Source organism: Mycobacterium sp. DBP42, assembly GCF_005924235.1.
GTDB classification, from domain to species: domain Bacteria; phylum Actinomycetota; class Actinomycetes; order Mycobacteriales; family Mycobacteriaceae; genus Mycobacterium; species Mycobacterium syngnathidarum.
Genome location: NZ_VCMY01000009.1, coordinates 1 through 57,671 on the forward strand (window position 1 = coordinate 1; position 57,671 = coordinate 57,671).

At 66.2% G+C, this 57,671-nt stretch carries 52 protein-coding genes (1 of these 52 running past the window's edge); 35 read left to right on the forward strand and 17 right to left on the reverse strand.

Going from position 1 to position 57,671, the window contains the following annotated elements:
• Positions 1 to 130: 130 nt before the first annotated feature.
• Both E0T84_RS11660 and E0T84_RS11665 read right to left on the reverse strand, forming a co-directional pair.
• A complete protein-coding gene (locus tag E0T84_RS11660) occupies positions 131 to 418 on the reverse strand; it encodes an acyl-CoA carboxylase subunit epsilon (protein ID WP_070947027.1) in 288 nt (95 codons plus the stop codon).
• Positions 415 to 2,043, reverse strand: a complete 1,629-nt coding sequence (locus tag E0T84_RS11665; RefSeq protein WP_070947028.1) for an acyl-CoA carboxylase subunit beta — start codon at positions 2,041 to 2,043, stop codon at positions 415 to 417. The genes E0T84_RS11660 and E0T84_RS11665 overlap by 4 nt, the downstream gene beginning before the upstream one ends.
• A 125-nt stretch (positions 2,044 to 2,168) precedes the next feature.
• Between E0T84_RS11665 and E0T84_RS11670 the strand changes: the two genes are divergently transcribed.
• Positions 2,169 to 3,311, forward strand: a complete 1,143-nt coding sequence (locus tag E0T84_RS11670; protein ID WP_138744521.1) for a CdaR family transcriptional regulator — start codon at positions 2,169 to 2,171, stop codon at positions 3,309 to 3,311.
• A 43-nt stretch (positions 3,312 to 3,354) separates the two neighbouring features.
• On the opposite strand, the gene E0T84_RS11675 is transcribed toward E0T84_RS11670, so the two are convergent.
• Positions 3,355 to 4,236, reverse strand: coding sequence for a hypothetical protein (locus tag E0T84_RS11675; RefSeq protein WP_070947030.1), 882 nt, complete (start codon positions 4,234 to 4,236; stop codon positions 3,355 to 3,357).
• Positions 4,237 to 4,464: 228 nt separating this feature from the next.
• Between E0T84_RS11675 and E0T84_RS11680 the strand changes: the two genes are divergently transcribed.
• The 6 genes from E0T84_RS11680 to E0T84_RS11705 are packed head-to-tail and all read left to right on the forward strand — an operon-like array spanning position 4,465 to position 10,694.
• A complete protein-coding gene (locus E0T84_RS11680; protein WP_138744522.1) occupies positions 4,465 to 5,028 on the forward strand; it encodes a nuclear transport factor 2 family protein in 564 nt (187 codons plus the stop codon).
• Positions 5,021 to 6,679: an AMP-binding protein gene (locus E0T84_RS11685; protein WP_138744523.1), complete on the forward strand. Its 1,659-nt coding sequence runs from the start codon at positions 5,021 to 5,023 to the stop codon at positions 6,677 to 6,679. Before E0T84_RS11680 ends, E0T84_RS11685 begins: the two co-directional genes overlap by 8 nt.
• Positions 6,676 to 8,223, forward strand: coding sequence for an FAD-binding protein (locus E0T84_RS11690; protein WP_138744524.1), 1,548 nt, complete (start codon positions 6,676 to 6,678; stop codon positions 8,221 to 8,223). The genes E0T84_RS11685 and E0T84_RS11690 overlap by 4 nt, the downstream gene beginning before the upstream one ends.
• A complete protein-coding gene (locus tag E0T84_RS11695) occupies positions 8,216 to 9,325 on the forward strand; it encodes a Rieske 2Fe-2S domain-containing protein (RefSeq protein WP_138744525.1) in 1,110 nt (369 codons plus the stop codon). Before E0T84_RS11690 ends, E0T84_RS11695 begins: the two co-directional genes overlap by 8 nt.
• A 31-nt stretch (positions 9,326 to 9,356) precedes the next feature.
• On the forward strand, positions 9,357 to 10,166 hold the full coding sequence (locus E0T84_RS11700) for a biotin--[acetyl-CoA-carboxylase] ligase (protein WP_138744526.1): 810 nt from the start codon (positions 9,357 to 9,359) through the stop codon (positions 10,164 to 10,166).
• A gap of 9 nt (positions 10,167 to 10,175) precedes the next feature.
• On the forward strand, positions 10,176 to 10,694 hold the full coding sequence (locus E0T84_RS11705; protein WP_138744527.1) for a PH domain-containing protein: 519 nt from the start codon (positions 10,176 to 10,178) through the stop codon (positions 10,692 to 10,694).
• On the opposite strand, the gene E0T84_RS11710 is transcribed toward E0T84_RS11705, so the two are convergent.
• Positions 10,649 to 11,311: a GtrA family protein gene (locus E0T84_RS11710; protein WP_070947037.1), complete on the reverse strand. Its 663-nt coding sequence runs from the start codon at positions 11,309 to 11,311 to the stop codon at positions 10,649 to 10,651. The genes E0T84_RS11705 and E0T84_RS11710 overlap by 46 nt on opposite strands.
• A 122-nt stretch (positions 11,312 to 11,433) precedes the next feature.
• On the opposite strand from E0T84_RS11710, the gene E0T84_RS11715 reads away from it, so the two are divergent.
• Positions 11,434 to 12,678: a 5-(carboxyamino)imidazole ribonucleotide synthase gene (locus tag E0T84_RS11715; RefSeq protein WP_083339437.1), complete on the forward strand. Its 1,245-nt coding sequence runs from the start codon at positions 11,434 to 11,436 to the stop codon at positions 12,676 to 12,678.
• Positions 12,668 to 13,204 carry a 5-(carboxyamino)imidazole ribonucleotide mutase gene (gene purE, locus E0T84_RS11720; RefSeq protein ID WP_083339438.1) on the forward strand — a complete coding sequence of 179 codons (537 nt, stop codon included), beginning with the start codon at positions 12,668 to 12,670 and terminating at the stop codon, positions 13,202 to 13,204. The genes E0T84_RS11715 and purE overlap by 11 nt, the downstream gene beginning before the upstream one ends.
• 1 nt (position 13,205) lies before the next feature.
• Here the strand turns inward: purE and E0T84_RS11725 are convergent, their stop codons facing one another.
• Positions 13,206 to 13,862, reverse strand: coding sequence for a TetR/AcrR family transcriptional regulator (locus E0T84_RS11725; protein ID WP_070947039.1), 657 nt, complete (start codon positions 13,860 to 13,862; stop codon positions 13,206 to 13,208).
• A gap of 121 nt (positions 13,863 to 13,983) precedes the next feature.
• Here E0T84_RS11725 and E0T84_RS11730 point away from each other — a divergent pair, with 121 nt between their 5' ends.
• On the forward strand, positions 13,984 to 15,153 hold the full coding sequence (locus tag E0T84_RS11730) for an acyl-CoA dehydrogenase (RefSeq protein WP_070187247.1): 1,170 nt from the start codon (positions 13,984 to 13,986) through the stop codon (positions 15,151 to 15,153).
• A 75-nt stretch (positions 15,154 to 15,228) separates the two neighbouring features.
• Here E0T84_RS11730 and E0T84_RS11735 read toward each other — a convergent pair whose 3' ends face one another.
• Both E0T84_RS11735 and E0T84_RS11740 read right to left on the reverse strand, forming a co-directional pair.
• Positions 15,229 to 15,945: a TIGR03089 family protein gene (locus E0T84_RS11735; protein ID WP_138744528.1), complete on the reverse strand. Its 717-nt coding sequence runs from the start codon at positions 15,943 to 15,945 to the stop codon at positions 15,229 to 15,231.
• 25 nt (positions 15,946 to 15,970) lie between these two features.
• On the reverse strand, positions 15,971 to 17,452 hold the full coding sequence (locus E0T84_RS11740; RefSeq protein ID WP_070947041.1) for an LCP family protein: 1,482 nt from the start codon (positions 17,450 to 17,452) through the stop codon (positions 15,971 to 15,973).
• Positions 17,453 to 17,518: 66 nt separating this feature from the next.
• On the opposite strand from E0T84_RS11740, the gene rfbD reads away from it, so the two are divergent.
• The 3 genes from rfbD to E0T84_RS11755 are packed head-to-tail and all read left to right on the forward strand — an operon-like array spanning position 17,519 to position 20,371.
• Positions 17,519 to 18,403, forward strand: coding sequence for a dTDP-4-dehydrorhamnose reductase (gene rfbD, locus E0T84_RS11745; RefSeq protein ID WP_138744529.1), 885 nt, complete (start codon positions 17,519 to 17,521; stop codon positions 18,401 to 18,403).
• The gene (locus E0T84_RS11750; RefSeq protein WP_070947043.1) at positions 18,400 to 19,290 is read left to right on the forward strand and encodes a glycosyltransferase family 2 protein; all 891 of its coding nucleotides are present in this window, start codon (positions 18,400 to 18,402) and stop codon (positions 19,288 to 19,290) included. The genes rfbD and E0T84_RS11750 overlap by 4 nt, the downstream gene beginning before the upstream one ends.
• Position 19,291: 1 nt before the next feature.
• On the forward strand, positions 19,292 to 20,371 hold the full coding sequence (locus E0T84_RS11755) for a sugar phosphate nucleotidyltransferase (RefSeq protein WP_070187242.1): 1,080 nt from the start codon (positions 19,292 to 19,294) through the stop codon (positions 20,369 to 20,371).
• A 9-nt stretch (positions 20,372 to 20,380) separates the two neighbouring features.
• Here E0T84_RS11755 and E0T84_RS11760 read toward each other — a convergent pair whose 3' ends face one another.
• The 3 genes from E0T84_RS11760 to cofD are packed head-to-tail and all read right to left on the reverse strand — an operon-like array spanning position 20,381 to position 23,270.
• Complete coding sequence (locus E0T84_RS11760) at positions 20,381 to 20,926, reverse strand: NUDIX hydrolase (RefSeq protein ID WP_070947044.1); 546 nt, start codon at positions 20,924 to 20,926, stop codon at positions 20,381 to 20,383.
• Positions 20,923 to 22,266 carry a coenzyme F420-0:L-glutamate ligase gene (locus E0T84_RS11765; RefSeq protein ID WP_171054993.1) on the reverse strand — a complete coding sequence of 448 codons (1,344 nt, stop codon included), beginning with the start codon at positions 22,264 to 22,266 and terminating at the stop codon, positions 20,923 to 20,925. Before E0T84_RS11765 ends, E0T84_RS11760 begins: the two co-directional genes overlap by 4 nt.
• A gap of 8 nt (positions 22,267 to 22,274) precedes the next feature.
• Positions 22,275 to 23,270 carry a 2-phospho-L-lactate transferase gene (cofD, locus tag E0T84_RS11770; RefSeq protein WP_138744530.1) on the reverse strand — a complete coding sequence of 332 codons (996 nt, stop codon included), beginning with the start codon at positions 23,268 to 23,270 and terminating at the stop codon, positions 22,275 to 22,277.
• 293 nt (positions 23,271 to 23,563) lie between these two features.
• Between cofD and E0T84_RS11775 the strand changes: the two genes are divergently transcribed.
• The gene (locus E0T84_RS11775; RefSeq protein WP_019348659.1) at positions 23,564 to 23,953 is read left to right on the forward strand and encodes a WhiB family transcriptional regulator; all 390 of its coding nucleotides are present in this window, start codon (positions 23,564 to 23,566) and stop codon (positions 23,951 to 23,953) included.
• Positions 23,954 to 23,999: 46 nt separating this feature from the next.
• On the opposite strand, the gene E0T84_RS11780 is transcribed toward E0T84_RS11775, so the two are convergent.
• Positions 24,000 to 24,422, reverse strand: coding sequence for a metallopeptidase family protein (locus E0T84_RS11780; RefSeq protein ID WP_036388738.1), 423 nt, complete (start codon positions 24,420 to 24,422; stop codon positions 24,000 to 24,002).
• 131 nt (positions 24,423 to 24,553) lie between these two features.
• On the opposite strand from E0T84_RS11780, the gene E0T84_RS11785 reads away from it, so the two are divergent.
• From E0T84_RS11785 to manA, 4 genes are all read left to right on the forward strand, one after another.
• Positions 24,554 to 24,973 (forward strand): DUF3499 domain-containing protein, encoded by a 420-nt coding sequence (locus tag E0T84_RS11785; protein ID WP_070187237.1) that lies wholly within the window; start codon positions 24,554 to 24,556, stop codon positions 24,971 to 24,973.
• Between the two features lie 117 nt (positions 24,974 to 25,090).
• Complete coding sequence (locus E0T84_RS11790) at positions 25,091 to 26,479, forward strand: phosphomannomutase/phosphoglucomutase (RefSeq protein ID WP_138744531.1); 1,389 nt, start codon at positions 25,091 to 25,093, stop codon at positions 26,477 to 26,479.
• On the forward strand, positions 26,476 to 27,546 hold the full coding sequence (locus tag E0T84_RS11795; RefSeq protein WP_138744532.1) for a TobH protein: 1,071 nt from the start codon (positions 26,476 to 26,478) through the stop codon (positions 27,544 to 27,546). The genes E0T84_RS11790 and E0T84_RS11795 overlap by 4 nt, the downstream gene beginning before the upstream one ends.
• 3 nt (positions 27,547 to 27,549) lie before the next feature.
• On the forward strand, positions 27,550 to 28,776 hold the full coding sequence (gene manA, locus E0T84_RS11800) for a mannose-6-phosphate isomerase, class I (protein WP_138744533.1): 1,227 nt from the start codon (positions 27,550 to 27,552) through the stop codon (positions 28,774 to 28,776).
• A gap of 10 nt (positions 28,777 to 28,786) precedes the next feature.
• Here manA and E0T84_RS11805 read toward each other — a convergent pair whose 3' ends face one another.
• The gene (locus E0T84_RS11805; RefSeq protein WP_138744534.1) at positions 28,787 to 30,166 is read right to left on the reverse strand and encodes an NAD(P)/FAD-dependent oxidoreductase; all 1,380 of its coding nucleotides are present in this window, start codon (positions 30,164 to 30,166) and stop codon (positions 28,787 to 28,789) included.
• 234 nt (positions 30,167 to 30,400) lie between these two features.
• Between E0T84_RS11805 and E0T84_RS11810 the strand changes: the two genes are divergently transcribed.
• Positions 30,401 to 31,708 carry a diiron oxygenase gene (locus E0T84_RS11810; protein ID WP_138744535.1) on the forward strand — a complete coding sequence of 436 codons (1,308 nt, stop codon included), beginning with the start codon at positions 30,401 to 30,403 and terminating at the stop codon, positions 31,706 to 31,708.
• Positions 31,709 to 31,779: 71 nt separating this feature from the next.
• On the opposite strand, the gene E0T84_RS11815 is transcribed toward E0T84_RS11810, so the two are convergent.
• Positions 31,780 to 32,613 (reverse strand): class I SAM-dependent methyltransferase, encoded by an 834-nt coding sequence (locus E0T84_RS11815; RefSeq protein ID WP_138744536.1) that lies wholly within the window; start codon positions 32,611 to 32,613, stop codon positions 31,780 to 31,782.
• A gap of 156 nt (positions 32,614 to 32,769) precedes the next feature.
• Between E0T84_RS11815 and E0T84_RS11820 the strand changes: the two genes are divergently transcribed.
• From E0T84_RS11820 to E0T84_RS11850, 7 genes are all read left to right on the forward strand, one after another.
• Positions 32,770 to 34,248: an amino acid permease gene (locus E0T84_RS11820; RefSeq protein ID WP_070187230.1), complete on the forward strand. Its 1,479-nt coding sequence runs from the start codon at positions 32,770 to 32,772 to the stop codon at positions 34,246 to 34,248.
• Between the two features lie 147 nt (positions 34,249 to 34,395).
• Positions 34,396 to 35,631 (forward strand): alkane 1-monooxygenase, encoded by a 1,236-nt coding sequence (locus tag E0T84_RS11825; protein WP_070187229.1) that lies wholly within the window; start codon positions 34,396 to 34,398, stop codon positions 35,629 to 35,631.
• The gene (locus E0T84_RS11830) at positions 35,628 to 35,801 is read left to right on the forward strand and encodes a rubredoxin (RefSeq protein ID WP_075910363.1); all 174 of its coding nucleotides are present in this window, start codon (positions 35,628 to 35,630) and stop codon (positions 35,799 to 35,801) included. Before E0T84_RS11825 ends, E0T84_RS11830 begins: the two co-directional genes overlap by 4 nt.
• The gene (locus E0T84_RS11835) at positions 35,798 to 35,983 is read left to right on the forward strand and encodes a rubredoxin (protein ID WP_070187228.1); all 186 of its coding nucleotides are present in this window, start codon (positions 35,798 to 35,800) and stop codon (positions 35,981 to 35,983) included. Before E0T84_RS11830 ends, E0T84_RS11835 begins: the two co-directional genes overlap by 4 nt.
• Before the next feature lie 53 nt (positions 35,984 to 36,036).
• Positions 36,037 to 36,660 carry a TetR family transcriptional regulator gene (locus E0T84_RS11840; protein ID WP_070946389.1) on the forward strand — a complete coding sequence of 208 codons (624 nt, stop codon included), beginning with the start codon at positions 36,037 to 36,039 and terminating at the stop codon, positions 36,658 to 36,660.
• A gap of 136 nt (positions 36,661 to 36,796) precedes the next feature.
• Positions 36,797 to 38,254 carry an adenosylhomocysteinase gene (gene ahcY / locus E0T84_RS11845; protein ID WP_138744537.1) on the forward strand — a complete coding sequence of 486 codons (1,458 nt, stop codon included), beginning with the start codon at positions 36,797 to 36,799 and terminating at the stop codon, positions 38,252 to 38,254.
• A gap of 299 nt (positions 38,255 to 38,553) precedes the next feature.
• On the forward strand, positions 38,554 to 39,861 hold the full coding sequence (locus tag E0T84_RS11850) for a lipase family protein (RefSeq protein WP_138744538.1): 1,308 nt from the start codon (positions 38,554 to 38,556) through the stop codon (positions 39,859 to 39,861).
• Between the two features lie 64 nt (positions 39,862 to 39,925).
• On the opposite strand, the gene gjpA is transcribed toward E0T84_RS11850, so the two are convergent.
• Together gjpA and E0T84_RS11860 are read right to left on the reverse strand one after the other, a co-directional pair.
• Positions 39,926 to 41,680 carry an outer membrane porin GjpA gene (gene gjpA, locus E0T84_RS11855; RefSeq protein ID WP_138744539.1) on the reverse strand — a complete coding sequence of 585 codons (1,755 nt, stop codon included), beginning with the start codon at positions 41,678 to 41,680 and terminating at the stop codon, positions 39,926 to 39,928.
• Positions 41,681 to 42,282: 602 nt separating this feature from the next.
• Positions 42,283 to 44,133, reverse strand: coding sequence for a fatty acyl-AMP ligase (locus tag E0T84_RS11860; protein WP_138744540.1), 1,851 nt, complete (start codon positions 44,131 to 44,133; stop codon positions 42,283 to 42,285).
• Between the two features lie 62 nt (positions 44,134 to 44,195).
• On the opposite strand from E0T84_RS11860, the gene E0T84_RS11865 reads away from it, so the two are divergent.
• The 8 genes from E0T84_RS11865 to secA all read left to right on the forward strand — a co-directional run bounded on the left by E0T84_RS11865 (position 44,196) and on the right by secA (position 54,046).
• Positions 44,196 to 44,459, forward strand: a complete 264-nt coding sequence (locus E0T84_RS11865; RefSeq protein WP_212757706.1) for a hypothetical protein — start codon at positions 44,196 to 44,198, stop codon at positions 44,457 to 44,459.
• Positions 44,460 to 44,493: 34 nt separating this feature from the next.
• Positions 44,494 to 45,126: a dTMP kinase gene (locus tag E0T84_RS11870; RefSeq protein WP_138744541.1), complete on the forward strand. Its 633-nt coding sequence runs from the start codon at positions 44,494 to 44,496 to the stop codon at positions 45,124 to 45,126.
• A gap of 52 nt (positions 45,127 to 45,178) precedes the next feature.
• Complete coding sequence (gene mtrA / locus E0T84_RS11875; protein ID WP_070187218.1) at positions 45,179 to 45,865, forward strand: two-component system response regulator MtrA; 687 nt, start codon at positions 45,179 to 45,181, stop codon at positions 45,863 to 45,865.
• The gene (mtrB, locus tag E0T84_RS11880) at positions 45,862 to 47,523 is read left to right on the forward strand and encodes an MtrAB system histidine kinase MtrB (protein WP_070187217.1); all 1,662 of its coding nucleotides are present in this window, start codon (positions 45,862 to 45,864) and stop codon (positions 47,521 to 47,523) included. The genes mtrA and mtrB overlap by 4 nt, the downstream gene beginning before the upstream one ends.
• Positions 47,520 to 49,280, forward strand: coding sequence for an MtrAB system accessory lipoprotein LpqB (gene lpqB, locus E0T84_RS11885; RefSeq protein ID WP_138744542.1), 1,761 nt, complete (start codon positions 47,520 to 47,522; stop codon positions 49,278 to 49,280). Before mtrB ends, lpqB begins: the two co-directional genes overlap by 4 nt.
• Before the next feature lie 131 nt (positions 49,281 to 49,411).
• Complete coding sequence (locus tag E0T84_RS11890; protein WP_138744543.1) at positions 49,412 to 50,041, forward strand: ComF family protein; 630 nt, start codon at positions 49,412 to 49,414, stop codon at positions 50,039 to 50,041.
• 329 nt (positions 50,042 to 50,370) lie between these two features.
• The gene (gene hpf, locus E0T84_RS11895) at positions 50,371 to 51,021 is read left to right on the forward strand and encodes a ribosome hibernation-promoting factor, HPF/YfiA family (protein WP_165688732.1); all 651 of its coding nucleotides are present in this window, start codon (positions 50,371 to 50,373) and stop codon (positions 51,019 to 51,021) included.
• A 172-nt stretch (positions 51,022 to 51,193) separates the two neighbouring features.
• Positions 51,194 to 54,046 carry a preprotein translocase subunit SecA gene (secA, locus tag E0T84_RS11900; protein WP_138744544.1) on the forward strand — a complete coding sequence of 951 codons (2,853 nt, stop codon included), beginning with the start codon at positions 51,194 to 51,196 and terminating at the stop codon, positions 54,044 to 54,046.
• Here secA and E0T84_RS11905 read toward each other — a convergent pair.
• Positions 54,043 to 54,576, reverse strand: coding sequence for an Rv3235 family protein (locus tag E0T84_RS11905; protein WP_249383621.1), 534 nt, complete (start codon positions 54,574 to 54,576; stop codon positions 54,043 to 54,045). The genes secA and E0T84_RS11905 overlap by 4 nt on opposite strands.
• A gap of 257 nt (positions 54,577 to 54,833) precedes the next feature.
• On the opposite strand from E0T84_RS11905, the gene E0T84_RS11910 reads away from it, so the two are divergent.
• Positions 54,834 to 56,243: a wax ester/triacylglycerol synthase family O-acyltransferase gene (locus E0T84_RS11910; RefSeq protein ID WP_070187211.1), complete on the forward strand. Its 1,410-nt coding sequence runs from the start codon at positions 54,834 to 54,836 to the stop codon at positions 56,241 to 56,243.
• 20 nt (positions 56,244 to 56,263) lie between these two features.
• On the opposite strand, the gene E0T84_RS11915 is transcribed toward E0T84_RS11910, so the two are convergent.
• On the reverse strand, positions 56,264 to 57,671 hold the 3' portion of the coding sequence (locus E0T84_RS11915) for a BCCT family transporter (RefSeq protein WP_070187210.1). It continues 404 nt past the right edge of the window; only the last 1,408 of its 1,812 coding nucleotides appear in the window; the start codon falls outside the window, past its right edge; it ends in the stop codon at positions 56,264 to 56,266.

Consider the following 57,671-nt stretch of genomic DNA (forward strand, 5'->3'; position numbering starts at 1 on the left):
CGTCAAGCGCGCCATCTCCAAGCACCGAGCCAAAGGCACCATCGACCGCACCAACTACACAACCAGCATCACCATCGAGATCCTCGACGGTTGACAACGGGCCACCCACGCTAACTGCGCGGCATTGTCACTAGCGCCGCATGTGGGTGCGCTCGAGGAGGGTCACCCGCTGCCAGCTGAAGATCGAGTAGCGCAACTTGTCCACCGGGTGTCCCCACATGTTGCGGTCACGCACCACGGGTTCCTCGGCACCGCCGCCTGCACTGCTGAGGACAGCCATCAGCGCGGCCATCTCCTCATCGGTGGGCTCACCGCGCAGCACCTTGATGTGGGCCTCGTGGTCGGTCTTCGGCTCGTCCTGAGCCTCGGTCTCGGTAACGGCGTCACTCACAGCAGCTGAATCGTTCGCCGCGCTCACAGTGGAATGTTCCCGTGCTTCTTCGGCGGCATCTGGATGATCTTGCGCTCCAGCAGCCGCAGTGCGTTGGCCACGTAGCCGCGGGTGTGCGACGGCGGGATGACCGCGTCGACGTAGCCGCGCTCGGCCGCGATGTACGGGTTGACCAGCGTGTCCTCGTAGGTCTGCTGCAACTCCAGACGCAGCGCATCGACATCTTGGCCGTCCTTGGCCGCCTCCTTGAGCTGCTGGCGGTACACGAAGCCCACCGCGCCCGAAGCGCCCATCACCGCGATCTGCGCCGTCGGCCAGGCGACGACCACGTCGGCGCCCATGTCCTTGGAACCCATCACGCAGTACGCGCCGCCGTAGGACTTGCGGGTGATGACGGTGACTTTGGCGACCGTGGCCTCACCGTAGGCGTAGAGCAGCTTGGCGCCGCGCCGGATGATGCCGTTGAACTCCTGGTCGGTGCCGGGCAGGAAGCCGGGAACATCGACCAGCAGGACGATCGGGATGTTGAAGCAGTCGCAGGTCCGGATGAACCGGGCGGCCTTCTCCGAGGCGTTGATGTCGAGGCAGCCGGCGAACTGGGTGGGCTGGTTGGCCACGATGCCGACCGGGCGCCCGTCGACCCGGCCGAAGCCGACCACGATGTTGCCCGCGTAGCCGGCCTGCACCTCGAGGAACTCGTCGTCGTCGAGGATGCGGGTGATGACCTCGTGCATGTCGTACGGCTGATTCGGGGAATCCGGGATCAGCGTGTCGAGCTCGATGTCCTCGTCGGTCAGGGTCTCCTCGACCGAGCCCTCCACCTGCGGCACCGGGTAGTGCGGCGGCTCGGCGTAGTTGTTCGGCGGCAGGTAGCTCAGCAGGTCCCGGACGTACTCGAAAGCGTCCTGCTCGCCGGAGGCGACGTAGTGCGCGGTGCCGGACTTGGCCATATGAGTGTGGGCGCCGCCCAACTCCTCCATGGTGACGTCCTCGCCGGTGACCGTCTTGATGACGTCCGGGCCGGTGATGAACATCTGGCTGGTCTGGTCGACCATGACGACGAAGTCGGTCAGCGCGGGGGAGTAGACGTGGCCACCGGCCGCGGCGCCCATGATCAGCGAGATCTGCGGGATGACACCCGAGGCCTTGATGTTGTTGTGGAAGATCCGGCTGTACAGGCCGAGCGAGACCACACCCTCCTGGATGCGGGCGCCGGCGCCGTCGTTGATGCCGATCAACGGGCGGCCGGTCTTGATGGCCAGCTCCTGGACCTTGACGATCTTCTCGCCGTAAACCTCACCGAGGCTGCCGCCGAACACGGTGGCGTCCTGGCTGAAGATGCAGACGTCGCGGCCGTCGATGGTGCCGTAGCCGGTGATCACACCGTCGCCCAGCGGCCGGTTGCTCTCCAGGCCGAAGTTGGTGCTGCGGTGCTTGGCCAGCGCGTCGAGTTCAACGAACGACCCCTCATCGAGCAGGGCGAGGATGCGCTCGCGGGCCGTCAGTTTGCCCTTGGCGTGGACCTTCTCCACGGCAGCTTCGCCGACGGGATGCAGCGTCTCCTCAGCCCGCCTCTTCAGATCGGCCAGCTTGCCTGCAGTGGTGTGGATGTCCACCTGATGCTCGGCGGACGGCTCGGTAACGCTCGTCATGGGTCAGATGTTATCGGTAACCCTAAGACTGGTCTAAGAGAGGTGGACGTGGCGCGCGTCACTGTGGTGGGCGCAGTGTGCTGTGGCCTGACGCCGCGCCAGGCTGTGGGCCTACGCTCTCGACCATGACCACCGGGCCGCTCGTGCTGTCCGAACTGGGCACCGATCCCGCATCGGTGCTGCGGCTCGTCGCGCAATTCGACGCGATGGAGGAGCAGGAGGTCAACGTCGACGCGGCCGTGCGGTTTGCCGCGCTGATCGCCGGATGCCCCGTCGGTGTCCGGTGGCCGGGCGGCACCGTCGTCCGCTACGACGCATCCGGGCGCCTCGACCCGATCGAACCCGGGGCCCCGCCGGTGCCGGAGGGCGACGAGACCGTCGTCTGGGTGCAGCGTGACGGGCCCGGACATCCGCTGGATGCGGTCCTGCTCGATCGGCTGCGGCGACTGGTGGTCCGCCTCGCTGCGCGGACCGGGGTGAGCGGGACCCCGCATCTGGGCGACCCCGCACTGCTGGAGGTCGTGCTCTCGGCCAAAGAACACCGCGAGGACCGCGCCCGGGCGATCCGGCTCTTGGGTCTCGACGAGAACAGGCCCACCTGCGTGCTGGCGGCATCGGGGCATCCGCCGAGGGAAACGGTCCGCCTCATCACCGGTGAGCTGGCCGCGCCGACCGTGCGGTCGGCGGTGATCGGCAACGCCACCGCGATCGTGTGCCAGGGATCGTTCGACATGACCGAGCTTTCGGATCGTCTGGAGCGCGTCATAGTCGAACAGTTCCCGGCGGTGGTGAACACCGGAACCGCGTCGGGCCCGTGGATCGGCATCGGATCGGTGGGCAGCGTGTTCAGCGCGTCGACCTCATGGCATGAAGCCGTACGTGCGCTGCGCTTCGCGTCGTCCACCGGATTCGGTAGGCGAGTGGTGGCTCATGAGCGGCTCAGCTCGCTGGAGCTGCTGGCCGACCTCCCGATCGACCGGGTCCGACGCAATCGAGATGTGGTCCGTATCAACGAGATTGCGGCGACGCCCGCCGGAGATCTCGACGTGCAGACCACCGAGGCGTTCTTCGTCTACGGCTCGTTGCGGCGGACGGCCGCCGAACTGCACGTGCACCACAGCACGGTCGCGGCCCGGTTGGCGCGGGTGCAGGCCGCGATGGGGTGGGATTTCGAGGATCCGGTGGACCGCTTCCTGGGCACGCTGGTGCTGATGGTCCGGCGGATCGCGATGTCGTCGGCCGAGCTGGCCGACGCGGATCTGCTGTAGGCCTTCCGGTCCGGAGACGTCGCGAGATCAACGCTGTGGTCGCTCACGCCGCCGGCGAACAGCCGTGGCGTTGCTTTCGCGGACCGGGTTGCCATCCTCGTGACAGCAGGGCCGCCCGCGCCTGGGCGACGATGTCCTCGCCCCGGTCTTCTTTGACGACGTGGATGACGTGCCAGCCCAGCCTTTGCAGTACCCGGTTCACCTGGATGTCGAGGACATACTGCCGGCGATTCGTGAGGTGCTGCTCGCCGTCGTACTCGGCCCCGACCTTGAACTGCTCCCAGCACATGTCGATCCGGCGCACATACTGCCCAGACTCGTCATAGACCACGAATTGTGTTGTGGGACGCGGCAGCCCGGCGTTGATGAACAGCACTCGCAGCCGCGTCTCCGGCGGCGACTCCCCGCCGGCGTCGGCCAGTGACAGCGCCACCCGCAGCCGGCGTATGCCCCTGGCACCCGAGTGGCGCTTCGCGATGAGCGCGACGTCCTCACGGGAGACCGGGCAGGCGTTCATCAGCGCGTCGATTCGCTCGACCGCGCGATTCGTGGGCAGATGACGGCCGAGGTCGAAGATGGTGCGGGCGGGCGTGGTGACGCGAATGCCCGCGATGGTCATGATCTCGTCCTCGTGCAGGGTTTCCCGCCGCACGATCAGCCCACGCTGACGTCTCACCGTCGCGATGAGTTCGACCGGGACATCATCGTCCACCCATCTCGCGCCATGCATCGCGGAGGCGGCGAGGCCGGCGACGACTGCGTCAGCCGATGCGAATGTCGCGCCGGTGATCTTGTCGCGCAGGCATATCCGATGCTCCCGCGGCACATAGACATCGCGAAAGATCGGCCGATACCGGCTGCGCAACTGACCGCGGGTGACAAGACCGGCCGCCACGGCTTCACTCCCGAGGAACGGAACTCGCATGTTCGTTGGACGCAGACCGAGGTGATCTGGCTCCCGAGCGCCTCGAAAACAACGCTATGGCTGCCCGGAGCGCCGCACAACGACCATGGCGTTGCTTTCGGCGCAAGCGAGCCGGGCCCGACGAGCGTCGGGTGAATTCGCGTGATAGACCGACGTGTAGCGGGTGACCGGGATCACCTGATTGGCCAAAGATTGCGAAGCAGCCCGCAACAGACAAGGAGGCCCGACATGGCCATCATCGATCCGACCAAGACCTGGGTTCCCGTCGAAGAACGCCTGGCCGTCACCACCAACGAGCGGCATCGAGAGGTGCTGGGCATCGTCCTTGAGCACATGAAGGCCGAGGCTGAGCCCGACATGGAACGGCTCATGGCCACCTTGGCGCCGAACCCGGACTACCACTTCTGGTATGCCAATGCCGACATGGGCCCCAAGACCACCGAAGGCGTGCGTGCCTATTACGAGGCCTTCGTGGCCAGCGGTGCCAACCACCTCGTTTTCGAGATCGATCGCCTAGCCGTCGATGATGATCTGGTGATGACCGAAGGCTGGATGAAGATGATCTACCCGGGCGCGGCGGCCCAGGCGATCGGCGTCGACGTCGAGGACCCGGACGGCGATTACCTGCTGCTGTTCCGTCAGCTGATCAACTGGCCGATCGACGCCGACGGCCTCATCCTCGGTGAGGACGCCTATCAGACCGGTCCGGTCAGCGTGACCAAGCTGAGCCAGGAAGACCTGCCGCAGGCCTACATCGACCAGAAGCGCGCCGCCGCCCAAGCCCATGCCTGAGGTCCGGACTGATATCGCGTCGCTGCTGCTCGATCGGGTCGGTGACCAACACCTCGGCCTGCGCACCCGTGACCGGGACTGGACGTGGGACGAGGTGATCGCCGAATCCGCCGCGCGTGGCGCGCTGGCGCAGGCCATGCGCACCGACGGCCCGTTGCACATCGGCGTCCTGCTGGGCAACGTGCCGGACTTCGTCTTCTGGCTGGGCGGTGCCGCGCTGGCCGGGGCGACCATCGTCGGCATCAACCCGACCCGTGGCGCCGCGGAGATGGCAGCCGAAATCCGGCTAGCCGATTGCCAATTGATCGTCACCGACACCGCGGGTGCCCAGCGTCTGCGTGGGCTCGACCTCGGGTTGGCGCCGGAACGGTTTCTGGTGGTCGACGGCCCGGACTATGCAACACAGCTCGCCGCGCATCGCCTCACTCCGTCGGTCGCCCCTGGGGTCACCGAGGATTCCCTGATGCTGCTGCTGTTCACCTCGGGAACCACGGGGGCCTCCAAGGCCGTCATCTGCAGCCAGGGTCGACTGGCTCGCATCGGCTACGCGGCCGCCGAGAAGTTCGGCCACGTGCGTCACGACGTGGAGTACTGCTGCATGCCGCTGTTCCACGGCAACGCCATCATGGCGCTGTGGGCGCCGGCGCTGACGGTCGGTGCCACCGTATGCCTGACGCCCTCGTTCTCGGCGTCCGGATTCCTTCCGGACGTAAGGTATTTCGGCGCCACGTTCTTCACCTACGTGGGCAAGGCACTCGGCTACCTGATGGCCACCCCCGAGCAATCAGACGACGCCGACAACCCGTTGGTCCGCGGTTTCGGCACCGAGGCCTCACCTGATGACCAGAACGAGTTCCGTCGCCGGTTCGACGCCGAATTGTTCGAAGGTTACGGCTCCAGCGAAGGCGGTGGGGCGGTGGTGCTGGCCCCGGACATGCCGCCGGGCGCGCTCGGCAGGCCCGCGCATCAAGGTGTCGCGATCGTCGACCCCGAATCGCTGAACGACTGTGTGCCAGCGGTTCTCGATGAGCACGGACGTGTTCTCAACCCTGACGACGCGGTCGGAGAGATCGTCGACAAACTCGGCACCCGCACCTTCGAGGGCTACTACCGCAACGACGAGGCCAACGCCGAACGTATCCGCAACGGCTGGTACTGGACCGGTGATCTCGGCTACCTCGACGGGGCCGGGTTCATCTACTTCGCCGGCCGGCGTGGCGACTGGATCCGGGTGGACGGTGAAAACACCTCGGCACTGAACATCGAGCGCGTCCTGCGTCGCCATCCCGAGGTGGTGGCCGCCGGTGTGTACGCGGTGCCCGACCCGCGCTCGGGAGATCAGGTGATGGCCGCGATCGAGGTGGCCGATCCCGACGGCTTCGACGCCGCGGATTTCGTGGCCTACTTGGCCGCCCAGGAAGACCTGGGCACCAAGGGAATTCCACGGTTCCTGCGGGTGTCGAAGAACCTGCCGGTCACCGGGTCGAACAAGGTGCTCAAACGCGAACTGCAGACACAGCGTTGGCACACAGACGAGGTGGTGTACCGGTGGGCGGGACGCGGAACACCCGTGTATCGGGCCATGAGCGACGATGACAAGCAGTCGCTGGACGCCGAGTTCGCGCAGTATGGGAGGCAGCGTTACCTATGAAGTGGGATGACCAGTGTGACGTCCTGATCGCCGGATCGGGTGGCGGCGGCGTGACGGGTGCCTACACCGCGGCCCGCGAGGGCCTGTCGGTGATCCTGGTCGAAGCCAGCGACAAATTCGGCGGCACCACAGCGTATTCCGGTGGCGGCGGGGTGTGGTTCCCGTGCAACCCGGTGCTCCGACGAGCCGGCACCGACGACACCATCGAGGACGCGTTGGAGTACTACCACGCCGTCGTCGGCGACCGGACCCCGCGGGAACTGCAGGAAACCTACGTCCGCGGCGGTGCCGGGCTGATCGAGTACCTGGAAGCCGACGACCATCTGAAGTTTGCCCCGATGCCGTGGCCGGACTACTTCGGCAAGGCGCCCAAGGCCCGGACCGACGGACAACGCCATATCGCGGCCCGCCCGCTCAAGGTGGAGAAAGCTCCGCACTTGCGCGAGCTGGTCCGCGGGCCGCTCGACGCCGACCGCCTCGGTGCCGAGCAGCCCGATGACTACTTCATCGGCGGTCGCGCGTTGATCGCCCGGTTCCTGAAAGCCATTGAGCAGTACCCGAGCTCCTCGCTTCGCCTCAACACCCCGTTGGTCGAGTTGGTGGTCGAGGACGGCGTGGTGACGGGTGCGATCGTCGAAACCGACGGCGAACGGCAGGCGATCCGGGCCCGCCGCGGCGTGCTGCTCGCGGCAGGCGGCTTCGAAGGCAACGACGAGCTGCGCCGCGAATACGGTGTGCCCGGCGTCGCCCGCGACACCATGGGGCCGCCGGCCAACCTGGGACGCGCGCATCAGGCCGCGATGGCCGTCGGCGCCGACGTGGACCTGATGGACCAGGCCTGGTGGTCGCCGGGCCTCACCCACCCGGACGGGCGCTCGGCCTTCGCGCTGTGGTTCACCGGCGGAATCTTCGTCGACCAGAACGGAGCGCGGTTCGTCAACGAGTCGGCGGCCTACGACCGCATCGGCCGGGCGATCCTGCCACGACTTGCCGACGGTTCGATGACGTTGCCGTTCTGGATGATCTACGACGATCGTGAGGGTGAGGTTCCGCCGGTCAAGGCCACCAACGTCTCGATGGTCGACACTGGGCAATACGTCGACGCCGGGTTGTGGCACACCGCCGACACTCTCGAAGAGCTGGCCACCAAGATCGGTGTGCCCGCCGACAAATTGATCGCCACGGTGGAGCGCTTCAACGGTTTCGTCGCCGGCGGCACCGATGAAGATTTCGGGCGGGGCGACGAGGCCTACGACCGCGCGTTCTCCGGCGGCGCGTCCCCGCTCGTCGCGATCGAGAAAGGCCCGTTCCACGCCGCCGCATTCGGCATCTCCGACCTCGGCACCAAGGGCGGGTTGCGTACGGATACCGCGGCCCGGGTACTCGATGCCGAAGGGCAGGTGATCGCCGGACTGTACGCGGCGGGCAACACCATGGCCGCCCCGAGCGGCACCGCCTATCCGGGCGGCGGAAATCCGATCGGAACCAGCATGCTGTTCAGCCACCTGGCGGTCAAAGACATGTTAGGCAAGACATATGAGTGACATCCGGGAAATCGACGCCGGCGCGGAGATGACGCGATTCGCCCGCGGCTGGCACTGCGTCGGGCTCGCCGACACGTTCCGCGACGGGCAGCCGCACGGCATCGAGGCGTTCGGCGGCAAGCTCGTCGTCTATGCCGACTCCGCCGGCGAACTGCACGTGCTCGATTCGTACTGCCGGCACATGGGCGGTGACCTGTCGATGGGTACGGTCAAGGAGGACAACCTGGCCTGTCCGTTCCACGACTGGCGCTGGGGTGGCGACGGAAAGTGCAAGCTGGTTCCCTACGCCAAGCGCACCCCGCGTTTGGCGCGCACCCGCAGATGGCACACCTGTGAGGTCAACGGTCAGCTGCTGGTGTGGCACGACCCGGAAGGCTCAACCCCGACCGACGAGCTGATCCCGCCCACCATCGAGGGCTACCAGGACGGTGTCTGGTCACCGTGGCAGTGGAATTCGATCCTCATCGAGGGCTCGCACTGCCGCGAGATCGTCGACAACAACGTCGACATGGCGCACTTCTTCTACATTCACCACGCCTACCCGACCTACTTCAAGAACGTCATCGAAGGCCACACCGCCAGCCAGTTCATGGAGTCCAAACCGCGCCCGGACTATGCCACCCGCGAACTCTGGGACGGCACCTATCTGCGTTCGGAGGCAACGTATTTCGGCCCCGCGTACATGATCAACTGGCTGCACAACGACCTCGCCCCGGATTTCACCGTGGAGGTTGCCCTGATCAACTGTCACTACCCGGTGACTCACGACTCGTTCGTGTTGCAGTGGGGTGTCGCGGTTCAACGGAATCCCGGGTTGCCTGCCGAGAAAGCCGACAAGCTCGCCGCCGCGATGAGCCGGTCTTTCGGGGACGGCTTCATGGAAGACGTCGAGATCTGGAAGAACAAGACACGCATCGACAATCCACTGCTGACCGAGGAAGACGGCCCGGTCTACCACCATCGCCGGTGGTACGAGCAGTTCTACGTCGATGTCGCCGACGTCGCGCCGGACATGACGGCCCGGTTCGAGCAGGAGGTCGACACCACCCACGCCAACGAGCTTTGGCATCAGGAGGTGGCGGCCAACCTGGCCAAGCGGTAGCCCACCGCGGGTGCGAATAAGCTGACGGCCCATGGATGATCGCCAGCCGAACCGCCCGCCGCTCGATGTCGTATCCCTGCGTGCCGGATTGCGGGAGCCCTGGCGTCGTCTCGACATCGTCGAGGAAACCGGATCCACCAATGCCGACCTGCTGGCCCGCGCAGCCGGCGGTGAGGCGATCGCGGGCGCGGTGTTGCTGGCCGAATACCAGAGCGCCGGGCGCGGCAGGCATGGCAGGCAGTGGTCGGCGCCGGCGCGTTCGCAGTTGGCATTGTCGGTCGGGGTCGACGCGGCGGGGGTGCCGACGGACAGGTGGGGCTGGCTGCCGCTGGCCACCGGTGTCGCCGTCGTCGACGCCGTCGCCGATGTCACCGGTGTGCGCGTCGGCCTGAAATGGCCGAATGACGTTCTGGTCGGCCCGGCGGGCGGGAAACTCGCGGGAATTCTGGCCGAGGTGGCATCGCCGGCACCGGTCGTCGTGGTCGGGGTAGGCCTCAATGTGTCGATGACCGCCGAGGAGGCCCCGGACCCGCGCGCCACCTCGCTGTCGCAGCTCGGCGCGGCGACCGTGGACCGCAACCCGCTGGCTCAGGCATTGCTCCGGCACCTGGCCGCGCGGTTCGCCGGCTGGCGCGCTTCCGATCCGAAGCTGGCCGCCGACTACCGTGCACGCAGCGTCACCATCGGCAGCGGGGTCCGCGCAATCCTGCCGGGGGACAACGAGCTGGTGGGCACGGCCGTCGACGTCGACGCTATCGGGCGGCTGATCATCGACACCGGCACCGAACGGGCCACGGTGTCGGCCGGTGACATCACGCACCTGCGGTCAGATGGGCCGTAGAGTGCTGCCGTGGGTTACCCGGAGAATGTGCTGGCCAACGACGAGCAGGTGGTGCTGCATCGGCATCCGCACTGGAAACGTCTGATCGGCGCGGTCCTGGTCCTGGTCCTGGCCAGCGCGGCATCGGCGTTCGTCGCTGCGGTGGTCAACGCCACGGACTGGCAGACGACCGCCAAGAATGTGCTGTTCATCGTGATCGGGGCGATCTGGCTCATCGTCGTCGGCTGGCTCACGGTCTGGCCGTTCCTGACCTGGTGGACCACGCACTTCGTCATCACCGACCGGCGGGTGATGTTCCGCCATGGCCTGTTGACCCGCTCGGGCATCGACATCCCGCTCGCGCGGATCAACAGCGTCGAGTTCCGGCATGGGTTGACCGACCGCATGTTGCGCACCGGCACGCTGATCATCGAATCGGCGTCGCAGGATCCCCTGGAATTCAACGACATTCCGCGTGTGGAGCAGGTGCACTCACTGCTGTATCACGAAGTCTTCGACACCCTGGGGTCTGAAGAGTCGCCGAGCTGACGGGCTTTCGCCCGGCGGATCGGCCGCCGCAGCGGTGTCACCGTGGCGGACTTGCGCTCGGCATGATCCTCGAAAGCCTCGACGAAACCACCGCCGGTGAGAGTGGACTCCAGCGCCAGATCGGGCTTGTCGACGAACTCGTCGGGGAACACCCAGCGGCGGAATGCCCAGAACCGGAACGCCATCTGCAGCAGATTGCCCAGGATGTAGGCCGAGATGAAGTCGGCGATGTTCTCCACCGTCAGCGACACTTCCGGAACGCGGAGTCCCAGTACGTAGCTGGAGAAATACAGCGGCAGCATCGACAGCATCACGCCCACGCCGCTGAACGCGAAGAACAGCAGGGCCTCGTGGTGGCGCTCGCGGCCGCCGCGGTTCTGGAAGCTCCATTCCCGGTTGAGGATGTAGGAGGCGATGACGGCGACGATGCCGGCGATGATCTTGGCGGTGACCGGCTTGGGCTCGAGCACCGTGAGCTTGAGGGTGTAGAAGATCGCCGAATCGATGACAAACGTCGTCGCGCCGACGATCGCGAACTTGATCAGCTCGTGATGCCGCTCGGCGTAGGGACGAACGAATCGCGGCAATCGAGCGATTGTCGCATCGGCGAAGGACACAGCTAGGCAGTGTACGTAAATGCGGGTGCCGATGCCGCATCGCTGCGGACCTTGGAGCTTAACCGCAGGTCAATGCGCCGGTCATGACGAGGACATGAATCCGCGCATGACAACATAGGAGCGTGCCGACAACTCCCAATAAGCCGCCTTCGCCCGCGAGCGGACGGAATTCCACCCCCGCGAGCGGGGCGTCGCCTGTAGTGGCGATGATCGGCGGAGGCCAGCTCGCGAGGATGACGCACCAGGCGGCGATCGCGCTCGGGCAGACCCTGCGGGTGCTGTCCGCTGGGTCGGATGAATCCGCCGCGCAGGTCACTCCGGATGTCGTCATCGGTTCGCACACCGACCTGGACGCATTGCGTCGGGCGGCGGACGGCGCAGCGGTGCTGACGTTCGATCACGAACACGTACCCACCGAGCACCTCGAGACCCTCGTGGCTGAAGGGGTGACGGTCAACCCGCCGCCGCAGGCCCTGGTGCATGCCCAGGACAAGCTGCTCATGCGTCGCAAACTGCATAGTTTGGGAGCCCCGGTGCCACGCTTCGCCGAGATCACCTCGGTTTCCGACGTCGAGGAGTTCGTGCGGCAGGTCGACGGTCCGGTGGTGATCAAGACCGTGCGCGGAGGCTACGACGGCAAGGGCGTGGTGATGGCCGACGACCTGGCGGCCGCCCGAGAGGTTGTGGCCGGTTACCTGGCCGACGGCGTGCCCGTGCTCGCCGAGGAGCGTGTCGCGATGCGGCGCGAGCTGGCCGCGCTGGTGGCACGCTCACCGTTCGGACAGGGCGCGGCCTGGCCCGTGGTCGAAACCGTGCAGCGCGACGGCATCTGCGTCGAGGTGTATGCCCCGGCGCCCGGATTGTCCGACGAAACCGGTTCGGCCGCACAGGAACTCGGCCTGAGAGTGGCCAACGAGCTGGGTGTGGTCGGAGTGCTGGCCGTGGAGCTGTTCGAGACCGTCGACGGCACACTGCTGGTCAACGAATTGGCCATGCGTCCGCACAACTCCGGGCACTGGACCATGGACGGCGCGGTCACCAGCCAGTTCGAACAGCATCTGCGGGCGGTCTTGGATTACCCGCTCGGCGACACGTCGGCCATTGCACCCGCGGCCGTGATGGCCAATGTGCTCGGCGCGCCGCAGACCCCGACGATGTCGATGGACGAGCGGCTGCACCACCTGTTCGCGCGGATCCCCGACGCGAAGGTGCACCTGTACGGCAAGGGCGAACGGCCCGGCCGAAAACTGGGGCACGTCAACATCATCGGCACGGATATGGACGAACTCCGCGAGCGTGCGGTGCGGGCCGCGCACTGGTTGTCGCACGGCGAGTGGACCGACGGATGGGATGAACATGGCGGCTAGCGCAAACGGATCCGGCCCGAGGGTCGGACTCATCATGGGCAGCGACAGCGACTGGTCGGTGATGTCCGACGCGGCCGATGCGCTCGCCGAGTTCGAGGTGCCGTTCGAGGTGGGTGTGGTCTCGGCGCACCGCACCCCGCAACGCATGCTCGACTACGCCAAGAGCGCCGCGGGCCGGGGTGTCGAGGTGATCATCGCCGGAGCAGGAGGAGCTGCGCACCTACCCGGCATGGTGGCCTCTGCCACCGCGCTCCCGGTGATCGGGGTGCCGGTGCCGCTGGCCCGCCTCGACGGCATGGACTCGCTGCTGTCCATCGTGCAGATGCCCGCCGGCGTTCCGGTGGCCACGGTTTCGATTGGCGGAGCACGTAATGCGGGCCTGCTGGCGGTGCGGATCCTGGGTTCGGCCGATGCCGCACTGCAGGCGCGGATGGTGAAATTTCAGGCTGACCTGGAAACCATGGTGTTGGCCAAGGACGCGGCGTTGCGTGATCGCCTGTTGGGCGACGGCTCCGACGCCGGCTGAGTCACTCGCCGATCAGCTCGCGAATGCGCGGCGTAAGGGATTCGATCGGTTCATCGGTCGACATCACCACGACCGCGGTGCGGCCGCTACTGCCGCGGTAGATCGGCCAGGTTGCGGCAAGCGCCTGGGCCAGGTCCGACCGTGGGCTGGGCGAGTCGCCGCGCAGCCATCGGCGCAGAACGTGGTTGTGCGCGGCGACGACGGCGTTGGCGAATAGTTCGGCGCGCAGGTCCGCCGTCCAATCCCCGGACTGCGCGGCCCGCAGGTGTTTGGTGAACAGCCGGACATACCGCGACACCACGGCCGTTTCGAAATCACGCAGGGCCGGCACCGAACGGGTGAGCCGATACCGCGTCCGGGCCCGCTCGCCCTCGGCGAGATAGTTCTCGAATACCGACGTCGTTGCCACCGCGATGACTTCGGCGGGTAGCGCATCGGGCGAGGCCGCCGACAATCTCTCGTCGGCACGGCGCAGCAACGCCTCGTGATCGGGAAAGATCAACGCCTCTTTCGACCCGAACTGACGAAACGCGGTGGTGCGTCCCACCCCTGCCCGGGCCGCGATGTCATCGACGCTGGCGGCCTCATAGCCACGTTCTTCGAACAGATCGAATGCGGCGCTCACCAGACGCTCCCGGGTGCTGGGTAGGTCGGGCATTGGGCGCACCTCCTCGGGTACTGAGTGCCGATGGTATGGTACTGAGTACCAAAAGTAGCAGGGCGATGTACTCGATGTGCAGTCCGGGCACGATTGAACCAAGAGAGTTAAGGAGAAGATCATGGCTGGCTGGGGCGGTAACCCATCTTTCGATCTATTTCAGCTGCCGGAGGAGCACCAGGAGCTCCGCGCGGCGATCCGGGCGCTGGCGGAGAAGGAAATCGCTCCGTACGCCGCCGACGTCGACGAGAACGCGCGCTTCCCGGAAGAAGCCCTGCAGGCCCTGAACGCCTCGGGTTTCAACGCGATCCACGTGCCCGAGGAGTACGGCGGCCAGGGTGCAGACTCGGTCGCGGCCTGCATCGTGATCGAGGAAGTGGCCCGGGTGGACTGCTCGGCCTCACTGATCCCGGCGGTCAACAAGCTCGGCACGATGGGCCTGATCCTGCGCGGCTCCGATGAGCTCAAGAAGCAGGTGCTGCCGTCGCTGGCCTCCGGCGAGGCGATGGCCTCCTACGCGTTGTCCGAGCGTGAGGCGGGCAGCGACGCGGCCGGCATGCGGACCCGCGCCAAGGCCGACGGCGACGACTGGATTCTCAACGGCACCAAGTGCTGGATCACCAACGGCGGCAAGTCGACCTGGTACACCGTGATGGCCGTGACCGATCCCGACAAGGGTGCCAACGGCATCTCGGCGTTCGTCGTGCACAAGGACGACGAGGGCTTCACCGTCGGCCCCAAGGAGCGCAAGCTCGGCATCAAGGGCAGCCCGACCACCGAGCTCTACTTCGAGAACTGCCGCATCCCGGGTGACCGGATCATCGGTGAGCCCGGAACCGGTTTCAAGACCGCGTTGGCGACCCTGGACCACACCCGCCCGACGATCGGCGCGCAGGCCGTCGGTATCGCCCAGGGGGCGCTGGACGCGGCGATCGCATACACCAAGGACCGCAAGCAGTTCGGTCGTCCGATCAGCGACAACCAGGGCGTGCAGTTCATGCTCGCCGACATGGCGATGAAGGTCGAAGCGGCCCGGTTGATGGTGTACTCGGCTGCGGCGCGGGCCGAGCGCGGTGAAGGCAACCTCGGTTTCATCTCGGCGGCGAGCAAATGCCTGGCCTCCGATGTGGCCATGGAGGTCACCACCGACGCGGTACAGCTGTTCGGCGGCGCGGGCTACACCGTGGACTTCCCGGTCGAGCGGATGATGCGGGACGCCAAGATCACCCAGATCTACGAGGGCACCAACCAGATTCAGCGCGTGGTCATGAGCCGCGCCCTGCTCAAGTAATTCCCGCGAGCAGACGCAAACCCGTACCTTTTCACGGAAAAAGGTACGGGTTTGTGTCTGTTCGGCATAGAAAACTCAGCCGCGCGTGACCTTCTCGGTCTCCCGGCGCCGTTCCTGTGCGCCGGCATCGGGATTGGCCACCTGCACCAGTGACGCACCCGCGACGAACACGGCGATCAGGTTCTCGACGAGCTCGTCGGGGGTGCTCCAGGATGCGGTGGAGAGCACTCGGTCGGAACCGGTGAAACCATGTGCCGCAGCGGCATTCTGGGCCGATTTCAGTACCTCGGCGACCGATTGTCCGGCCAACGCCGGGCCAGGAACACGTTCGGGCACGATCTGGTCGCCGTGTACCCGCACTGCGGTGGCGTAGTCGGTGACGCCGATGGGTAGATCCGGGGCCGGCTTGCCGAACGGGTCCAGCGACAGCACCGCGACCTCGCCGCCCGAGACCGCGTCGTCGGCCTCATCGAGCCGATCTCGCGTGCACAGGGCCATGTCGGCGGAATTGTCGGAACCACCGCCCAACACCACTTCACTACCGATCCACCAGACCCCGAACAGCACCGCGGCGGTCTGCCAGTGCGCGGGCAGCAGCACCGCCACCCGCGTGCCCGGGCCGGCGCCCATCTCGTCGCGCAACAGGTTGGCGGTCTTGGCGGCCCAATTGGCCATGGTCACCGCCGACAACTCGATCCGCTCACCGGTCGCGTCGTCGTAATAGGTGATCCGTGGGCCGGCTGGATCCGCTGTCAACAACGGGTCCAGCACCGCGGCGCTGAGTGTGCTCATAGCCCTTGGTTTTACTCGAGGACGATCAGTTCACACACTTGGGATCGTCAGAACCTGCGTTGAGGATCGGCGACGGCGGTGGTGGCGGGCTCGCATCGCCGGTGTCGCTGTAGGTGTCGCCGGCCGCAGCCGGATCCACGATGCCCGCGGACGGATCCATCCCGTCGGATCCGGGCCCGGTGTAATCGGCCGCCAGCACCACTCGGACCGCACCCGGCGGCAGCGTCGAGTCCTCGTTGACCGGCAGCCCGCCGAGGTCCTTCGATACGGCCTGCGCGCCGAGGTCGTCGCTCTTGGCGGCCAGCACCTGGCTGGATGCCGGCGGAGGGCCCTCGTGGTTGCCGGTGGCGCCGGGAACGAAGCCCTTGTTGCCCAGTACCTGGGACACCGCGGCCGCCAGGCCGTTGATGTCGGTGGCGTTGACCACCTCGACGGTGGTGTTCTCGGGGGAGTAGCTCAGTTGCTCGGTCTTGCCCTCGGCCTGGTCCTGCAGCAGGCTCGACACCCACTCGTGCACCTGGTCGGGATCCACCCGGACCACGCTCTGCATGCCGTCGTCGCTCCAGCCATCCTCGCGCACGATCGGGATGGTCGCGAACGCCACGCTGCCGGCCGCCAGCTTCTGCAGCTGTTCGACGAAGTTCATGATGTCCCAGCCATCGGAGATCACCACCGAGCGCTGCACGGCATCCTGAAGCCGCCCCAGCGTTGCCGGGCTGGACAGCGTCTTGCTGGAGATCACCTCGTGGGCAAGCGAAGCCATCACCGACTGCTGACGGGTCACCCGGTCGAGGTCACCGCGCGGGAGGTCGTGGCGCTGCCGCACGAAGCTCAGCGCCTGCGGACCACTGAGCTTCTGCCAGCCGGCCGGGAAATCGGCGCCCGAAAGCGGTTCGTACACAGCATCTTTCAGGCATACGTTGACGCCGCCCAGGGCGTCGGTGATCAGCGCGAAGCCCAGGAGTCCGATTTCGGCGTAGTGGTCGACCGTGACGCCGGTGAGCGCGGCGACGGTCTGGATCAGTTCCTCGCGGGCGGCCTCGGTGGCCTGGGGCTCGGCGACGGCCGGATCTTCGCCCTCGACCTCGACCAGCTGCTTCATCCGGTCGAGCTTGACGTCGCCGAACACGCCGTTGATCTTCATCTTTCCCCAGCCCGGCGCTTCGACATACGAATCGCGCGGGATGGAGATGGCGGTGGCCGACCTGCCGTTGTTGGGAATCCGGATCAGGATGATGGTGTCGGTGTTGGTCGCGACGTCGTCCCCGGCGCGCAGTGTCTCCAACTCCTCGGCCGACAGCGGGTTGCCGTGGGCATCGGTACGGCTGTCCATCCCGACCAGCAGGATGTCGATCGCGCCGTCCTCACCGCCGCCGCCGAGGGCCGCGGATGTGATGTGGTTGATGCCGGATTCAAAGGAGCGGATCTGGGTCCAGGCCACCCCTGTTCCGAGCACCACGGCCGACGCCGTGGCGACAGCGAGTGAGCGTAGGAGGGGGATAGGCACCTGCCCAGGCTACTTGCGGCCTGGACGTGAGCCGGGTAACGCAGACCGGCGTGCCAGACTCGGCGCATGGCGCAACGGATTGTGATCACCGGGGCCGGTGGCATGGTCGGGCAGGTATTGGCTGATCAGGCCCGCTACGAAGGGCGTGACGTGCTGGCCCTGTCTTCTGCCGAATGTGATGTCACCAACTTTGACACGGTGCGAGGGTTCGTCGAGCCCGGCGACGTGGTGATCAACTGCGCGGCATACACGCAGGTGGATGCCGCCGAGACCGATCGCGAGAAGGCCTTGGCCGTCAACGCCGCCGGTCCCGGCAACCTCGCCACGGTATGCGCGCATGCCCGCGCCCACCTGGTGCACATCTCGACCGACTATGTGTTCGGCGCGTCCGCGACACGTCACACCCCGTATGAGGTCGACGACGAAACCGGGCCGGTCAACGTGTACGGCCAGACGAAACTGGCCGGGGAACAGGCCGTACTGGCCGCCAAACCCGACGCATACGTCGTCCGCACCGCCTGGGTTTATCGCGGCGGCGACGGAGCCGATTTCGTGGCGACCATGCGCCGGCTGGCCGCCGGGGACGGCCCGGTGGACGTGGTCGCCGACCAATTCGGATCGCCGACCTACACCGGTGATCTGGTGTCAGCGTTGCTGCAGATCGCCGACGGTGGCGTGCGGCCCGGTGTGCTGCATGCCGCCAACGCCGGCCAGGCCAGCCGGTTCGACCAGGCGCGGGAGACCTTCGCGGCCATCGGGGCCGATCCGGAGCGGGTTCGGCCGGTCGGCAGCGACCGGCATCCGCGGCCGGCGCCCCGTCCCACCTACACCGTGCTGTCCGCGCGCCGGTCCGCCGAGGCCGGCCTGACCCCGCTGCGGGATTGGCGCGAAGCCCTGGTGGCAGCGGTCGAAAAAGGGCGCCCGTCCGGCCCGCTACCCTCTACGCCGTGACTGAGGATGCGGCCCGCCCGCTCGTTGTGGTGACGGTGACGTACTCGCCGGGCGCACACCTGGACCGTTTCCTGGCCTCCCTCGCCCTGGCCACCGATCGGCCGGTCAAAGTCATCATGGCCGACAACGGCTCGACCGACGGAGCCCCGGAACAAGCCGAAAAGCGCTACCCGAACGTGCGTCTGCTCCACACCGGCAGCAACCTGGGTTACGGCAGCGCGGTCAACCGCGGCGCCGAGCAGATATCGGATGCGGAGTGCTCGGAATTTTTCATCATCGCCAACCCGGACGTCCAGTGGGGACCAGGCTCGATCGACCTGTTGCTCGACGCGGCCCGGCGCTGGCCACAGGCCGGGGCACTCGGGCCGATGGTGCGCGATCCGGACGGATCGGTCTACCCGTCGGCGCGTCATCAGCCCAGCCTGGTCCGCGGGGGCATGCACGCCGTCGTCGGACCGTTCTGGAAGTCGAATCCGTGGACGGCGGCCTACCGCCAGGATCGTCAAGAACCCAGTGAGCGCGAGGTCGGCTGGCTGTCCGGTTCGTGCCTGCTGATGCGCCGCGCCGCCTTTGACGCCGTCGGCGGATTCGACGAGCGCTACTTCATGTATATGGAGGACGTCGACCTCGGTGACCGGATCGCCCGGACCGGCTGGCAGAACGTCTACGTGCCGTCGGCGGAGGTACTGCACGACAAGGGGCACTCCACCGGCCGCGACCCCGCGCGCAACTTGGCCGCCCATCACCGCAGTACCTACACTTTTCTGGCTGATCGATACCCGGCGCTCTGGCAGGCGCCGTTACGGTGGACGATTCGGGGCGCGCTGGCGGCACGTGCGGGCCTGGTAGTCGGTAGTTCTCGACGTAAGCAGGGGAAAGGGCGCTGACGTGATCAATCCCGCGGAGGTGGATGCTGTCGTCCTCGTCGGTGGACGAGGCACCCGGCTCAGGCCGTTGACATTATCGGCACCCAAGCCGATGCTGCCGACGGCGGGCGTTCCGTTCCTCACCCATCTGCTGGCCCGGATCGCCGAGGCCGGCCTCAAGCATGTGGTGATGGGAACCTCGTACAAGGCCGAGGTTTTCGAGGAGGCGTTCGGCAACGGCTCCGACCTCGGGCTCGAGATCGAATACGTCACCGAGACCGAGGCACTCGGCACCGGTGGTGCCATCGCCAACGTGGCGGACAAACTGCGCTACGACACGGCCATGGTGTTCAACGGCGACGTGCTCTCGGCGGCAGACCTCAGCGCGCTGCTGGAGTCGCATGACACTCACCAGGCCGATCTGACCCTGCATCTGGTGCGCGTCAGCGATCCGCGTGCATTCGGTTGTGTGCCCACCGACGCCGACGGACGCGTGACGGCATTCCTGGAGAAGACCCAGGATCCGCCCACCGACCAGATCAATGCCGGCTGCTATGTGTTCAAAAAGCATGTCATCGACCAGATCCCGCGAGGCCGGGCCCTGTCCGTCGAACGCGAGATCTTCCCCGAGGTGCTCTCTCGCGGACTGAAGATGTGCGGCTACGTCGACGCCTCATATTGGCGTGACATGGGCACCCCGGACGACTTCGTGCGCGGATCGGCCGATCTGGTTCGTGGCATCGCACCGTCACCGGCGCTCAACGGTCAGCGTGGCGAGTCGCTGGTCCACGAAGGTGCCGCGGTTGCCCCCGGCGCCTTGTTGATCGGCGGCACCGTGGTGGGGCGCGGAGCCGAGATCGGTGCCGGCGCACGACTCGACGGCGCGGTGATCTTCGACGGGGTGCGCGTGGAAGCCGGCGCGGTGATCGAACGTTCGATCATCGGCTTCGGGGCCCGCATCGGCCCGCGGGCATTGATCCGCGACGGCGTGATCGGCGACGGGGCCGACATCGGTGCCCGATGCGAACTGTTGCGCGGCGCCAGGGTGTGGCCGGGGGTCAACATCCCCGACGGCGGTATCCGGTATTCCACCGACGTCTGAGGGCCGGATTCACGCCGAAACCGCAGTCTGGGCCAGTTGCTGAAGGCCGAAGTCGGTACCTTCAGGCAACCCGTCCAGTGGCCACCACCGCAGGTCCAAAGACTCATCGCTGCAAGCGATCGCGGCCCCGGCCGGCGCCCGTACCACGAACTGGATGTCGAGGTGGCGGGTCGGTACGCCCAGTGAGCAGGTCACCGGATGCACATGCAGCGCGGCCAGTTGCCGGTCGATGGTCAGCCCGGCGATGCCGGACTCCTCGGTGGCCTCGCGCAGCGCGGCGGCGCGAACGTCGGAATCCGTTTCCTCACAATGCCCGCCGAGTTGCAGCCAGCGCCCGAATCGCGGATGCAGGGTGAGTAGCGTCTGGGTTCCGGTGTGGTCGACGACGAGTGCCGAGGCAGTGATGTGGCCCGGCACGCACGCGCGCAGACAGGCATCGGGGCGGGCGGCCAGAAACGACAACACTGAATGGCGCAGCGTGTCCTGGCCGGGATCGGTTGTCTCCCAATTGGTCAGCAGCTCGACAGCCGAGGCGTGCAGACTCTCGGCGCTCACTTCACCACCAGCAGGCCGTCGGTGGGTACCGGGTCGCGTGGCGGTAGCGGATCGGCCGGATGGCCGATCGCGATGGCCCCCAAAGGTTCCCAGTCGGCGGGCAGTCCCAGCTCGGCGCGTACCAGATCGCCGGCGAAGATCGTCGAGCCGATCCAGCAGCTGCCCACCTCGCGCACTGCCAGCGCGACCAACAGGGCCTGCACCGCAGCACCCACGGCGACGGTGAACATGGTGTGCTCGGCCTGTGTGCGGGCCGCGTCGGGATAACTGTGGGCGCCGTCGGGTACCAGGAACGGGATCACCAGTTCTGGTGCGTCGTACAGGATTCGGCCGCGGTCGAGGCGTCGTTCGACGGATTCCGGTTCGCGGCCGTCACCGGTGAGGTCAGCGCGCCACTTGTCCTTCATCCGGTCCAACAGTCGCACGCGGGCGGCGCTGTCCTGTACCCAGACGAAGCGCACCGGCCGGGTGTGGTGCGGCGCGGGGGCGGTGAGGGCTTCGCCGACTGCGGCTTCGATGAGTGCGTGATCGACCGGCTCATCGGAGAACGTTCGCACCGATCGGCGCAACAGCTGGGCCTGGTTGCGTCCCAGCTGGATCGCCTCGGCGGTGCCGAGCCAGAACAGATCCTCCTCGCCGGGCCGTAGCAGCGTGCCTGCGTTCGACCCGTCGTCGGCCAACTCCAGTCCGCGCACCACCGCGACCGGGATCGCCGTCAGCTTGCCCTTCACCAGATCAGCTGCGGCCGCGATCTCGTCGGCCACGGCCACCTCGGTGACTAGCAGTTCGTTGCCGTGCCGGTCGCGTGCGCCCGCGTACCCGTGCAGCACGGTGAGTCCGGATGCGCCGATGGCGAAATCGGCTTGACCGTTGCGCCAGGCGCGGCCCATGGTATCGGTGATCACGACACCGACGGTGACGCCGAGTCGCTCACGCAGGCCTTCGCGCAGCACGTGTGCACTGCCGTCGGGATCCACCGGCAGCAGGGCCAGTTCGTTCGAGTCGACGTTCGAACCGTCCACCCCGGCCGCGGCCTGGACCAGACCGATGGCGTTTTCGGTGATGAGGGTCCGGCCCTTGCGGGCCAGTACTCGGACGGCCTCGGCATCGATCAGCTTGCGCCGCAAGGTGTCCCGGTCTTCTGGATCGGACGGGGCGGTGACGATGCGGCCTTCGCATTTGGAAACGATCTTGCTCGTGACCACCAGCACGTCGCCGTCGCGCAGCCACGGTGTCGCATCGGCGAGGGCGGCGGCCAGGTCATCTCCGGGCCGGAACTCGGGAAGCCCTGGTACGGGCAGGATCTCGACGCGGTCCGCGGACCCGTGCTCGGTGCTCACCGCCGAGCTCACAGTGCAACGCCTCCCAGGTCCAGGCCGGCCCGCACCATCTCGGCGGTGGTGGCCGGGTCTGTCATCAGCAGCGGCACCGCGCGTACCTGAACGCCTTCGATGTCGGCGTCGTCACCTTCGTGTACCAACCAGCCGTCCAGGATTCCGGTGCCCGAACGGGCGCCGAAGTGCTGTCCGACGGCTTGCGAGGTGGACTCGACGCCGATGATGGAAAGGCACTCATCGGCCATACCGCGCAACGGTTTTCCGTCGATGATGGGGGAGTAGCCGATTACCGGCGCTTTCGTCGATCGCAGTGCACCCCGGATCCCGGGGATCTGCAGGATCGGTCCGATGCTCACGACGGGGTTCGACGGTGCCAGCAACACCACGTCCGCGTCGGCGATGGCATCGGTGACCCCCGGCGCGGCCGTTGCCTGTTCTGCACCCACGAACGCAAAACTGTGCGAAGGTATCTGTGCGCGGTACCGCACCCACCATTCCTGGAAGTGGATGGCGTGACGAACGCCGGCCTGATCACCCGGACCGGGGTCGGTGACCACCACGTGGGTCTCGCTGCGGTCGTCGGTGACCGGCAGCAGCCGCGCCCCTGGCGACCAGCGCTTGCACAGTGCCTCGGTGACCTGTGACAGCGGATAGCCCGCGCGCAGCATCTGGGTGCGGACCAGGTGGGTGGCCAGGTCCCGGTCGCCCAGGCCGAACCAGTCGGGTTGCACACCGTAGGCGGCAAGTTCTTCCTTGGCGTGCCAGGTTTCATTCCGATGACCCCAGCCACGCTCGGGATCGATACCGCCGCCCAGGGTGTACATGCACGTGTCGAGGTCCGGGCAGATCCGGACGCCGTGCATCCAGGCGTCGTCGCCGACGTTCACGATCGCCGTGAGTTCATGCTTGCTGTCGCCGCCGGCAAACTGGCCCAGGCCCAACAGGTGCTGTACCCCCAGCAAAAACCGGGCGCCTCCGACGCCGCCGACCAGAACGGTGATCTTCACAACGTCCGACCCTAAGCGCTCATGGCGCGCGGATGGAAACGACGTCGTCACGGGCAGGACACGCCGATGTCGCGACGCGCCGATTTGACATTACGAGATGGTATGAATTCGCGTCCTGGCGCTTGACCCCGGCAGCTAACACGTGTGTAATCACAGATGTGTCATTTCCCGGTTGGTGACCGATTCCGGTGTCGCGGACCGAGATTCGATCAACTGTTCGAATGGGTGACCGCACATCGCAATAGTGGGGCTCCACTTAGGATCTACGAGACCGAGTGAGGAGGCGGGGGATAATGTCTTATGAGAGCGGCGATTTCGATCGTGTGGTCCGGTTCGACAACCGGCTACTCGGCTCGGTAGACAACGCACCGCACATCAACGCCGGGCCGACACCGCTGGGGATTCCCGGACGACCTCAGCTGAGTTTGGTACCTGAGCACATCGATGTTGATCCGGAAACCGAAGATGACCAATGGCAGGAACGTGCGCTGTGCGCACAGACCGACCCGGAGGCGTTCTTCCCGGAGAAGGGCGGGTCTACCCGCGAGGCCAAGCGCATCTGCCAGGGCTGCGAAGTGAAGGACGCATGCCTGGAGTACGCGCTCGCACACGATGAACGCTTCGGTATTTGGGGAGGGTTGTCCGAGCGGGAGCGTCGCCGGCTCAAACGCGGCATCATCTGACGCTCCTGTCGGCAGAGCGCTTCATCGCAGGGTGTGGCGCTCGACGTCAGTCGTCGTCGATCGTTGGGTCGATGACTGACGGTTCCACTCCCAGATAGGTGGCCACCTGGGCCACCAGGATTTCATGCAGCAGATCAGCCAGCTCATCGGATCCTTTGACCCGGCGCTCGATGGGCTTGCGGAACAAGACAATTCGAGCCCGGGTCGCATTCCCTCTGACGTCGACCCCAGCCGGTATCAGTCGGGCCAGCGCGATCGGCCCGTCGGCGATGACCTCGGGCGGCCACTGCACACTGTCCGGATCTTTCGGGGACATCCGCGGAATCTCATCGACGGCGACGTCGAGTTCACGCAGCCGCGACGCCCAACGCCGTTCGATCGGTTCGTAGGCCTCCAGTACCGCCATGTCGAACCGCTCGGCCCGGCTGCGCCACCCGGGAACCGAGCGCGGAAGCAGCGGCCCGCGCATATCGCGGCCGCGACGCGATCGCCATGGGTTGCGCTGGGCCACGGCGATGATCGTAACGGTTCGGGATCGGGGCCCCGCCGGCTGCGCGTGTCCGGCACCGCACAGCGACCGTCCACAGTAATCTCGGGGGCGTGAATGTTCCCCGTCGCTGCTGCCGGCCCGGGTGCCCGCACTATGCCGTGGCGACGCTGACTTTTGTCTACTCCGACTCCACGGCGGTAGTCGGACCATTGGCCACGGTTTCTGAGCCCCACTCCTGGGATTTGTGCGTCGGCCACGCCGGCCGTATCACCGCGCCGCGCGGCTGGGAGCTGGTCCGCCACGCGGGGCCACTGCCCACCCATCCCGATGAAGACGATCTGGTGGCGCTTGCCGATGCGGTCCGCGAGGGTCAACCCGGGGCGGGTCCCCGAGGTGGCGTGGTGGCCGGATTTTCCGATCCCACCACCGGCCTGGCCACCAGTGCGGTGACGGCACCGCCGGCGCGTCCCGCGGAGAGCAACGGGCGTCGTCGCGGCCACCTGCGGGTGTTGCCGGACCCCGACAACTAGCACGGACTAGCGCTGTTTGGCTTCTGATCGGACAACGACCGGCCCACGAGTAGTGAACGTGTCGAGGCCTCCCGACGGCTAGGCTGGCGCCAACGAATCCGTTTCACAAGGAGCAATATGTCTAGGCCAGCGGCGGCTGTTCACGATGTCATCAAGGCCTATGACGTCCGGGGACTGGTCGGGAGTCAGATCGACGAGGCATTCGTGTCCGAAGTCGGCAGTGCCTTCGCCCGCCTGGTCCGCGCCGAGGGCGCTGCGCAGGTGGTGATCGGCTACGACATGCGGGCCAGTTCGCCGACGCTGGCCGCCGCATTCGCCGACGGGGTCACCGCCCAGGGTCTGGATGTGGTTCGGATCGGCCTTGCTTCCACCGACCAGCTGTATTTCGCGTCGGGTCTGTTGGACTGCCCCGGTGCGATGTTCACCGCGAGCCACAACCCCGCCGCCTACAACGGGATCAAGCTGTGTCGAGCCGGGGCCAAACCGGTCGGAAAGGACACCGGCCTCTCGACGATCTCGGATGAGGTGATCGCGGGCGTGCCGGCCTTCGACGGGCGCGCCGGTTCGGTGTCCGACCGCGATGTGTTGTCGGACTACGGCAGCTTCCTTCGGTCCCTGGTCGACCTCAGCTCGCTGCGGCCGCTGCGCATCGCGGTCGACGCGGGCAACGGAATGGCCGGCCACACCACGCCCGCGGTGCTCGGCCCGATCCCGGGCGCCACCGTGCTCCCGCTGTTCTTCGAACTCGACGGCAGCTTCCCCAATCACGAGGCCAACCCGCTGAATCCGGCCAACCTCGTCGACCTGCAGGCCCATGTGTTGGCCACCGGTGCCGATATCGGTCTGGCGTTCGATGGGGACGCCGACCGCTGCTTCGTGGTCGACGAACTGGGCCGTCCGGTGTCACCGTCGGCAGTGACCGCACTGGTGGCAGCGCGTGAGCTCACGCGTGAGATCGGTGCCACGGTGATCCACAATCTGATCACCTCGCGCGCTGTTCCCGAACTGGTCGTCGAGCGCGGCGGTACCCCGGTGCGTTCCCGCGTCGGGCACTCCTACATCAAGGCCCTGATGGCCGAAACCGGCGCCATCTTCGGTGGGGAGCACTCGGCCCACTATTACTTCCGTGATTTCTGGGGCGCCGATTCCGGCATGCTCGCGGCCCTGCACGTGCTGGCCGCACTGGGCGAGCAGGACCGCCCGCTGTCGGATTTCATGGCCGACTACCAGCGGTACGAGGCGTCGGGCGAGATCAACTTCACCGTCGCCGACGCCCCGGCATGTGTCGAGGCCGTGCTCAAATCGTTCGGCAGCTCGATCCAGTCCATCGATCACCTCGACGGCGTGACGGTCGACCTCCGTGACGGCAGCTGGTTCAACCTCCGCACGTCGAATACCGAACCACTGCTGCGGCTGAACGTGGAAGCACGTACCGCTGAGGAAGTCGCCGCGCTCGTCGACAGAGTTTCGGCACAGATCGGTGGGGTGAGCGAGCCGGTGCCGTGAACGCCGTGGACGCTGCGGTCGACCTCGACGACGGTGACGGACTTCTCGCCGCCGATCGCAACGGTCTGCTGCGGGCCGCGGCCATGGCGGGCGCGCAGGTAAGGGCCACCGCGGCGGCCCTGGCCGAAGGCATGCTGGATCCGTTGCGTGCGGATCATCCACCGCGCACGGTGATTTGGGTCGCCGGCCGCGGTCCCGCGGAGTATGCGGGCGCGCTGCTGACCGCTGCGCTCGGCGCGTCGATCTCGGCGCCCATCGTGGTGGCCGCCGAGACACCGCCGTGGCTCGGGGCCCTCGACGTGCTGATCGTGGCCGGGGACGACCCGGGGGACCCGGCCCTGGTGAATGCCGCGGCCACCGGGGTGCGCCGCGGTGCCCGCGTGCTGATCGTGGCGCCGCACGAGGGCCCGCTGCGCGACGTCGCGGCCGGACGTGCCGTGGTGCTCGCACCCCGGCTGTGGGTACCCGACGATTTCGGGCTGACCCGGTACCTGGCCGCAGGGTTGGCAGCGCTACACGTGTTGGATCCGGGTATGCGGGTCGATCTGGCCGCGCTCGCCGACGAACTCGACGCAGAGGCGCTGCGCAACAGCGCAGCACGAGAACTGTTCACCAACCCGGCCAAGACGTTGGCCGACCGGATGTCGGACCATGCCGTGGTGCTCGCCGGTGACAATCCAGCCACGTTGGCACTCGCCCGGCACAGTGCGGCGGTAATGCTGCGACTGGCCGGCGAAGTGGTGGCCGCCGTCGGGTTGGGTGATGTGCTTGCCGCGATGGCAGGCGGGGCGGTCCGGGCGCCCGGGCCGCAATCGCTGTTCCACGACGAAGAGATCGACGGACCGCTACCGCGGCGGTTGCGCACATTCGCATTGATCACCGACACCGAACGACAAACGGTGGGCGCACGGGTCAGCGGCTTCGACGACGTCGCGGTGGTCGGTGCCGAGGACGTGCCGGAGCCGGCTGGGACGACCCTGCCGACCGGGCGCCCCGAACAACAACTGGCGATCCTGGCTGTCCGAATGGAGATGGCGGCCGTGTATTTGAAACTGGTTCGAGGATAAGAAGTGCATCTGCTAAGGGGAGCGGTGCGGACCTATGCCTGGGGTTCGCGCACGGCAATCGCTGAATTCACCGGAAGGCCCAGCCCGACAATCCATCCGGAGGCCGAACTGTGGCTCGGCGCGCATCCGGGCGACCCGGCTTGGCTGCAGACCGAACACGGTGAAGAGTCACTGCTGCAGGCAGTTCACGATGACCCCGAAGGCCAGTTGGGCACGGTGGCGATCGCTCGCTTCGGCGACGCATTGCCCTTCCTGGTCAAGGTACTGGCCGCCGACGAACCATTGTCGTTGCAGGCGCACCCCAGCGCCGCCCAGGCCCGGGAGGGGTTCGACCGTGAGGACCGGCTCGACCTTCCGGTGTCCTCACCGATCCGCAACTACCGCGACCGCAGTCACAAGCCCGAATTGCTGGTTGCCCTAGAACAATTCGACGCGCTTGCCGGTTTCCGGCCGGTGGATCGCACCGTCGAGTTGATGCGGGCACTGGCGGTCTCGGATTTGGATCCGTTCATCAACCTGCTCTCCGATCAATCCGACGCCGACGGGTTGCGGGCGTTGTTCACCACCTGGATCACCGCGCCCCAACCCGATCTCGACGTTTTGGTGCCGGCTGTTCTCGACGGAGCGGTGCACTACATCCGTTCTGGGAAAAAGAAATTCGCTGCCGAAGTCAAAACTGTGCTGGAGCTCGGTGAGCGCTATGCGGGCGACGCCGGCGTGCTGGCCAGCCTGCTGCTCAACCGCATCAGCCTGCAGCCCGGAGAAGGCATCTATCTTCCGGCCGGAAACCTGCACGCCTATCTGCACGGTGTCGGTGTCGAGGTGATGGCCAACTCGGACAACGTGCTGCGCGGTGGGTTGACCCCGAAGCACGTCGATGTCCCAGAACTCCTGAGGGTCCTGGACTTCACGCCCACCCCCGATGAGCGGTTACGGCCCGAAACGGTCACGGACGGGCCGGAAACCATGTACCAGACACCGGCGCAAGAGTTCGCGGTGTCGGTGCTGACGGTGGAGGGCGACCACCTCGGTGACGAGATCGACGTGCACTCCCACCACGACGGGCCACAGCTGCTGCTGTGCACCGAGGGCGCCGCGGTGATCTACGCCGACGACGACAAGCTGACCGTGGAGCGGGGCGCGGCGGCATGGGTGGCGGCCCAGGACGGCCCCATTCGGCTGACCGCTGCCGAGCCGACGAAGCTGTTCCGCGTCACCATCGGGATCTGACGAGTAGCCCTCACACCGCGGCGTCGAGGACGTCCACCTCGTCGTCACGGTTTCTGCGCTCGGCGATCCACTGCCTGATGTTGTTGCGCACCGCACGTCCGATCAGACGGGGTGGCGGCACCAGGTACAGGCTGTCGAGCAGGCTGGTCCTACCCAGAAACCATTCGGCGATAACGGGATCGGTCTCGGCTGCACCGACAAACTGATTGAACAGTTCGTAGGCCGGCTGATACCACCATGGTCGGTCGCCCTGCGCGCCGTGCTCGGTGTAGTCGGCCGCCGCGTTCATCAGCCACACCGGCCAGATCGTCTTGGCGTTTTGGAATGCCAGTCGCCACATCACATTGTCCGTGCCGCCGGCCAGCACCCGGCGCAGATTGTCGGCCTGTAAGGCGGACATCGTCACACCCTGCCCGAATGTCGGGTTCAGGCTCGCGACGGCATCACCGAACGGCAGGATGCCTTTGGGAAATCTGCGGATCCGCTCGTAGCGCCGCCACTTGCTCGTCGGATATCGGTGAGAGTTCATGTCGCCGACCGGCGTGCCGGCCCGCAGCGCGGCGCTGATCTCAGGCGGCAGCAGCTCGTCGGCCAGTGCACAGATACCCGCGAAGTCCCGTGGAGGGTCGGCCTTGGCCACCCCGAAGGCCGTTACCATCCAGATGCCGTCTTCGTGAAACAGCATGCCCATCCCCAACGGCCGGTGCCGGGTGGCGCCCACGATGACCATCTTCTGGGGCATCATCCCGTCGGGGACCTTTACGCGATGGGATGCGTAGGTGACGCCGACCTGTACCGAATCCTCCTGCGGGCGCTCGAACCCCCACTGCTGCAACCATGCGGGAAGTCGGCTGCCCCGGCCTGAGGCGTCGACCACCAGATGTGCCGGCGTGACCTCGCCGTCGTCGAGGACTACGCCGGTCACCCGCTCGGCGGCCTGGTCGTACTGGGGATGGGTGACCACTCGCCGCACGATCCCGATGCCGGGCAATGCGCTGACCCGCTTGCGGATCTGCCATTCGAGGTGACCTCGGGTGGGCACGTAGGCGGTGTACTTGTCGTCCAGGCCGGTCTCCAGGATGTGGCCGGCCGCGTCGAAGTGGATCAACTCATGTCGGTTGCGTATCACCGGGACACCCGAGGCCGCCATGTCGTCGAGTAGACCGGGAAACAGACCTTCCAGTTCCTGGGCGCCACGGGCCATCAGCAGGTGGACATGCTGACCTTGCGGAATCGCGCTGCGGTTGACCGGCTGATCAGGAAGCTCGTCACGTTCGTAGACGGTGACGTGATCGTAGTGATCGGCCAGTACCCGCGCGGCGCACAGTCCGGCGATGCTCCCTCCGATGACGACTGCATGGTTCGACGAATGTTGGTGATCGGTGCTCATTAGACGGCTACGGTACTGCGAACCTGGCGTGACCCGAGCCAGATTGAGAAGCAACGTCAATTGCGTGCCGTTGTGGCCGGTCGGCCGCGACAGCGCAGTGGCGCCGGTAAGGCGGGCGTGCCCTCGGCCAACGGGCTTGCAACAACTCATGGCACAATGCCGTGGCTAAGGTCGTGATTCAGCTCTCAGGTTGCTACCCTCTGCAAGGAAACTCACACGTCAACGGATGGGGAAATGACAACGGTCAGCGACGCGGACGACACGGCAGCGGGGGACCTCTACCACAACAGGGTGGAGGCCCTCTCTCGTGCGACGGTCCGTCGACGCTTTGATCCCCACGTTGACATCGACTGGGACGCACCCGAGAACGCGTTGAAAGACGACGATCCGCGATGGCAGCTGGACCCGGAAAGCGCTCCGCTCGGGGCGACGGACTGGTACGCCGAACAGCCGCTGCAGCGGCGCATCGACATGGGCCGCTGGATCACCGCGAACACCCTCAAGGTCACGCTGCAATTCGAAATGATGCTGATTCGCGGAGTGGTGCATTACTCCGGGAAATTGCCGAACCGTTCGCCGGTATTCCAATACCTGCTCCACGAACTGATCGACGAATGCAATCACATCCAGATGTTCCAGGAATTCGTCAACCGCACCGGCGAGGATGTGCCCGGAATGCGGCGAGGCTCCCGCGTGATCGGGCCGATCCTGGGATTTATCGGCGGGTATGCCAACATCATTCACTTCATCGGGGTGCTGTGCGGCGAACAACCGCTGCATTACCAGCAGACGTTGCAACATCGCGGCGCGGCGCATGTCCCGCCTCTGCTGAACAAGATCACCTACGTGCATCTGGCAGAAGAAGCCCGTCATATTTCGTTTGCCGACGACCTCCTGGCTCAGCGCATGCAAAGCGTCACGCGCTTGAAGCGGGCCTGGTACGCCTTTCTTTTCCCATTCTTTCTGCGGTGGTTGATCGGTGAGATGATCGGGCCGCCGCGTACCTTCGCGCGGCAGTTCGGGGTGCCGCGGAAGGTCTTCAAGTCCGCATTCTGGAGGAGCCCTCGGTCGCGCCAGATGATGGCCGAATCGGCCGCGGACGTCCGGCGCGTGGCCGAGGACCTGGGTCTGCGGACGGCGTGGTCGCGGTGGATCTGGCGAATGTTGGGAATTGAGGGGCGGTTACCGCGGTATCGCGGTGAGCCGGACCGGAGACCAGCAGCCGGGCGCGTGACTGCCTTTCCCGTTGCGTTGGCCGCGCGGCTCAGCGGTGTGGCGATCATGGCGAGCGTCGCTCTGCTGGCGACGCCTGATGGCGCGCGGATCATCGCGGCTGCCGCGGCCGGGGCCGGGGTATGGGCTGCCTACCACACAATCCGGGAGCACCGGGGCGGTGTGGTGGGGAACCAGCCGTTTGAATGGCCGAGGCTGTTCGTCTGGGTTGCGGTGTGCGTGGCCATGATTCCGGCCGGTGGGCTGATCGGGCTCGCATTGGTGGTGTTCATGATCCTGGCACTCGCCGAGTTCATGCCCACCCTCTGACACACCGACACACACGACGAAGCGGCGGCAAGCGTCGCCGGCCAAGGGGTTTCAGGCCCCGGGTGCCGGCTTCAGGACGGCTTGTGGAACGTGTAGACCCGGTACTGGATGAGGCCGAGCTTGGACAGCCACTTCATCCACCTGGTGCCCACGATCATCGTCTTCTGAGCCTCCGCTGACCCCTGCTCGCGGAAGAATTTGAGCAAGAAGGGATACGTCGGCAACGTGTTCTTCCGGATGTTGCGCTTGGCCGCGAGTTCGAGGCCCGCACGTTTGCCCATGGATTTGTAGCCCCGCAGCGGCACATTGCCGAGGGTTCCGTAGGACTTCGCGATGCGCGGGCGGATCGCCATCCAGATCGGAGTCTTGCCGAAGAACATCAGGGTCGGCACGAAGTCGGATACCGCCAGATAGCCGCCTGGCTTGAGCACTCGCGCCGCTTCGGCGAGGAACTTCTCACGGGACGGGAAATGGAATATGCACTCCACCGCGAGCACCCGGTCGAACGAGTTGTCCTCGAACGGCAGCCGGCAGGCGTCGGCCTCGACCCAGCCGATCGCGTTGCCGTTGGCCGGAACGGTCTGGGCCTCGGCGGCCGCGAGCTGGCGCGCGTCGATGTTCAGGCCCGTGAGGTCCATCTCGGAGTAGGTGGAGTTGATCTGCCGGATCGTCCCGCCGAAACCGCAGCCGGCGTCGAGCAACTTTTGCCCGTCGGCAACGTTTCCCGCCGCGAACAGAACGTGGTCCATCTGCTCCATGGCGGCGATGTAGTCGGCACGGGTGCCCTCGGCGGCGCTGGGGTTCTCCCAATAGCCCCAGTGCACCTGGTTCTCCCACAGCTGGGCGGTTTCACCACCGTCCTGCCGTTCATCGATCAGCAGGTCAAAGTAGGGGAGCTCGGCCACGCGCGAACGGTATCACGATCAGGGCCAAGTGTGACGTAGGCCCCATTCTTGCTCCGAGAGCACAGTTGGGCGGCAGTTTGAGAGTCCTACCCGCCTGGCCATCGTGGTGATGGGAACATGGCGTGACCCCGGCCGCGACGAGAGGCGTCACCACCTATGTCTGCCCTTCGGCGAACGAAGTCTGTCGAACAGTCGATTGCCGACACCGACGAGCCCTCGACTCGACTCCGCAAGAACCTCACCTGGTGGGACCTCACGGTTTTCGGGGTGTCGGTGGTGATCGGTGCCGGCATCTTCACCATCACCGCCTCCACCGCAGGCAACTTGACCGGGCCTGCGATCTCGATCGCCTTCGTCATCGCGGCGGTGGCGTGCGGTTTGGCCGCCTTGTGTTATGCGGAGTTCGCCTCGACCGTGCCCGTCGCCGGCAGCGCCTACACGTTCTCCTATGCCACGTTCGGTGAGTTCGCGGCGTGGATCATCGGGTGGGATCTGATCCTGGAGTTCGCCGTCGCGTCCGCGGTGGTGGCCAAGGGGTGGTCGAGCTACCTCGGAACGGTGTTCGGGTTCGGCGGCGGCATAGCCGATCTCGGAGGTCTGCAGGTCGACTGGGGTGCGCTGGTGATCATCGTGTTCGTGACGATCCTGTTGGCGATCGGCACCAAGATCTCGGCGCTGTTCAGCCTGCTGATCACGGCTGTCAAGGTCGGGGTGGTGTTGTTGGTGGTGGTCGTCGGAGCGTTCTACATCGACGTCGCCAACTACACCCCGTTCATCCCGCCCAACCAGGCCGGTGCGAGTGCGAGCGGGGCCGACCAGTCGTTGTTCTCATTGTTGACCGGGGCCGCGGGCAGCCACTATGGCTGGTACGGCGTGCTGGCCGGGGCCTCGATCGTGTTCTTCGCATTTATCGGGTTCGACGTGGTGGCCACGACGGCCGAGGAGACGCGTGATCCGCAGCGCGATGTGCCGCGCGGCATCCTGGCCTCGCTCGGCATCGTCACAGTGCTGTATGTCGCGGTGTCGGTGGTGCTCTCGGGCATGGTGTCCTACACCGTGCTGCGGGATGTGCCGGACGGACACGCCAACCTGGCCACCGCCTTCGATGCCAACGGTGTGCACTGGGCGGCGAAGGTGATCTCGGTGGGAGCGCTGGCGGGCCTCACCACGGTGGTGATCGTGCTGATGCTCGGGCAGACCCGGGTGTTGTTCGCGATGTCGCGCGACGGGCTGCTGCCCCGCAAACTGGCTGTCACCGGCAGCCACGGAACACCGGTCCGGATCACCTTGATCGTGGGTGTGCTGGTGGCGATCGCTGCGTCGGTGTTCCCGATGGGGCGCCTGGAAGAGATGGTCAACATCGGCACGTTGTTCGCCTTCGTATTGGTCTCGGCCGGCGTGATCGTGCTCCGCCGGACCCGACCCGACCTGCGGCGTGGATTCCGCGTGCCGTGGGTGCCGCTGCTGCCGATCGCCGCGATCCTGTCCTGCCTGTGGTTGATGCTCAACCTGACCGGGTTGACGTGGATCCGATTCTTGCTCTGGATGGCGATCGGCGTGGTGGTGTATCTGGCGTATGGCCGGCGTCATTCTGTGCTCGGCAGGTCGGCGGCTGCGGCGCAACAGCTGTCCTGACGCCGGCGCGAAACAGTTTTTTCACCGTCGTTGACCTCGCGCACCCCAGTTCGCTTTACAAACGATGGTCAAATGTCTAGACAGGCGACATGCATGGGCATATAGTCAAGTCATTGCAGTGATAACACTCACAAAAGGAGGCTCATCGTGGTGGCCGAACTCTCCGGACCGGACGTCGCCGGCGTCGGGCAATGGCGGGACAAGAAGCGGCATCTGTGGCTCATGGGGCTGATCGCGCCGACGGCGATCTTTGTGATGCTGCCGTTGGTCTGGGCGCTCAACCAGGCCGGCTGGCACGTCGCTGCGCAGGTCCCGCTGTGGATCGGTCCGATCCTGCTGTATGTCCTGCTGCCGCTGCTGGATCTGCGGTTCGGACCCGACGGCCAGAACCCGCCCGATGAGGTGATGGAACAACTGGAGAACGACAAGTACTACCGGTACTGCACCTACGTCTACATCCCGTTCCAGTACGCGAGCGTGATCATGGGCGCCTACCTGTTCACCGCATCCGACCTCAGCTGGCTCGGATTCGACGGCGGGCTGGGCTGGCCGGCCAAGATCGGTATCGCGCTGTCGGTCGGTGTGCTCGGCGGCGTCGGCATCAACACCGCGCACGAGATGGGGCACAAGCGCGACTCGCTGGAGCGCTGGCTGTCCAAGATCACGCTGGCCCAGACCTGGTACGGCCACTTCTACATCGAGCACAATCGCGGGCACCACGTCCGGGTAGCCACGCCCGAGGATCCCGCTTCGGCCCGCTTCGGTGAGACCTTCTGGGAGTTCCTGCCGCGCAGCGTGTTCGGCAGCCTGAAGTCCTCGTGGGAACTCGAAGCCCAGCGGCTGCGCCGGCAGGACAAGTCGCCGTGGCATCCGTCCAACGATGTGCTCAACGCGTGGGCGATGTCGATCGTCTTCTGGGGCGCACTGATCGCGATCTTCGGCGTCGGCGTGATCCCCTTCATGCTGATCCAGGCGATCTACGGCTTCAGCCTGCTGGAGTCGGTGAACTACCTGGAGCACTACGGGTTGCTGCGGCAGAAGACCACCAGTGGTCGCTACGAGCGGTGCGCCCCCGTGCACAGCTGGAACTCCGACCACATCGTGACCAACTTGTTCCTGTATCACCTGCAGCGGCACAGCGATCACCACGCCAATCCGACACGCCGCTACCAGACGCTGCGCAGCATCGACGGCGCACCCAATCTGCCCAGCGGATACGCGTCGCTGATCGGGCTCACCTATCTGCCGCCGTTGTGGCGCAAGGTGATGGATCACCGCGTGCTGGAGCACTACGACGGTGACGTCACCAAGGTCAACATCCAGCCGCGGTTACGCGAGAAGGTGCTCGCCCGCTACGGCGCCGGCGAAGGGGTTGAAGCATGAGCGCCTATCAGTGTCCCGGATGTGGCTACGTCTACGACGAGGCCAAAGGCGCCCCGCGCGAAGGCTTTCCGGCTGGAACTCCGTGGGACGGCGTCCCCGATGACTGGTGCTGCCCGGATTGCGCGGTGCGAGAAAAGGTTGATTTCGAACCGATGGGAGTGAAGCAATGACCGAGCCGTACAAGCTCTACGTCTGCGTTCAGTGCGGATTCGAGTACGACGAAGCCAAGGGCTGGCCCGAGGACGGCATCGCCGCGGGCACGCGCTGGGACGACATCCCCGAGGACTGGAGCTGCCCGGATTGTGGTGCCGCGAAGGCCGATTTCGACATGGTCGAGGTCGCGCGGCCTTGACGGCTTCGTGCGACGCGCTCGAAAGCGGGGCGGAAAGCGATATTGTCGCCCGTGTGAGCCGGCCGCGAGACAAGCAGCGCATTCCGTATGCGGAGGCATCGCGGGTGCTGTTGCGGGATTCGATCCTCGACGGTATGCGCGAACTACTCCTGACCCGCGACTGGTCGGCCATCACGCTGTCGCACGTGGCGCAGGTAGCCGGGATCAGCCGCCAGACGATCTACAACGAGTTCGGGTCACGCCAGGGCTTGGCCGAGGGATATGCCATGCGCCTGGCGGACCGACTCGTCGACGCGGTCGACGACGCGATCAACAACAACGTCGGCGAGGTGCACGCGGCCTTCCTGGAGGGCTTTCGGGCCTTCTTCCTCGAGTCTGCCGCTGATCCCCTGGTGATCTCGCTGCTCACCGGCGCCTCCAAGCCCGACCTGCTGCAGATCATCACCACCGGCAGCGGCCCGATCATCTCCCGGTGTTCGGCACGGCTGACCGGAACCTTCCAGAACAGCTGGATGAAGGCCAGTGACGAGGACGCCGGGGTGCTGGCCCGGGCGATCGTGCGGCTGGCGATGAGCTACGTGTCGATGCCGCCCGAAGCGGATCACGATGTGGCCGGTGACCTGGCCCGACTGATGACGCCATTCGCAGAGCGCTACGGTGTCATAGATACCCCGTAGCTGTCAGAGCGCCGCCGCTGTTACATCGCATGAGCGCCTGTCCCGCGAGCCCGCAGGCTAGAGGTATCTGCATGTGGCGTTGCCTTGTGGCGCACCCATGCGCTGGCAAGCAATCACGAATGAAAGAGGGCTCTACATGACCGAACTGAAGGCCGACAGCCGCAACGGCATCGACTTCAAGGTGGCCGACCTGTCGCTGGCCGATTTCGGCCGCAAGGAGATCCGGCTGGCCGAACACGAGATGCCAGGCCTGATGGCTCTGCGTCGTGAGTACCACGACGTACAGCCGCTCAAGGGGGCACGCATTTCCGGCTCACTGCACATGACCGTGCAGACCGCGGTGCTGATCGAGACGCTGGTGGCTCTCGGCGCCGAGGTTCGCTGGGCCTCCTGCAACATCTTCTCCACCCAGGATCACGCCGCGGCGGCCGTCGTCGTCGGCCCGCACGGCACTCCCGAAGAGCCCAAGGGCACTCCCGTCTTCGCCTGGAAGGGCGAGACGCTGGAGGAGTACTGGTGGGCCGCCGAGCAGATGCTCACCTGGGAAGGTGAGCCGGCCAACATGATCCTGGATGACGGCGGCGACGCCACGATGATGGTGCTGCGCGGCGCGGAGTACGAGAAGGCCGGTGTGGTGCCGCCCGCCGAAGAAGACGATTCGGCCGAGTGGAAGGTCTTCCTCGGCGTGCTGCGTGCGCGCTTCGAGGCGGAGAAGGACAAGTGGACCAAGATCGCCGAGTCGGTCAAGGGTGTCACCGAGGAGACCACGACCGGTGTGCTGCGGCTGTACCAGTTCGCCGCCGCGGGTGAGCTCGCGTTCCCGGCGATCAACGTCAACGACTCGGTCACCAAGAGCAAGTTCGACAACAAGTACGGCACCCGGCACTCGCTGGTGGACGGTATCAACCGTGGCACCGACGCGCTGATCGGCGGCAAGAAGGTGCTGATCTGCGGCTACGGCGACGTGGGCAAGGGCTGCGCCGAGTCGCTGGCCGGTCAGGGCGCACGCGTGCAGGTCACCGAGGTCGACCCGATCAACGCCCTGCAGGCGCTGATGGACGGTTACGACGTGGTGACCGTCGAAGAGGCGATCGGCAACGCCGACATCGTGGTGACCGCGACCGGCAACTTCGACATCATCCTGCTCGAGCACATGAAGGCCATGAAGGACCACGCGATCCTGGGCAACATCGGCCACTTCGACAACGAGATCGACATGGCGGCGCTGGAGAAGTCGGGTGCGGTGCGGCTGAACATCAAGCCGCAGGTCGACCAGTGGACCTTCGAGGACGGCAAGTCGATCATCGTGCTGAGCGAGGGTCGACTGCTCAACCTCGGAAACGCCACGGGCCACCCGTCATTCGTGATGAGCAACAGCTTCTCGAACCAGGTGATCGCCCAGATCGAGTTGTGGACCAAGAACGACGAATACGACAACGAGGTCTACCGTCTGGCCAAGCACCTCGATGAGAAGGTCGCGCGCATTCACGTCGAGGCACTGGGTGGAACGCTGACCAAGCTGACCAAGGAGCAGGCCGAGTACATCGGTGTCGACGTCGAGGGTCCGTACAAGCCGGAGCACTACCGGTACTGAGGTACCTTTCCTGCGCGAGCGCACACGGAATCGCCCATTTCCTCACGGATTTGGGCGATTTTGTGTCTGCAGGGCAGGTGTCAGGAGACCTGGTCGGCCATGGTCCGCGCCATTTCGGAGGCCTCGACGACAACGGTGGATTTCACGATCGTCGCAGACGACCAGGCTCATCAGGGGAGCCGAGCTTCGGCAGTCTCAGCTGTTGTCGACTGCAGCTCGCCAGACCCGCCGCAACGAGCGGGGATCAATTATGGCGGTATCTGACAACTGTCAGGTTCTGCCTGTTATTGTTCCGCCTCGTGGGTCGGGTCTGGGGGATTCTGTGTGTCTTGTTGCTGCTCGGATGTATCGGCATTGCGCCGGCGCGCGCCGACGATCCGACGATCGACAACCATGACCCGATCTTCAATGAGGATGAGTATCAAGCGTTCTACACGCCGCCCGACCCGTTGCCCGGCTCGCCGGGGGACCTGATCAAGTCCGAGCCGTCACGGCTCGTGCTGGAGCCGTCCGGCGAACTCGGTGCCATCGTCGCCGACGGAACGCGAATCATGTACCGCAGCACCGATGCTCGCGGCAATCCGATGGCGGTGACCGGAACCTATTTCGAGCCGCACAACGACTGGCCGGGCAAGGGCCCGCGGCCGTTGATCGTCTACGGCCCGGGCACCCAGGGGCAGGGGGACCAATGCGCACCGTCGCGGCAGTTCAATCAGGGCATCCACTGGTCGCCGTGGCTGGACGTCGCGTTCAACTACGAGGCGATGTTCGTCGCGACCATGGTGGCGCGCGGGTTCGCCATCGTGATGACCGACTACCAAGGCCTCGGCACGCCCGGACTGCACACGTATGTGAACCGGGTTGCCGAGGGCAATGCCATGCTCGACGCCGGCCGGGCAGCGATGAAGCTTCCCGGCACCTCACTGGATCCCCATGGGCCGGTCGCCTTTTGGGGCTACTCGCAGGGAGGTGGCGCGGCGGCGTCGGCGGCGGAGCTGGCGTCCTCGTACGCGCCGGATCTACACGTCGTGGGCACCTATGCGGGTGCCCCGCCTGCCGACCTGAAGGAGCTGTTCCCCTACGCCGACGGCAGTGCACTGGTCGGCGTGGTCGGGTATGCGCTCAACTCCGTCATCACCAGCTATCCGGAATTCGAGGATCTGATCCGCTCGAAGCTCACGCCGCGCGGGGCGGATCTGCTGCACAAGGTGCAGGATCAGTGCATCGCCGAGACGATCACGAAGTTCATGTTCCGGCACCTGCAGCCCTACTTCAACGTCGACATCTATCAAGCGGTGAACGAAGAGCCGTTCAGCACGCTGTTCGACATGCAGAAGATCGGGAAGTACAAACCGAATGCACCGGTGATGATTCTCAGCAACCGGTATGACCCGTTGGTGCCGTGGACCGCGGCCAACCAACTCGGGCGGGATTGGTGCGACAAGGGCGCCGATGTCCAGTTCTGGACGAACGAAGAGCCGCCATTCCTGAACAAGCTGGTGATCAACCACGCGCTGCCGATGCTCGTCGACGGGGAGCGTGGCATGCAGTGGATTGCCGACCGCTTCAACGGATTACCGACCACGCCCAACTGCGGAGAGTTCTAGGACATCAGGCCGACACGCGATGAGCCCCTCCAAAGAGGGGCCCACCGTCGTGACATTGGCTCGGTCAGTCCTTGTTCTTGTGCTTGTTCTTGTTCTTGGTGGAGCTGTCCTTCGCTTTCGGCTTCGCCGTCTTGGCCTTGGCCGAGCTGCCGGAACCGCTTGTCGCGGAGCTGGACGTGCTTGAGCCCGAACTCGTTGAACTGGAAGCGGGTTGGCCCTTCGTCCGGTTGTTGGATCCACTGAGTCCGTCGCGGGCGTTCTTGACTGCGTCCCGAATGCCCTGGGCGACCTTGCGCTGGCCCGTGCCGAACGATGCGTCGGGTCGGGTGGTCGGTGCCTTCGGCAGCACGTCGAGCTTCGGCGACGTTGTCGTACTGGCCTTTTCGGCCGCATCGACGGCCGGGGTCGTGGTGACCTTCTCGGTCGCAGCTGCAGCCTCCGGAGCCGGGACGGTCACCGCCACCGTCTTGTTCGCGGTGGTGTGGGTCAGCTCGGTAGCCGCGGCGACCTCGTCGGCCGGCGTGGTGCCCGCGGTGGTGGCCTCAGCAGTGTCGGTGTCGGCAGCCTTGTCGGCGACAGTCTCGGTACCGGCGTCTGTGCCTTGCAGCTTCTTGAAGATGTCGTTCACGGCGGCGGCCTTGAGCGCCTCACGAAGCTTTGTGACACCGGCGGTTTCGGCCATATCGCTGAAGACGTCGCCTGTCGTAAGCGGATGAAGTCCGAACAGCGGGGGCTTGGGGGCAGGCGCATTCCCCTTGCCGTCCCAGTCATCCCAGCCGCTGCCGAGTAGCACGCCGACCGTCTGCGACAGGCCCTGCAGCGCGCCGATCGGACCGACCGCCTCGCCCTCGAGCGAGATGCCGAGGCCGCCGAGTTCGACGTCCATGCCGATGCTGTTGAAGATCGAGCCGCCGACCGACGGGATCTCCACGACATTGCCCTCGTCATCGGTGTACTCGTACGTGCTGCGATCGGTCGAGCCTGGGGTGAGCAGACCGCCGAACGCGACGTTGAGGCCGGCGATGGTGACACTGTCCTTGATCAGGCCTGCGTCGTTGATCATCGGTGCCAATGCGTCGAGGTTGAGATTGGCTCCGTTGAGGAACGCGTCGACCATGCCGGCCGGTACTCCCAACAGGCTGGAGAGTGCGGCCGACGAGTCGCCGGCCTGCAGCGCAGTCGAAATCGCCATGGCACTGTTGAGCAGTGCCACCGCCGGGCTGACCGCCGGACCGGCGAATCCGATCAGAACACCGCTCAGCGGTGAGGCCAGAACATCCATGACCGCCGAGAACGTTTCGGCATCGACACCTTCGGCCAGGAAACTGGGGAACATGTCGAGGCCCATGCCGTGCATGCCGCCCAGGGTGTGCTTGAGCACCGCGTCCCTGGTGTCCTCATCCGCACCGATCATGGTGAGACCCGTGATCACCTTCATCGCGTTCGCGGCGAACTGTTGCGATACCGCCTCGAAGGTGGACGGATCGTCGAACAGCTGCTTGGCATAACCGATCTGGTTGGCAATTGCCTGCTGAAGGCCAACACCCGGGGCCAACAGGAAGTTGTCGCCGAGAACCGTGCCGTTGGCGATGGCAGTGTCGAACGCGGCCTGCACGGGAGCGAAAGGATCCCAGCCCGCCGTGAGGCGCACGGCGTCGGCGTGAACGTCGTGCTGCGCGCCGGCGGCGACCGGGGAGATCCCCGGGGCGGCGGCAATCATCCCGGCGGTGGCGACAACGACACCGGCTGCGGTGAGCCAATGACGGGTTACTTCTTGCTTTGCACCCACAGCGGTGTGGGGCTGAGCAACGAGATGCACGGCATCTCCTTTCGCGTCTGTAAATAATCGGACAGACCATAGCCCAACCAAGTAGTTGCTTGTGCAAATTCTGGGCAATCTACCTAGGGGGTATAAGGGTCGCTCTGATCGAGCAACGTGGCACTGCGGGAGAAGTCGCTGTCAGCCGGGCTTGGACCCGATTTGGGCTAATAATTAGACATTTTCTCATCTCGTGGCAGGCGCCCGTGGAGGACCGGGGGCGCGCGGGTGCACGAACCGATTCGGGGCCGGCGGTGGTTCAGGCCGACGGACCACGGGTGGGCCGTCCACGAAAGCTGGTGGTGTCTGCTAAAAAGTCCTGTGAGACAACACAGCTCAATCGGACCAGGCCGGTGCAGACCCACTGTCGGCCCGTGGCCCAACCGGCTGGGACTCGGGGCTGCGAGGGTCAGTGGTAGCGGGCAGACTCAACGCCCTGCTGCTCGGCAGGTGTGGGCACACGCTCATTCATCGGGGGACGTGTGGCGCGGTGCGGCTCGTGCCACCGGCGGTGCAGGCGCCTGAGGATCGGGGTGTCACACGCCGGCAGTCGGCTGGCGGAGCGACCACGGCAGGCAAACAAGTCTGGTGAGATTCCGGGCTTAGTTCTGGCTCGCGGCGCGCTGCTGGCGGCCTGCCTCCGCCTTGATCAGCTCGGCGATATGCGTCGCGGCCTCGAGTTCGCGGGCCTTGGCCAGGTCGTCGAGAGCCGAGGGCGCCAGCGAGTGCGCCACGGGTGTGATCTCGCCGGCGAGCAACTGTTGTCGGCACTGACTGCGCTGGATCTTGCCGCTCGACGTTGTCGGAATGGACAGATGCTGCACCAGCAGAACCGAGTTCGGCTCGACGCCATAGCGCTCGGTCACGGCGGTGCGGATCGTCTGGGCCACCTGGGCCAGGTCGGTGAGGTCATCGCGATCGCCGGCCACCTCTTGCACCACCACCAGCTGTTCGACCGCACCAAGGCCGGGCGTGATCGCGAACACCGCGCCGCGGCCGGAAACCAGGGTCGGATGGCAGTCCTGCACCGTCCGCTCGATGTCGTTGGGGTAGTAGTTGCCGCCGCGGATGACGACGAGATCTTTGCAGCGTCCGGTGATGAACAACTCGCCCCAACGCAGGAACCCCAGATCGCCGGTGCGCAGGAACGGGCCGCCGGAGGCGTCGGGCAGAACCGCTGCGAACGTCTGCGCAGTCTCATCCGGCCGGGCCCAATAGCCCCATCCGACGCTGGGGCCGGCGATCCAGATCTCACCGACTTCGTCTGCGCCACAAGGCAGGTGGGTCAGCGGATCCACGATGACCACCTCTTGGCCGCCCTGGGGCCGACCGCACCCCACCAGTGCCACGGCAGACGGATGCCCGGGCTCGGCGTGGACGACGCGGTCCGCTTGTAGGCCGGTGCGGTCGACGTGCGCGACGACCGGCCGTGCGGCGTCCGACCCGCCGGACACCAGCAGGGTTGCTTCGGCGAGCCCGTAGACCGGACATAACGCCTCCGGACGGAACCCCGCCGGTGCGAACGCCTCGGCGAACTTCTCCAGCGTGGCGGCCTGAACCGGCTCGGCACCGTTCATCGCCATGGCCAGACTCGACAGGTCGAGCGCCGCGCGCTGTTCTGCGGTGCTCTCTTCTACACATCGGTCGTAGGCGAAGTTCGGTGCGGCAGTGAAGGTCGCGCGATGCCGGGATATCGCCTCCAGCCAGCCCATCGGGCGTTTGACGAAGGACGACGGTGACATCAGATGGGTGGTGCACCCGACGTAGAGCATCGACAGGATCCCGCCGATCAGGCCCATGTCGTGATGCGACGGCAGCCAGAACACGCTGATCGCGGTGTCGTCGCCGTGCCACACCTGGCGAACCGATTCCATGTTGTGCAGCAGGTTGCGGTGCGTCAGTGCGACGCCCTTCGGCGTCGTGGTCGAGCCAGATGTGTACTGCACCATGGCGGTTGCGTCCGGGTCGAGATCGGGCGCCACCCAGCTGTCAGCTCGCCGGGCGGCGCCCTCGTCCTCGTCGGCACGGATCCAGCACAGGTCGCGGCCCTCGGCCAGCTCGTCGATCGCGGCCTTGACTTTCGCCTGGGACTCGGCGGTGGCCACCGCGAAGCGGGCGTGCGCGTCGGGCACCACCGCGGACAGCCGCGGCGCCAGTCGTTCGTGCACGGGTACCGCGACTGCGCCTGCGTAGATGCAGCCGAAGAAACCGGCGATGGAGTCCAGGCCGGGCCGGCACAAGACCAGGACGCGCTCACCGGCAGCGCCCGATCGTTGCAGCGTGGACGCGATTGCCCGGGCCCGGCGATCCAGTTCGCGATAGCTCAGCTGGGTGCGGTTCTCGTCGTCGCCGTGATAGGAGAAGCTGAACGCAACCTTGTCTTGATGCGTCGCGGCCCTCTGTTGCAGCAGGTCGAGCAGGGTAGCTGCGGCGAGCGTCGTGTCCTGGTACATCCGCTACCTCATCCTTCGGCGATTCCTGGGATCAGGAGACCGTACCGGACGCAAAAATAAGCATGGCTATCTTGTGGGCCCTGCTGACGCTCGGGCTGGTGGGGGTGATCGTCTGGCTGGTGCGCAGCGTGCCGCGTCCGACCCTGCGCGCGGTGCTCCGCGAACGAACCTTCTTGATGGTGCGGCTCCTGTTCCTGGGGTTCGCGATCGTTGCCGGGGTGGTCACCGCGGTGGTGGCAGCGACTCCGCTGACCGGCGTCTTGGGTCCGTTGCTGTTGTTCGGGACCGTGTGTCTACGGGTGTACGGCTGGCTGAGCGGCGAATAGAGGATGGGCGCTACGCGCCGATTACGCTGCCACTGTGCTCATAGCGATCGAGGGTGTGGACGGCGCAGGCAAACGTACGTTGACCGATGGCCTGCGGGCGGCTTTCGAGGTCGCCCACCTGTCCGTGGGCAGCTTGGCATTCCCGCGCTATCACCGGTCGGCGCCCGCCGATCTGGCCGCCGAGGCGTTGCACGGGGCCCATGGCGACCTGGCCGACTCGGTCTATGCGATGGCCACCTTGTTCGCCTTGGACCGGGCCGGGGCCCGTGAGGAGATCGAGCATCTGCTGGCGGCCTACGACGTCGTCATCCTGGACCGCTATGTGGCTTCGAACGCCGCCTACAGCGCAGCTCGCCTACATCAGCACGCCGAGGGCGAGGTGGTCCAGTGGGTGCGTGAGCTCGAGTTCGGGCGGCTGAAAATTCCCCCGCCGGATTGGCAGGTGCTGCTGGACGTACCGACCGAGCTTGCCGCCCAGCGGGCCGAGCACCGTGCCAACACCGAAGCGGATCGGGCCAGGGACGCCTATGAGCGCGACGGCGGCCTGCAGCAGCGCACGGGCGAGGTCTACGCCGCGCTGGCATCCGCCGACTGGTGCGGTCGATGGGCCGTCGCGGGTCCGGAAGTGGACCCCGCAGCCCTGGCAAGTCGGCTAAGCAGCAGATAAAGCGGAGAAACCCGCGTGTGGTACCCGGGTTTTGTCGCGATCTGGTGACACCATGGACACCATGAGGCAAAGGATCCTTGTCGTCGATGACGACCCATCGCTGGCCGAGATGCTCACCATCGTCTTGCGTGGTGAAGGATTCGACACCGCAGTCGTCGGCGATGGCAGCCAGGCGCTCACCGCGGTACGTGAACTGCGGCCCGATCTGGTCCTGTTGGACCTGATGCTGCCCGGCATGAACGGGATCGACGTGTGCCGTGTGCTGCGTGCCGATTCCGGCGTGCCCATCGTCATGCTGACCGCCAAGACCGACACCGTCGACGTGGTGCTGGGCCTGGAATCCGGCGCCGACGACTATGTGATGAAGCCGTTCAAGCCGAAGGAGCTGGTCGCACGCGTGCGCGCACGGCTGCGCCGCAACGAGGACGAGCCTGCCGAGCTGCTGTCGATCAACGACGTCGAGATCGACGTGCCGGCCCACAAGGTGACCCGCCAGGGTGAGCAGATTTCGCTGACGCCGCTGGAGTTCGACCTGCTCGTGGCGCTGGCACGCAAACCGCGCCAGGTGTTTACTCGTGATGTGCTGCTCGAACAGGTGTGGGGATATCGCCACCCCGCTGACACCCGTTTGGTGAACGTGCATGTCCAGCGGTTGCGGGCCAAGGTTGAGAAGGACCCGGAGAACCCGCAGGTGGTGTTGACCGTTCGAGGAGTGGGATACAAGGCCGGACCCCCGTGATCTTCAGCTCCAGGCGGCGCATCCGTGGGCGCTGGGGAGGTTCCGGCCCACTGTTGCGCGGATTGGGGACGCTCGGTAGGGCGCTGAGCTTGGTGTGGCGACGTTCGCTGCAACTGCGGGTGGTCACTCTGACATTGGGGCTTTCGCTCGCCGTGATCCTGGTCCTCGGTTTCGTGCTGACCAGTCAGATCACCGACCGGATCCTGGAGGTCAAGGTCAAGGCTGCCACCGAGGAGGTGGAGCGGGCCCGCGTCACGGTCGGCGGCATCGTCGGCGGTGAGGAAAGTCGCTCCCTCGACAGCAGCCTGCAACTGGCCCGCAACACGTTGATCGATCGCAAGGCCGATGCGCGCGCCGACGTGGCCGGCGCGTTCGACGCGGTCCTCATCGTCCCCGGCGACGGCCCGCGCGAAGCCGCGGCGGCCGGGCCGGTACAGCAGGTGCCGAAAGCGTTGCGCGACTTCGTCAAAGCCGGACAGGTCAGCTATCAGTACGCCACGGTGACCACCGATGCGTTTTCCGGGCCGGCGCTGATCGTCGGTAGCCCGGCGTCGTCGTCGGTGCCGAATCTTGAGCTGTACCTGATCTTTCCGCTGAACAACGAAGAGAGCACCATCTCGTTGGTTCGCGGCACCATGGCAACCGGTGGCGTCGTGCTGTTGGGCCTGCTGGCCGCGATCGCTCTCGTGGTGGCCCGCCAGATCGTGCAACCGGTGCGGTCGGCCTCGCGGATCGCCGAGCGGTTCGCCGAAGGTCACCTCACCGAGCGGATGCCGGTGCGTGGCGAGGACGACATGGCCCGGCTGGCGGTGTCGTTCAACGACATGGCCGAGAGCTTGTCGCGCCAGATCCAGCAGCTCGAAGAATTCGGTAACCTGCAGCGCCGCTTCACTTCTGACGTCAGTCACGAACTGCGCACCCCGTTGACCACGGTGCGTATGGCGGCTGACCTGATCCACGACCACAGTGAGGATCTCGACCCCGCATTGCGGCGCTCCACCGAACTGATGGTCAACGAACTGGACCGCTTCGAGACCCTGCTGGCCGACCTGCTCGAGATCTCCCGCCACGACGCCGGTGTGGCCGAGCTCTCGGTGGAGTCGGTCGACCTGCGCTCCACGGTGCAGAGCGCGCTGGACAACGTCGGGCACCTGGCTGCCGACGCCGAGGTGGAGCTCGACGTCGACATGCCCGCCGACGAGGTGATCGCCGAGGTGGATCCCCGCCGGGTGGAGCGGATCCTGCGCAACCTCATCGCCAACGCCATCGACCACGCCGAACGCAAACCCGTGCGTATCCGGATGGGCGCCGACGAGGACACCGTGGCCGTCACCGTGCGCGACTACGGCGTCGGATTGCGCCCCGGCGAGGAGAAGCTGGTGTTCAGCCGGTTCTGGCGGTCGGACCCCTCGCGGGTCCGTCGTTCCGGTGGTACCGGCCTGGGTCTGGCCATCAGCATCGAGGACGCACGCCTGCACCAGGGCCGGCTGGAGGCGTGGGGCGAACCGGGCAAGGGGGCCTGCTTCCGCCTGACACTGCCGCTGGTGCGTGGGCACAAGGTGACCACCAGCCCGTTGCCACTCAAACCTGTTGCACCGCAGCAGAAACAGCGGCAGCGTCCCAACCGAGACCGCGAGCATGCGGAGGAGAGCGTGTGAAGCGCCTGCTGACGGTGGTGATCGTCGGTCTGGTAGTGCTGGTGTCCGGCTGTGCGGGAATCCCGAATTCGTCCTCCCCGCAGGCCATCGGCACGGTCGACAAACCGGCGCCGCCGAACTTGCCCAAGCCGGCGCCCGGGATGGATCCCGATGTGCTGCTGCGCGAATTCCTCAAGGCCACTGCCGATCCCGCCAACCGGCATCTTGCGGCCCGGCAGTTCCTTACCGAGTCGGCTTCCAGTGCCTGGGACGACGCCGGTAGCGCGCTGCTGCTCGACCGCGTGGTGTTCACCGAAACCCGTACCTCGGACCGGGTTTCGGTGAACATGCAGGCCGACATCCTGGGATCGCTGTCCGACATGGGCGTGTTCGAGACGGGGGAGGGTGCGCTGCCCGATCCCGGTCCGATCGAGCTCGTCCAAACCCCTGCCGGCTGGCGTATCGACCGGCTGCCCAACGGCGTATTCCTCGACTGGCAACAGTTTCAGTCGACCTACAAGCGAAATACCCTCTATTTCGTCGACCCGACCGGAACCACGGTCGTGCCCGATCCGCGCTATGTCGCGGTCTCCGATCCTGACCAACTCGCGACCGAACTGATCTCCAAGCTCGTGTCCGGGCCGCGTCCGGAGATGGCCAGGTCTGTGCGCAACCTGCTCGACGAACCGCTGCGGATGCGTGGCCCGGTCACCCGCGCCGACGGCGGCAAGACCGGGGTGGGCCGCGGCTACGGTGGCGCCCGTATCGACCTCGACAACCTCTCGACCACCGATCCGCACAGTCGTCAACTGCTTGCCGCGCAGATCATTTGGACCCTGTCGCGGGCCGGGATCAGCGGTCCCTACGTGATCAACGCCGATGGCGCCCCACTGGACGACCGGTTTGCCGACGGCTGGGAAACCTCCGACGTCGCCGCGACCGACCCGGGGGCCGTGCCCGGTGCGGCAGCCGGTTTGCATGCGCTCGTGGGTGGCTCGCTGGTGGCCGTCGACGGACAGCACACCACCGGGGTGCCCGGAGCATTCGGCTCGGCGCCCAACCAGATGTCGGCCTCGGTGTCGCGCAATGGCCAGGACGCGGCCTCGGTCGTGGTGTTGCCCGACGCGCCCGAAGCCACCGCCGCCTCGCTGTGGATGGGGCCGCTGGGCGGACCCACCGCCAAGGCCATCGAGGGTCGTACCTTGACCCGGCCCAGTTGGTCGCTCGACGACGCCGTGTGGGTGGTGGTCGACAACGCCAACGTGGTGCGGGCCATCCGCGACGCGTCGGGCGTGCCGGCGCGTATTCCGGTTGACGTCGGCGCGGTGGCGAGCCGTTACCCGGGGCCGATCACCGAGTTGCAACTCTCGCGTGACGGCACCCGTGCGGCCATGGTGATCGGCGGTCAGGTGATCCTGGCGGGGATCGAGCGCACTCCCGAAGGCCAATTCCTGCTCACCTATCCGCGGCGTCTCGGCTTCGGTCTGGGCAACAGCGTGGTGTCGCTGTCCTGGCGGACCGGAGACGACATCGTGGTCAGCCGGACCGATCCGGCCCACCCCGTCTCGTATGTGAATCTCGACGGAGTGAATTCGGATGGGCCGAGCCGCAATCTGGTGGTCCCGGTGGGCACCGTGGCAGCCAATCCGTCGACGGTCTATGTGGCCGACCAACGCGGTGTGATGCAGTTGTCGGCGTCGGCGAGCCAGGACAACCCCGGCTGGGTCGACGTGCGCCCGCTGATGGTCCCCGGCTCGTTGCCGGTGCTGCCCGGCTGAGCCGGATCCGTCCCGCGCCCGAAGCGCCGTTTTCCACCGAATGGCTGTGCCACCCGTGGATCCGCGACCCGCAGGTGGAAAGCGGCGAAACTGCACCTGGCGTTGTCACAGGCGGAGCGCAGACTGCCGGCATGCTCGATCTCATCCTGCCGCTGGAATGTGGTGGCTGCGGCGCGCCATCCACCCGGTGGTGTGCGTCGTGCGCCGCACACCTCGGGGTGGATGACGACGAGCCGCACCTGCTCACCCCGCGCACCGACCCCGAAGTCCCGGTGTTTGCGCTCGGACGCCACGCCGGTACCCGCAGGCGCGCGATCGTCGCGGTCAAAGAAAAGGGGCGCACGGACCTTGTGGCGCCGTTGGCGGCCGCCCTCAGCGAAGGCCTGCAACACCTGCTGACCTGGGGCATCGTCGGCACGCCGGTGACTGTCGTGCCGGCGCCGACACGGCGGGCGGCAGCTCGTCGCCGCGGCGGCGACCCGGTCGGCAGGATTGCGAGGGCGGCGGTCTCCGGTCTGCCCGGTGTGCATGTGGTGCCGGCGCTGCGACTGCGCCCGTGGGTGCGTGATTCGGTGGGCCTGTCGGGCGCCGCACGTCAGCGCAACATCGCCGGTCGGGTGCGTCTGATCACGCCGGTCTGCGGTGAGGTGCTACTGGTCGACGACATCGTCACCACCGGGGCGACGGCGGCCGAATCGGTGCGGATGCTCACTCGAGCCGGCGCGCGGGTGTCCGCTGTACTGGCGATTTCGCACGCCTGACGTACGGATCGTTTCGCTGTGATCAAACCCGCGTGAAGAACTGAGAACGCGTATTTGAAATTGGTGGCACGAGTGGGTGAACACGGACTACCGTCGGCAGCAACGACCCGTGAACCACTCACGGCGGCGCTCGAAGATACGCAGCGCCACTTCACTGCCAAACGGTAGGAGGTGAGTACCCGACACCTTGCGCCGTTGGGTGGAGCAAACTTTCCGGCCCATCGGCACATTCCGATTCGTTGATAAGCAGGGCACGCGTGATGCGTGTGACAACTGAGAGAAACGAGTTGCCGAGTATGTCAACCCATTCCCCGGACACAAGTGCCACCATGGTGGTCGACCCCGACGAGAAGGTCGGCGACACCACCCCGGAGCCGAACGCAGAGGTTGTGGTCAAGGGTCGAAACGTCGAAGTTCCAGACCATTTCCGTATCTACGTCTCGGAGAAGTTGTCGCGCCTGGAGCGGTTCGACCGCACCATCTACTTGTTCGATGTCGAACTCGACCACGAACGCAACCGTCGTCAGCGCAAAAACTGCCAGCACGTCGAGATCACGGCCCGGGGCCGTGGCCCGGTGGTCCGTGGTGAGGCGTGCGCGGACAGTTTCTACGCTGCCCTGGAGTCGGCGGCGGGCAAACTCGAGAGCAGATTGCGCAAGGGCAAGGACCGCCGCAAGATCCACTACGGCGACAAGACCCCGGTTTCGCTGGCCGAAGCGACCGCGCACGAGACGCTGTTCGAGCAGCAGCCGATGGCGACGGCCGATGCCGGATTGGCAGATGGTCTCGAGGACCACGAGCCGGGCCGGATCGTGCGGACCAAGGAACACCCGGCGAAACCGATGACCGTCGACGACGCCCTCTACGAGATGGAGCTGGTGGGGCACGATTTCTTCCTGTTCCACGACAAGGAGAGTGACCGGCCGTCGGTGGTCTACCGCCGTCACGCCTACGACTACGGGTTGATCCGCCTGGCCTGACGCTTCCCGGCCAGGGCCGGACAATCAAAACCGCACCTCGGAGCTTTCCGGGGTGCGGTTTTGTTTCTTCGCGCCGGCAGAACCAGCGACTTCTACCGGTCACCTACGATGGAGGCCAACAAGCCCGACCGATCCCGACCATGGGATCCATCGAACCCACAGGGGAAATAGCGTGCTGTCGAAGTTGCTCCGTCTCGGTGAAGGCCGCATGGTCAAGCGCCTCAAGAAGGTGGCCGACTATGTCGACACCTTGTCCGACGACATGGAGAAGCTCACCGACGCCGAGCTGCGAGCCAAGACCGACGAGTTCAAGAAGCGGCTCGCGGACGGAGAGGACCTCGACGACCTGCTGCCCGAGGCGTTCGCCGTCGCCCGTGAAGCCGCCTGGCGGGTGCTGTCCCAAAAGCATTTCGAGGTCCAGATCATGGGCGGCGCGGCCCTGCACTTCGGCAACGTCGCCGAGATGAAGACCGGTGAGGGCAAGACCCTGACCGCGGTGCTGCCCGCCTACCTCAACGCGCTCAGCGGCGAGGGTGTCCACGTCGTCACGGTCAACGACTACCTGGCCAAACGTGACAGCGAGTGGATGGGCCGCGTCCACCGGTTCCTCGGCCTGGAGGTGGGCGTGATCCTGTCCGGGCTCACCCCCGAGGAACGCCGTGCCGCCTACGCCGCCGACATCACCTATGGCACCAACAACGAGTTCGGTTTCGACTACCTGCGCGACAACATGGCGCATTCGGTCGACGACATGGTCCAGCGTGGCCACAACTTCGCCATCGTGGACGAGGTCGACTCGATCCTGATCGACGAGGCCCGCACCCCGCTGATCATCTCGGGCCCGGCCGACGGTGCGTCGAACTGGTATACCGAGTTCGCCCGGCTCGCTCCGCTGATGGAGAAGGACGTCCACTACGAGGTCGACATCCGCAAGCGCACCATCGGTGTGCACGAGCTGGGTGTGGAGTTCGTCGAGGACCAGCTGGGCATCGAGAACCTCTACGAAGCCGCCAACTCGCCGCTGGTCAGTTACCTCAACAACGCCATCAAGGCCAAGGAGTTGTTCCAGCGCGACAAGGACTACATCGTCCGTGACGGTGAGGTGCTCATCGTCGACGAGTTCACCGGCCGTGTGCTGCTGGGCCGCCGCTACAACGAGGGCATGCACCAGGCGATCGAGGCCAAGGAACACGTCGAGATCAAGGCCGAGAACCAGACGCTGGCCACCATCACGCTGCAGAACTACTTCCGCCTCTACAACAAGCTGTCCGGCATGACCGGTACGGCCGAGACCGAGGCCGCCGAGCTGCACGAGATCTACAAGCTGGGCGTGGTGACGATCCCGACCAACAAGCCGATGGTCCGCGCCGATCAGTCCGACCTGATCTACAAGACCGAGGAAGCCAAGTACATCGCGGTCGTCGACGATGTGTCCGAGCGGTACGAGAAGGGCCAGCCGGTCCTGATCGGTACCACCAGCGTGGAGCGCTCCGAGTACCTGTCCCGGCAGTTCACCAAGCGCAAGATCCCGCACAACGTGCTCAACGCGAAGTACCACGAGCAGGAGGCGAACATCATCGCCGAGGCCGGCCGGCTCGGCGCCATCACCGTCGCCACCAACATGGCCGGCCGCGGTACCGACATCGTGCTCGGCGGCAACGCCGACTTCCTGGCCGACAAGCGGCTGCGGGAAAAGGGCTTGGACCCGGTGGAGACGCCCGAGGAGTACGAGGCCGCCTGGGACGAGACCCTCACGACCATCAAGGAAGAGGCCGGCAAGGAGGCCGAGAAAGTCGTCGAGGCGGGCGGGCTGTACGTGCTGGGCACCGAACGCCACGAGTCGCGTCGTATCGACAACCAGCTGCGCGGCCGCTCGGGTCGCCAGGGCGACCCCGGTGAGTCCCGGTTCTACCTCTCGCTGGGCGACGAGCTGATGCGACGTTTCAACGGTGCCACCCTCGAATCGCTGCTCACCCGGCTCAACCTGCCCGACGACGTGCCGATCGAGGCCAAGATGGTGACTCGCGCCATCAAGAGCGCCCAGACTCAGGTCGAGCAGCAGAACTTCGAGGTCCGCAAGAACGTCCTCAAGTACGACGAGGTGATGAACCAGCAGCGCAAGGTCATCTACAAGGAACGGCGGATGCTCCTGGAGGGTGAGAACCTCCAGGAGCAGGCCCACGACATGCTCGTCGACGTCATCACCGCATACGTCGACGGCGCGACGGCCGAGGGCTACGCCGAGGACTGGGATCTGGCCAAACTGTGGGAGGCACTCAAGACGCTGTACCCGGTCGGCATCGACCACCATGACCTGATCGACTCCAACGCGGTCGGTGAGCCCGGTGAGCTGACCCGCGACGAGCTGCTCGACGCGTTGATCAAAGATGCCGACCGCGCCTACGCCGAGCGTGAGAAGCAGCTCGAGGAGCTGGCCGGCGAGGGCGCGATGCGGCAGCTGGAGCGCAACGTGCTGCTCAACGTGATCGACCGTAAGTGGCGCGAACACCTCTACGAGATGGACTACCTCAAGGAGGGCATCGGCCTGCGTGCGATGGCCCAGCGCGACCCACTGGTGGAGTACCAGCGCGAGGGCTACGACATGTTCGTCGCCATGCTCGACGGCTTGAAAGAGGAGTCGGTGGGCTTCCTGTTCAACGTCCAGGTCGAGGCCGCGCCGGCTGCCCCAAGCGCCAAAGTCGCGCCGGTGGCCGCACCCAGCGGGCTGGCCGAGTTCGCGGCGGCTGCCGCGGCAAAGGCCGGCGAAACCACAGCGGCTGACTCGGAGTCGGGTGCGGTGGCCACCAAGGAGCGTCCCGCGCCGGCGTTGCGCGCGAAGGGGATCGACAACGAGGCTCCTCCGCTGACCTACACCGGTCCGGCGGAGGACGGTACGGCGGAGGTGCAGCGCTCCGGCGGGGGGCGGCACTCCGCACCGTCGGGCGGCACCCGGCGTGAGCGCCGCGAAGCTGCCCGCAAGCAGGCCAAGACCGGCCGGCCGTCCAAGTCGCACCGCAAGGGTTAGCCCAACTGCAGCGCAGTGAGTTGCCAACGGCCACTGCGTAATTCGATCCGCCCGGCGATGGCGCGCACCCGTGCGCCACGCGTGTAGGTGGCGAACAGCTCGGCGGCCTCGGATGAGGCTGCCGGACGCAGCCCCACCCGGCGCAGACTCGCCGCCGTGGGGTGGCGCGGTTTGGCGGCCGCGATGACCGCGTCGAGCAGCAGCTGGCTCATGAACGACCTCAACTGGGCCGGAGGCCTGCGCCGGTCGACGACCTCAAGGACTCGACGCAGTGCCATGTCAGCGAATTGCGCGGCGCCGGGCGGCAATTGCCGATCCGGCTCAGGGGAGACCAGCCGCAACCGGCGCGCGGTGTGCCCGCGCAGCACGGTGGGAGCCGGGCACGTCGAACCCGCTGGTGCCGGCACCGACATCGGTCCCGACGCCACCAGCGGCAGCGCGGGCGGCTCGAAGTCGATCACCGGAGCGATCATCGGCGGGCGGACAGAACGTGTACGGGCGGATTGTTCGGCGAGCTTCGAGATGGGCACGGGCAGCCTCCAGCGGTCGGCATGACGGACGACATCTGCTGGAGAGGTGCAGACCTACCCATGATCGCACGTGTTCGCCGCGCCGGACGCACGGATAATCCGGTGCTTGCCATGCATGGGTTGGCGCGGGAACGGTTACCCGATTGCGTGGCGGCGTGGGTGAAATTGACGCATGGCGGTACCCGTGATGCGCGGTGGCCGGATCGCCAGTTAACGTGACGGGGTTCAAGGGGAGCAGAAGGGGAGGTTGGCGCCGAATGGTGAGCAGGCTGTCGGCGTCCGACGCAGCGTTTTACCACCTGGAGAACACCGCTACGCCCATGTACGTCGGATCCTTGTCGATCCTGCGCAAGCCGCGGGCCGGCTTGAGTTATGAATCCCTGCTCGAGACCGTCGAGCGCCGTTTGCCGCAGATTCCGCGTTACCGGCAGAAGGTACGCGAGGTGACGTTGGGCCTGGCCCGGCCGGTGTGGGTGGACGACCGGGATTTCGACATCACCTACCACATCCGGCGCTCCGCGCTGCCGTCGCCGGGCAGCGATGCGCAGCTGCATGATCTGATCGCCCGGTTGGGGTCGAGGCCGTTGGACCGAACGCGGCCGTTGTGGGAGATGTATCTGGTCGAAGGGCTGGCCAAGAACCGCATCGCGATCTACACGAAGACGCACCAGGCGCTGGTGAACGGGATGACCGCGCTGGAGATCGGCCACGTCATCGCCGACCGCACCCAGAAGCCACCGGAGTTCGGCGAGGACATCTGGATTCCGGCCCGCGAACCCAGCGACCGGCAATTGGTGCTCGGTGCGATCGGTGAGTGGATCGCGCGGCCGACCAGCCAGCTGGCCGCCCTGCGGGACACCGTGACCGAGGTGGCCACGAATGCCAGCGAACTGGCCGCGGTGGGCCGGCGGGTGGCCGACGTGGCCCGCACGGTCGCGCGCGGCACCGCGCCCAGCAGCCCGCTCAACACACGGGTTTCGCGCAACCGCCGGTTCTCGGTGGACCAGCACCGGTTGGAGGACTACCGGCTGGTGCGCGCCCGCTACAACTGCGACATCAACGACGTCGTGCTGGCGGTCGTCGCCGGCGCGCTGCGCAACTGGCTGCTGTCCCGCGGGGAGCCGGTGACCCCGACCACCACCGTCCGGGCCATGGCACCGATGTCGGTATATCCCGACGCCGAACTGGATTCCTCGGGACCAGGGCAGGCGATCAGCGAGGTCTCGCCGTTCCTGGTCGATCTCCCGGTCGGTGAGGGCAACCCCGTGGTGCGGCTGTCGCAGATCGCCCATGCCACCGAATCGCATTCCGCCGCCGCCAGCCTGGTCGACGCGCGCACGATCGTCACGCTGTCCGGGTTCGCGCCGCCGACATTGCATGCCATGGGTATTCGAGTGGCGACAGGGTTTTCGGCGCGGTTGTTCAACCTGCTGATCACCAACGTGCCCGGGGCGCAGAAACAGATGTACATCGCGGGCACGAAGCTGTTGGAGACCTATGCGGTGCCGCCGTTGCTGCAGAACCAAGTGCTGGCGATCGGGGTCACTTCATACGACGGCCAGTTGTACTTCGGGATCAACGCCGATCGGGACGCGATGAGCGACGTCGACGTCCTGCCCAGCCTTCTGCGGGAATCTCTCGAAGAGTTGTTGGAGGCTGCCAAGTAGCGATGGTCGCCAGCTCGTTGCTACGACGTGTTGGCGTCATTCTCCGACGGCTGCTCGCCGTTGGTGCGCTGCGCCTCGGCCGACAGCCTGAACTCCTCGGTGTCGAAAACCTCGCCTCCCAACGGGTCTTCGGGGTCGGCGATCACGATGGCGCCCGTCTCCGGATGGACTTCGTACGTATCGGCATCCACGCTGCGCACCGCGAACAGGCCGGCCAACGTGGCCGAAACGTCGTGACGTGGGTGGCGTTGGGAGGTGGCCACGTGGTCGGGTTGGGAGATCTGCAGCAGTTGCGGTGTGGTGGCCACGTCGTAATGGAACGCGCGTAGCATCGCCCAGCACGCGATGACCATCACGATCGAGAAGGGCAGCGCAGTCGCGATCGAGGCTGTCTGTAGTGCGGTCAGAGAACCCGCACCACCGACGATGAGCAGAACTCCGGCTGCGACCCCTTCCAGCACTGCCCAGTAGACCCGCGTGGCCTTGGGCGGGTCCAATTCGCCGCCGGAGGACAGGATGTCGATCACCAGCGAGCCGGAGTCCGACGACGTCACGAAGAAGAACACGATGACGAGCACGGCGATCACGCTCGTTGCGACGGCCAGTGGCAGGCCATCGAGCAAGCGGAACAATGCGGTGTTGGTGTCTACCTTGCCGTCCACGAGCATGTCACCCTCGTCGCGCTGACGGAGGATCGCCGAGTCGCCGAAGATGGTGAACCACAACGACCCGATCACGGTGGGAATCAACAACACGCCCGCAACGAACTCTCGGATGGTGCGGCCGCGAGAAATCCTGGCAATGAACATTCCGACGAAGGGCGCCCAGCTGATCCACCAACCCCAGTAGAAGATGGTCCACTGGCCGAGCCATGCGCCATCGGAGAACGGAGCGGTCCGCAGCATGAGCTCGGGCAGTGACTGGATGTAGGTCCCCAGGTTCTGGATCCACGCCTGCAGCAGGAACAGCGTGGGGCCGAGCAGCAACACGAAGGCGGCGAGTGCGGTCGCCAGCGTCATGTTGATGTTGGACAGCCACTTCAGTCCCTTGTTGACGCCGGTAACCACCGAGAATGTCGCGATTCCGGTGATGACGGTGATCATGCCGACGGTCCACCAGTTGTTCAGCTCGATCCAGCCCAGGTACTGCAGGCCGGCACCAATCTGGGTGATGCCGAAGCCGAGCGAAGTCGCGACTCCGAAAAGTGTGCCCACGATTGCGATGACATCGACAGCGTGGCCGATCGGTCCTTCGACCCGTTGCCGGCCCAGCAGCGGCTCGAGCAGCCATCGAACGGTCAAGGGCCGACCCCGTCGGTACGTCATGTAGGCCATGCCGAGGCCCACCACGACGTAGATGCCCCACGCGTGCAGCCCCCAGTGGAACAGCGTAAGGGCCATGGCCTGGTTGGCGGCCTGATCGGTGAGT

Excerpts from the sequence above, each read along its gene's own strand:
- E0T84_RS11680 (WP_138744522.1), top strand. The coding sequence starts at position 4,465 with ATGGCCATCATCGATCCGACCAAGACCTGGGTTCCCGTCGAAGAACGC.
- E0T84_RS11695 (WP_138744525.1), top strand. The coding sequence starts at position 8,216 with ATGAGTGACATCCGGGAAATCGACGCCGGCGCGGAGATGACGCGATTC.
- E0T84_RS11910 (WP_070187211.1), top strand. The coding sequence starts at position 54,834 with ATGGTGAGCAGGCTGTCGGCGTCCGACGCAGCGTTTTACCACCTGGAG.
- ahcY (WP_138744537.1), top strand. The coding sequence starts at position 36,797 with ATGACCGAACTGAAGGCCGACAGCCGCAACGGCATCGACTTCAAGGTG.
- E0T84_RS11835 (WP_070187228.1), top strand. The coding sequence starts at position 35,798 with ATGACCGAGCCGTACAAGCTCTACGTCTGCGTTCAGTGCGGATTCGAG.
- purE (WP_083339438.1), top strand. The coding sequence starts at position 12,668 with ATGGCGGCTAGCGCAAACGGATCCGGCCCGAGGGTCGGACTCATCATG.
- E0T84_RS11775 (WP_019348659.1), top strand. The coding sequence starts at position 23,564 with ATGTCTTATGAGAGCGGCGATTTCGATCGTGTGGTCCGGTTCGACAAC.
- rfbD (WP_138744529.1), top strand. The coding sequence starts at position 17,519 with ATGGCGCAACGGATTGTGATCACCGGGGCCGGTGGCATGGTCGGGCAG.
- mtrA (WP_070187218.1), top strand. The coding sequence starts at position 45,179 with ATGGACACCATGAGGCAAAGGATCCTTGTCGTCGATGACGACCCATCG.
- E0T84_RS11790 (WP_138744531.1), top strand. The coding sequence starts at position 25,091 with ATGTCTAGGCCAGCGGCGGCTGTTCACGATGTCATCAAGGCCTATGAC.
- E0T84_RS11675 (WP_070947030.1), bottom strand. The coding sequence starts at position 4,236 with ATGCGAGTTCCGTTCCTCGGGAGTGAAGCCGTGGCGGCCGGTCTTGTC.
- E0T84_RS11690 (WP_138744524.1), top strand. The coding sequence starts at position 6,676 with ATGAAGTGGGATGACCAGTGTGACGTCCTGATCGCCGGATCGGGTGGC.
- E0T84_RS11805 (WP_138744534.1), bottom strand. The coding sequence starts at position 30,166 with ATGAGCACCGATCACCAACATTCGTCGAACCATGCAGTCGTCATCGGA.
- E0T84_RS11730 (WP_070187247.1), top strand. The coding sequence starts at position 13,984 with ATGGCTGGCTGGGGCGGTAACCCATCTTTCGATCTATTTCAGCTGCCG.
- E0T84_RS11830 (WP_075910363.1), top strand. The coding sequence starts at position 35,628 with ATGAGCGCCTATCAGTGTCCCGGATGTGGCTACGTCTACGACGAGGCC.
- E0T84_RS11735 (WP_138744528.1), bottom strand. The coding sequence starts at position 15,945 with ATGAGCACACTCAGCGCCGCGGTGCTGGACCCGTTGTTGACAGCGGAT.
- E0T84_RS11700 (WP_138744526.1), top strand. The coding sequence starts at position 9,357 with ATGGATGATCGCCAGCCGAACCGCCCGCCGCTCGATGTCGTATCCCTG.
- E0T84_RS11685 (WP_138744523.1), top strand. The coding sequence starts at position 5,021 with ATGCCTGAGGTCCGGACTGATATCGCGTCGCTGCTGCTCGATCGGGTC.
- E0T84_RS11860 (WP_138744540.1), bottom strand. The coding sequence starts at position 44,133 with ATGTACCAGGACACGACGCTCGCCGCAGCTACCCTGCTCGACCTGCTG.
- E0T84_RS11810 (WP_138744535.1), top strand. The coding sequence starts at position 30,401 with ATGACAACGGTCAGCGACGCGGACGACACGGCAGCGGGGGACCTCTAC.
- E0T84_RS11670 (WP_138744521.1), top strand. The coding sequence starts at position 2,169 with ATGACCACCGGGCCGCTCGTGCTGTCCGAACTGGGCACCGATCCCGCA.
- E0T84_RS11865 (WP_212757706.1), top strand. The coding sequence starts at position 44,196 with ATGGCTATCTTGTGGGCCCTGCTGACGCTCGGGCTGGTGGGGGTGATC.
- hpf (WP_165688732.1), top strand. The coding sequence starts at position 50,371 with ATGGTGGTCGACCCCGACGAGAAGGTCGGCGACACCACCCCGGAGCCG.
- E0T84_RS11780 (WP_036388738.1), bottom strand. The coding sequence starts at position 24,422 with ATGCGCGGGCCGCTGCTTCCGCGCTCGGTTCCCGGGTGGCGCAGCCGG.
- E0T84_RS11725 (WP_070947039.1), bottom strand. The coding sequence starts at position 13,862 with ATGCCCGACCTACCCAGCACCCGGGAGCGTCTGGTGAGCGCCGCATTC.
- E0T84_RS11820 (WP_070187230.1), top strand. The coding sequence starts at position 32,770 with ATGTCTGCCCTTCGGCGAACGAAGTCTGTCGAACAGTCGATTGCCGAC.
- E0T84_RS11890 (WP_138744543.1), top strand. The coding sequence starts at position 49,412 with ATGCTCGATCTCATCCTGCCGCTGGAATGTGGTGGCTGCGGCGCGCCA.
- E0T84_RS11665 (WP_070947028.1), bottom strand. The coding sequence starts at position 2,043 with ATGACGAGCGTTACCGAGCCGTCCGCCGAGCATCAGGTGGACATCCAC.